This is a genomic window from Streptomyces sp. Ag82_O1-12 (genome assembly GCF_900182715.1).
Lineage (GTDB): Bacteria > Actinomycetota > Actinomycetes > Streptomycetales > Streptomycetaceae > Streptomyces > Streptomyces massasporeus.
Window position 1 is genome coordinate 4,158,401 of sequence record NZ_FXUW01000001.1, and the last position, 55,507, is coordinate 4,213,907.

Annotated in this window: 53 protein-coding genes, 3 tRNA genes and 1 pseudogene (2 of these 57 cut by a window edge); 28 read left to right on the forward strand and 29 right to left on the reverse strand. The window is 72.1% G+C overall.

The annotated features are described in order from the left end of the window. Positions 1-319, forward strand: the final stretch of a protein-coding gene (locus tag QOL88_RS19070; RefSeq protein ID WP_097217647.1) for a DUF72 domain-containing protein. 650 nt of this gene lie to the left of the window's left edge; 319 of the gene's 969 nt are visible here — the last part of the coding sequence; the start codon falls outside the window, past its left edge; it ends in the stop codon at positions 317-319. Here QOL88_RS19070 and QOL88_RS19075 read toward each other — a convergent pair. The 4 genes from QOL88_RS19075 to QOL88_RS19090 all read right to left on the reverse strand — a co-directional run bounded on the left by QOL88_RS19075 (position 219) and on the right by QOL88_RS19090 (position 5,752). Then, positions 219-2,105, reverse strand: a complete 1,887-nt coding sequence (locus tag QOL88_RS19075) for a copper resistance CopC/CopD family protein (protein ID WP_097217649.1) — start codon at positions 2,103-2,105, stop codon at positions 219-221. The genes QOL88_RS19070 and QOL88_RS19075 overlap by 101 nt on opposite strands. Before the next feature lie 299 nt (positions 2,106-2,404). Next, complete coding sequence (locus tag QOL88_RS19080; RefSeq protein WP_097217650.1) at positions 2,405-2,884, reverse strand: cupin domain-containing protein; 480 nt, start codon at positions 2,882-2,884, stop codon at positions 2,405-2,407. Further along, on the reverse strand, positions 2,881-3,489 hold the full coding sequence (locus tag QOL88_RS19085) for a GNAT family N-acetyltransferase (protein ID WP_097217652.1): 609 nt from the start codon (positions 3,487-3,489) through the stop codon (positions 2,881-2,883). The genes QOL88_RS19080 and QOL88_RS19085 overlap by 4 nt, the downstream gene beginning before the upstream one ends. Next, complete coding sequence (locus QOL88_RS19090) at positions 3,482-5,752, reverse strand: penicillin acylase family protein (RefSeq protein WP_097217654.1); 2,271 nt, start codon at positions 5,750-5,752, stop codon at positions 3,482-3,484. The genes QOL88_RS19085 and QOL88_RS19090 overlap by 8 nt, the downstream gene beginning before the upstream one ends. 82 nt (positions 5,753-5,834) lie before the next feature. Here QOL88_RS19090 and QOL88_RS19095 point away from each other — a divergent pair, with 82 nt between their 5' ends. The 4 genes from QOL88_RS19095 to QOL88_RS19110 all read left to right on the forward strand — a co-directional run bounded on the left by QOL88_RS19095 (position 5,835) and on the right by QOL88_RS19110 (position 8,098). Next, complete coding sequence (locus QOL88_RS19095; RefSeq protein ID WP_097217656.1) at positions 5,835-6,557, forward strand: siderophore-interacting protein; 723 nt, start codon at positions 5,835-5,837, stop codon at positions 6,555-6,557. A 36-nt stretch (positions 6,558-6,593) separates the two neighbouring features. After that, positions 6,594-7,187, forward strand: coding sequence for an HhH-GPD-type base excision DNA repair protein (locus QOL88_RS19100; RefSeq protein ID WP_097217658.1), 594 nt, complete (start codon positions 6,594-6,596; stop codon positions 7,185-7,187). 188 nt (positions 7,188-7,375) lie between these two features. Then, positions 7,376-7,747 (forward strand): hypothetical protein, encoded by a 372-nt coding sequence (locus QOL88_RS19105; protein ID WP_143668871.1) that lies wholly within the window; start codon positions 7,376-7,378, stop codon positions 7,745-7,747. A gap of 6 nt (positions 7,748-7,753) precedes the next feature. Further along, a complete protein-coding gene (locus tag QOL88_RS19110) occupies positions 7,754-8,098 on the forward strand; it encodes a hypothetical protein (RefSeq protein ID WP_257027820.1) in 345 nt (114 codons plus the stop codon). Positions 8,099-8,503: 405 nt separating this feature from the next. Here QOL88_RS19110 and QOL88_RS19115 read toward each other — a convergent pair whose 3' ends face one another. After that, entirely contained in the window at positions 8,504-10,129 is a 1,626-nt protein-coding gene (locus QOL88_RS19115) for a helicase HerA-like domain-containing protein (protein WP_179878903.1), read from the reverse strand. A gap of 106 nt (positions 10,130-10,235) precedes the next feature. On the opposite strand from QOL88_RS19115, the gene QOL88_RS19120 reads away from it, so the two are divergent. Then, on the forward strand, positions 10,236-10,532 hold the full coding sequence (locus QOL88_RS19120) for a type II toxin-antitoxin system VapB family antitoxin (protein WP_003999914.1): 297 nt from the start codon (positions 10,236-10,238) through the stop codon (positions 10,530-10,532). Positions 10,533-10,653: 121 nt separating this feature from the next. Beyond that, positions 10,654-11,271 carry a LytR C-terminal domain-containing protein gene (locus tag QOL88_RS19125; RefSeq protein ID WP_097217660.1) on the forward strand — a complete coding sequence of 206 codons (618 nt, stop codon included), beginning with the start codon at positions 10,654-10,656 and terminating at the stop codon, positions 11,269-11,271. Positions 11,272-11,295: 24 nt separating this feature from the next. On the opposite strand, the gene upp is transcribed toward QOL88_RS19125, so the two are convergent. Beyond that, positions 11,296-11,931 carry a uracil phosphoribosyltransferase gene (upp, locus tag QOL88_RS19130; RefSeq protein WP_097217661.1) on the reverse strand — a complete coding sequence of 212 codons (636 nt, stop codon included), beginning with the start codon at positions 11,929-11,931 and terminating at the stop codon, positions 11,296-11,298. 132 nt (positions 11,932-12,063) lie between these two features. On the opposite strand from upp, the gene QOL88_RS19135 reads away from it, so the two are divergent. From QOL88_RS19135 to QOL88_RS19170, 8 genes are all read left to right on the forward strand, one after another. Continuing rightward, positions 12,064-12,297, forward strand: coding sequence for a hypothetical protein (locus QOL88_RS19135; RefSeq protein WP_097223078.1), 234 nt, complete (start codon positions 12,064-12,066; stop codon positions 12,295-12,297). 276 nt (positions 12,298-12,573) lie between these two features. Next, on the forward strand, positions 12,574-13,119 hold the full coding sequence (locus tag QOL88_RS19140; RefSeq protein ID WP_097217663.1) for a tRNA adenosine deaminase-associated protein: 546 nt from the start codon (positions 12,574-12,576) through the stop codon (positions 13,117-13,119). 464 nt (positions 13,120-13,583) lie between these two features. Next, positions 13,584-14,015, forward strand: coding sequence for a tRNA adenosine(34) deaminase TadA (gene tadA / locus QOL88_RS19145; protein WP_097217665.1), 432 nt, complete (start codon positions 13,584-13,586; stop codon positions 14,013-14,015). A 45-nt stretch (positions 14,016-14,060) separates the two neighbouring features. Beyond that, positions 14,061-14,145, forward strand: a tRNA-Ser gene (locus QOL88_RS19150). A 116-nt stretch (positions 14,146-14,261) separates the two neighbouring features. After that, positions 14,262-14,438 (forward strand): hypothetical protein, encoded by a 177-nt coding sequence (locus tag QOL88_RS19155; RefSeq protein WP_031105388.1) that lies wholly within the window; start codon positions 14,262-14,264, stop codon positions 14,436-14,438. After that, on the forward strand, positions 14,438-14,731 hold the full coding sequence (locus QOL88_RS19160; RefSeq protein ID WP_031105389.1) for a Dabb family protein: 294 nt from the start codon (positions 14,438-14,440) through the stop codon (positions 14,729-14,731). Before QOL88_RS19155 ends, QOL88_RS19160 begins: the two co-directional genes overlap by 1 nt. Before the next feature lie 201 nt (positions 14,732-14,932). Next, positions 14,933-15,817 (forward strand): RNA polymerase sigma factor SigF, encoded by an 885-nt coding sequence (locus QOL88_RS19165; RefSeq protein WP_097223079.1) that lies wholly within the window; start codon positions 14,933-14,935, stop codon positions 15,815-15,817. Between the two features lie 268 nt (positions 15,818-16,085). Then, on the forward strand, positions 16,086-16,988 hold the full coding sequence (locus QOL88_RS19170) for an RNA polymerase sigma factor SigF (RefSeq protein WP_097217667.1): 903 nt from the start codon (positions 16,086-16,088) through the stop codon (positions 16,986-16,988). A 541-nt stretch (positions 16,989-17,529) separates the two neighbouring features. Here the strand turns inward: QOL88_RS19170 and QOL88_RS19175 are convergent. Continuing rightward, positions 17,530-17,727, reverse strand: coding sequence for a hypothetical protein (locus tag QOL88_RS19175; RefSeq protein ID WP_097217669.1), 198 nt, complete (start codon positions 17,725-17,727; stop codon positions 17,530-17,532). Positions 17,728-17,943: 216 nt separating this feature from the next. Here QOL88_RS19175 and QOL88_RS19180 point away from each other — a divergent pair, with 216 nt between their 5' ends. From QOL88_RS19180 to QOL88_RS19190, 3 genes are all read left to right on the forward strand, one after another. Continuing rightward, positions 17,944-18,432: a MarR family winged helix-turn-helix transcriptional regulator gene (locus tag QOL88_RS19180; protein WP_097217671.1), complete on the forward strand. Its 489-nt coding sequence runs from the start codon at positions 17,944-17,946 to the stop codon at positions 18,430-18,432. 97 nt (positions 18,433-18,529) lie between these two features. Further along, on the forward strand, positions 18,530-20,989 hold the full coding sequence (locus tag QOL88_RS19185) for an MFS transporter (protein WP_502961625.1): 2,460 nt from the start codon (positions 18,530-18,532) through the stop codon (positions 20,987-20,989). A gap of 89 nt (positions 20,990-21,078) precedes the next feature. Further along, entirely contained in the window at positions 21,079-21,900 is an 822-nt protein-coding gene (locus QOL88_RS19190) for a YceI family protein (protein ID WP_097217675.1), read from the forward strand. Here QOL88_RS19190 and QOL88_RS19195 read toward each other — a convergent pair. Together QOL88_RS19195 and QOL88_RS19200 are read right to left on the reverse strand one after the other, a co-directional pair. After that, positions 21,883-22,584, reverse strand: coding sequence for a GAF and ANTAR domain-containing protein (locus QOL88_RS19195; RefSeq protein ID WP_097217676.1), 702 nt, complete (start codon positions 22,582-22,584; stop codon positions 21,883-21,885). The genes QOL88_RS19190 and QOL88_RS19195 overlap by 18 nt on opposite strands. Positions 22,585-22,641: 57 nt before the next feature. Then, on the reverse strand, positions 22,642-23,364 hold the full coding sequence (locus QOL88_RS19200) for a GAF and ANTAR domain-containing protein (protein ID WP_097217678.1): 723 nt from the start codon (positions 23,362-23,364) through the stop codon (positions 22,642-22,644). Between the two features lie 277 nt (positions 23,365-23,641). Here QOL88_RS19200 and QOL88_RS19205 point away from each other — a divergent pair, with 277 nt between their 5' ends. Both QOL88_RS19205 and QOL88_RS19210 read left to right on the forward strand, forming a co-directional pair. Then, positions 23,642-23,935, forward strand: coding sequence for an STAS domain-containing protein (locus QOL88_RS19205; protein WP_349362281.1), 294 nt, complete (start codon positions 23,642-23,644; stop codon positions 23,933-23,935). A 10-nt stretch (positions 23,936-23,945) separates the two neighbouring features. Next, positions 23,946-24,416 carry a PPOX class F420-dependent oxidoreductase gene (locus QOL88_RS19210; RefSeq protein ID WP_062927800.1) on the forward strand — a complete coding sequence of 157 codons (471 nt, stop codon included), beginning with the start codon at positions 23,946-23,948 and terminating at the stop codon, positions 24,414-24,416. A gap of 1 nt (position 24,417) precedes the next feature. Here QOL88_RS19210 and QOL88_RS19215 read toward each other — a convergent pair whose 3' ends face one another. From QOL88_RS19215 to QOL88_RS19250, 8 genes are all read right to left on the reverse strand, one after another. Continuing rightward, entirely contained in the window at positions 24,418-25,260 is an 843-nt protein-coding gene (locus QOL88_RS19215; protein ID WP_097217682.1) for a TetR/AcrR family transcriptional regulator, read from the reverse strand. Positions 25,261-25,408: 148 nt separating this feature from the next. Next, positions 25,409-26,905, reverse strand: a complete 1,497-nt coding sequence (locus tag QOL88_RS19220; RefSeq protein WP_097223080.1) for an MFS transporter — start codon at positions 26,903-26,905, stop codon at positions 25,409-25,411. A 106-nt stretch (positions 26,906-27,011) separates the two neighbouring features. Further along, positions 27,012-29,273 carry an ArnT family glycosyltransferase gene (locus tag QOL88_RS19225; protein WP_097217684.1) on the reverse strand — a complete coding sequence of 754 codons (2,262 nt, stop codon included), beginning with the start codon at positions 29,271-29,273 and terminating at the stop codon, positions 27,012-27,014. Beyond that, positions 29,270-30,739 (reverse strand): bifunctional glycosyltransferase family 2/GtrA family protein, encoded by a 1,470-nt coding sequence (locus QOL88_RS19230; RefSeq protein ID WP_097217686.1) that lies wholly within the window; start codon positions 30,737-30,739, stop codon positions 29,270-29,272. Before QOL88_RS19230 ends, QOL88_RS19225 begins: the two co-directional genes overlap by 4 nt. Positions 30,740-30,753: 14 nt before the next feature. Next, on the reverse strand, positions 30,754-32,352 hold the full coding sequence (locus QOL88_RS19235; RefSeq protein ID WP_179878904.1) for a sensor histidine kinase: 1,599 nt from the start codon (positions 32,350-32,352) through the stop codon (positions 30,754-30,756). Next, complete coding sequence (locus QOL88_RS19240; protein ID WP_097217690.1) at positions 32,349-33,089, reverse strand: response regulator transcription factor; 741 nt, start codon at positions 33,087-33,089, stop codon at positions 32,349-32,351. Before QOL88_RS19240 ends, QOL88_RS19235 begins: the two co-directional genes overlap by 4 nt. Positions 33,090-33,218: 129 nt before the next feature. Beyond that, positions 33,219-34,091: a DUF2797 domain-containing protein gene (locus tag QOL88_RS19245; RefSeq protein ID WP_097217692.1), complete on the reverse strand. Its 873-nt coding sequence runs from the start codon at positions 34,089-34,091 to the stop codon at positions 33,219-33,221. Between the two features lie 100 nt (positions 34,092-34,191). Continuing rightward, positions 34,192-34,587 carry an HGxxPAAW family protein gene (locus QOL88_RS19250; RefSeq protein ID WP_097217694.1) on the reverse strand — a complete coding sequence of 132 codons (396 nt, stop codon included), beginning with the start codon at positions 34,585-34,587 and terminating at the stop codon, positions 34,192-34,194. Between the two features lie 95 nt (positions 34,588-34,682). Here QOL88_RS19250 and QOL88_RS19255 point away from each other — a divergent pair, with 95 nt between their 5' ends. Further along, positions 34,683-35,159 (forward strand): MarR family winged helix-turn-helix transcriptional regulator, encoded by a 477-nt coding sequence (locus QOL88_RS19255; RefSeq protein ID WP_097217696.1) that lies wholly within the window; start codon positions 34,683-34,685, stop codon positions 35,157-35,159. A 103-nt stretch (positions 35,160-35,262) separates the two neighbouring features. Here QOL88_RS19255 and QOL88_RS19260 read toward each other — a convergent pair whose 3' ends face one another. The 3 genes from QOL88_RS19260 to QOL88_RS19270 form a co-directional block, all read right to left on the reverse strand. Next, positions 35,263-36,477, reverse strand: a complete 1,215-nt coding sequence (locus QOL88_RS19260) for an HTTM domain-containing protein (protein ID WP_107426740.1) — start codon at positions 36,475-36,477, stop codon at positions 35,263-35,265. After that, a complete protein-coding gene (locus QOL88_RS19265) occupies positions 36,467-37,183 on the reverse strand; it encodes a DUF5819 family protein (protein WP_257027823.1) in 717 nt (238 codons plus the stop codon). The genes QOL88_RS19260 and QOL88_RS19265 overlap by 11 nt, the downstream gene beginning before the upstream one ends. Before the next feature lie 110 nt (positions 37,184-37,293). Beyond that, entirely contained in the window at positions 37,294-38,592 is a 1,299-nt protein-coding gene (locus QOL88_RS19270; protein WP_097217702.1) for an ice-binding family protein, read from the reverse strand. A 342-nt stretch (positions 38,593-38,934) separates the two neighbouring features. On the opposite strand from QOL88_RS19270, the pseudogene QOL88_RS19275 reads away from it, so the two are divergent. Further along, positions 38,935-39,048 (forward strand): annotated as a pseudogene (locus QOL88_RS19275) (NUDIX hydrolase); the annotation flags it as partial. 380 nt (positions 39,049-39,428) lie between these two features. On the opposite strand, the gene QOL88_RS19280 reads toward QOL88_RS19275, so the two are convergent. Both QOL88_RS19280 and QOL88_RS19285 read right to left on the reverse strand, forming a co-directional pair. After that, a tRNA-Arg gene (locus QOL88_RS19280) sits at positions 39,429-39,501 on the reverse strand. A gap of 198 nt (positions 39,502-39,699) precedes the next feature. After that, positions 39,700-39,790: transfer RNA gene (locus QOL88_RS19285), tRNA-Ser, on the reverse strand. Positions 39,791-39,978: 188 nt separating this feature from the next. On the opposite strand from QOL88_RS19285, the gene QOL88_RS19290 reads away from it, so the two are divergent. Together QOL88_RS19290 and QOL88_RS19295 are read left to right on the forward strand one after the other, a co-directional pair. Beyond that, on the forward strand, positions 39,979-40,503 hold the full coding sequence (locus QOL88_RS19290; RefSeq protein ID WP_179878905.1) for an SSI family serine proteinase inhibitor: 525 nt from the start codon (positions 39,979-39,981) through the stop codon (positions 40,501-40,503). Positions 40,504-40,989: 486 nt separating this feature from the next. After that, positions 40,990-45,894 (forward strand): PAS domain-containing protein, encoded by a 4,905-nt coding sequence (locus tag QOL88_RS19295; RefSeq protein ID WP_097217706.1) that lies wholly within the window; start codon positions 40,990-40,992, stop codon positions 45,892-45,894. 47 nt (positions 45,895-45,941) lie between these two features. On the opposite strand, the gene QOL88_RS19300 is transcribed toward QOL88_RS19295, so the two are convergent. Next, entirely contained in the window at positions 45,942-46,541 is a 600-nt protein-coding gene (locus tag QOL88_RS19300) for a TetR/AcrR family transcriptional regulator (protein ID WP_097217708.1), read from the reverse strand. 129 nt (positions 46,542-46,670) lie between these two features. Between QOL88_RS19300 and QOL88_RS19305 the strand changes: the two genes are divergently transcribed. Continuing rightward, positions 46,671-47,879 (forward strand): MFS transporter, encoded by a 1,209-nt coding sequence (locus QOL88_RS19305; protein ID WP_097217710.1) that lies wholly within the window; start codon positions 46,671-46,673, stop codon positions 47,877-47,879. 85 nt (positions 47,880-47,964) lie between these two features. Here the strand turns inward: QOL88_RS19305 and QOL88_RS19310 are convergent, their stop codons facing one another. The 6 genes from QOL88_RS19310 to QOL88_RS19335 all read right to left on the reverse strand — a co-directional run bounded on the left by QOL88_RS19310 (position 47,965) and on the right by QOL88_RS19335 (position 53,474). Further along, on the reverse strand, positions 47,965-49,653 hold the full coding sequence (locus QOL88_RS19310; RefSeq protein WP_097217712.1) for a long-chain fatty acid--CoA ligase: 1,689 nt from the start codon (positions 49,651-49,653) through the stop codon (positions 47,965-47,967). A gap of 162 nt (positions 49,654-49,815) precedes the next feature. Beyond that, positions 49,816-50,376, reverse strand: coding sequence for a SigE family RNA polymerase sigma factor (locus QOL88_RS19315; protein WP_097217713.1), 561 nt, complete (start codon positions 50,374-50,376; stop codon positions 49,816-49,818). 147 nt (positions 50,377-50,523) lie between these two features. Further along, positions 50,524-51,696 (reverse strand): lipid-transfer protein, encoded by a 1,173-nt coding sequence (locus QOL88_RS19320; protein WP_097217716.1) that lies wholly within the window; start codon positions 51,694-51,696, stop codon positions 50,524-50,526. Beyond that, positions 51,693-52,076 (reverse strand): MaoC family dehydratase, encoded by a 384-nt coding sequence (locus tag QOL88_RS19325; RefSeq protein ID WP_097217719.1) that lies wholly within the window; start codon positions 52,074-52,076, stop codon positions 51,693-51,695. The genes QOL88_RS19320 and QOL88_RS19325 overlap by 4 nt, the downstream gene beginning before the upstream one ends. Next, the gene (locus QOL88_RS19330) at positions 52,073-52,987 is read right to left on the reverse strand and encodes a bifunctional MaoC family dehydratase N-terminal/OB-fold nucleic acid binding domain-containing protein (RefSeq protein WP_097217721.1); all 915 of its coding nucleotides are present in this window, start codon (positions 52,985-52,987) and stop codon (positions 52,073-52,075) included. The genes QOL88_RS19325 and QOL88_RS19330 overlap by 4 nt, the downstream gene beginning before the upstream one ends. A gap of 160 nt (positions 52,988-53,147) precedes the next feature. Beyond that, on the reverse strand, positions 53,148-53,474 hold the full coding sequence (locus tag QOL88_RS19335; protein WP_097217723.1) for a hypothetical protein: 327 nt from the start codon (positions 53,472-53,474) through the stop codon (positions 53,148-53,150). Between the two features lie 369 nt (positions 53,475-53,843). Here QOL88_RS19335 and QOL88_RS19340 point away from each other — a divergent pair, with 369 nt between their 5' ends. The 3 genes in view from QOL88_RS19340 to QOL88_RS19350 are tightly spaced (at most 37 nt apart) and all read left to right on the forward strand, a layout consistent with a single transcriptional unit that may run on beyond the window. Then, positions 53,844-54,710, forward strand: coding sequence for a bifunctional DNA primase/polymerase (locus QOL88_RS19340; RefSeq protein ID WP_097217724.1), 867 nt, complete (start codon positions 53,844-53,846; stop codon positions 54,708-54,710). A gap of 37 nt (positions 54,711-54,747) precedes the next feature. Continuing rightward, positions 54,748-55,242 carry a hypothetical protein gene (locus QOL88_RS19345; RefSeq protein WP_097217726.1) on the forward strand — a complete coding sequence of 165 codons (495 nt, stop codon included), beginning with the start codon at positions 54,748-54,750 and terminating at the stop codon, positions 55,240-55,242. A gap of 9 nt (positions 55,243-55,251) precedes the next feature. Further along, a protein-coding gene (locus tag QOL88_RS19350) for a DinB family protein (protein ID WP_097217728.1) crosses the window boundary here: on the forward strand, positions 55,252-55,507 show its 5' end (the start). The gene runs 284 nt beyond the window's last position; 256 of the gene's 540 nt are visible here — the first part of the coding sequence; the start codon lies at positions 55,252-55,254; the stop codon falls past the right edge of the window.

Sequence of the window (55,507 nt, forward strand, 5' to 3'; positions counted from 1 at the left end):
CAGCACCGCGTGGGGCACCGGCAGCAAGGAGGACCGGTTCCGGCACGCCTACGACGAGGACGAACTCGCCGAGTGGCTGCCCCGCGTGCGCCGGCTGGCCGAGCGGACCGAGCAGGTCCACGTCCTGTTCAACAACTGCTGCGGTGACGCCGCCGTCCGCGCCGCCGAGGCCATGACCCGGCTCCTCGACGGAGGCCAGCCGGTGGCGACGCGGCTGCCTAGGGCGCGATCCGCACCTTCCGCTCCACCGACACCTGGTCCACGTCCGACACCCGCACGGTCGTCTTCATCGTCCAGTTCCCGGCGAGCGGCAGGTTGACGGAGTTGGTGCCCCAGTAGCCGCCCAGGTCGGTGAGTTCGGCGTCGATCGGGCCGACCTTCCGGGAGGGCAGGGTGAAGGTGATGCGGACCTCGGGGACGACGACCAGACCCGTGTCGGAGCCGTAGACCACGGCCTGGACGCCGTTCTCGCCGACCCGGGCCGGATCCAGGGTGACCTGCACCGTGCCGCGTCCGGTCAGGGTCCCCTCGCCCGTGTCGAAGGGCACCGTGACCTGGGTCGTGGGCGGCAGCGCGCCCGCCGGGGCCTGCTGGGCCGCCTCGGCCTGGGCGCGACCCGGGAGGGTTCCCGTGAGCACGGTCGTGATCATCAGCACGACGGCGGCGACGACGACCTCCACGAGGACGGACCGGCGCAGCAGGCGCCGGGTGTCCCGGCCGGTGTCGGACGCGGAGGGTTGGGCGGTCGATGCGCCGGGCGTCTCGGAGTCCCGGGGCTCCCGGGGCTCCCGCAGTTCGTCGGATTCCCGGGCTTGCGCGGGTTCCTGGAGCTCCTCGGGTGCCTGGAGCTCCTCGGGTGCCTGGTGGAGTGGGGGTGCGCCGACCGGCTGCGGAACCCGCTCATGGACGGCGGCCCGGGCGGCGGCCCGGGCGGCGGCCGCCGGTGCCGCGATCCGCCGCGTCCAGCGCCGCGAGTACCCCGCCACCTGCAACAGCACGGCCACCCCGGCGAGTTTGGCGAGCAGCAGACGGCCGTACGACGTGCCGGTCAGCGCGGAGAGGGAGCCGAGGCCGCGCCAGGACTGGTAGACGCCCGTGACGGCCAGGACGATCACCGAGGCGAAGGCGATCCGCGAGAAGCGGGGCACGACCTCCGGCAGGTCGTCGCCGGCCGAGCGGCGCAGGGTCAGCAGCAGGGCCACGAGGCCGCCGAGCCAGACGCCGGTCGCCAGCAGGTGCAGCACGGACGACGTCATCGCCAGCGGCACCTGGGTCCCGGCGGAGGCGTGCTCGGCCGCCGCCCAGGTCAGGGCCAGGGCCGCGGCCAGCGCCGTGCCGATCGCCAGGGCGGCGGGCCGTTCCTCGGGGGCGCTGCGCTTGGACAGGCGTATCAGGAAGGCGGCCATCAGCAGGAGGACGACCAGCCGGGCGAGCAGGGCCTCGCCCGGGCGGGCGGCCAGGGTGCGGCCCAGGGCGGCGGCGTCGAAGGCGGCGGCCGGGCCGGTGCCCGTCTCGTACGGGGCGCGCAGCAACAGCAGGACGACCGTCGAGCCCAGCAGCGTCCACCAGGCGGCCACCAGCGGCCTGCGCAGGGCGGACGTGTCCGTGGGCCGGCACAGCAGCGCGAACGCGGCCAGGCCGACGAGCAGCGCGGCGGCGAGGTAGGCGAGGTAGCGGGCGGCGTCGTGGAGACCGCCGGTGAGCGGGTCCTCGGCGGGGCCCGTGTCGATCTGTCCCGTGGTCGCGGACGGCTTCCCCACGGAGAAGGTGAAGGCGCCGGAGACGGGGTGGCTGTCGGCGGAGACGACGCGCCAGGCCACCGTGTACGTGCCCTGGGCGAGCTTGCCGGGCAGCCGGACGCGGGCCGTGTCGGAGCGGCCGTCCGCGTGCGTGGCCTCGCCGGTGTGGACCCGGCGCTGGTCGGGGCCGAAGACCCGGAAGGAGCCGTCGAGCAGGCCCACGGACTCGGTGAAGGTCAGGGTGACGTGGCGAGGGGCCTGCTTGAGGACGGATCCGTCGTCGGGGTCGGTGCCGCGGAGGGCGGCGTGAGCGGAGGCGGGGGATGCTCCGGCGAGGAGCAGGAGCAGCACGGTGCCGAGCAGCACCAGGGCTTGGAATCGCCGTGGGAATCGCCGGGGATGTCCGACATTGCGATCCTCGTTCCGCCGCTGGTCCACGTGGGTCTCCGGGGTCGGGCTGTACGGCTACGAGTGAAGTACGGACCGGATCGGTGTAGTGCTCACCGGGCTCGGGAGAGGTTGCTCACCGGGCTGGAAGGTGCGGTGCTCACCGGGTTCAGGAGCCGGGGTTCGGGAGCCGGGTTCACGGGCTGGGGTTCAGGAGCCGGGGTTCAGGAGCCGATGTCACGAGCCGGGGTTCACGAGCCGGGTTCAGGAGCCGGGGTTCAGGAGCCGGGCCTGGACAGCCCCGCGATTTCGTCGGCCACCGCCGGATAGCGGGCCGTCAGCTCCTCGGCGTCCCCGTGCTCGTAGCCGTCGGACGTGAAGCCGGGCGCCATCGTGCAGCCGAACAGGGTCCACTGTCCGGCCCCGCGCACCCTTCCGCCCATCCACGTGCCCGCCGGGACCGCGAACTGGACGTGCTGGCCGTCGAGGATGTCCGGCCCGAGGACCACCGTCCGCGTGCTGCCGTCCGGGGCGAGCAGGAGGAGCTCCAGGGGGTCGCCCCGGTAGAAGTGCCAGATCTCGTCCGTCGGCAGGCGGTGGAGGGCGGAGAAGTCGCCCGCGGTCAGCAGCGCGACGATCGCCGTGCCCTCCGGCCTGCCGTCGGGGCGTTCGGGGCCGGCCCAGGTCTGACGGAACAGGCCGCCCTCGCGCGGGATCGGTTCGAGGCCGTAGTGGGCGATGAGGTCCTCTGGGGTCACGCGGGGAACAGTATCTCCCGGTCGAGGAAGGCGAGCTGGGCCTTCTTCTCCGGCAGGTACACGTCCGGGAGGTCGATCTCCGGCAGCACCACCACCGGCCCGGGGGCGAAGCCGAGCTCGAGGAAACGGGCGATGGCCTTCTCGTTGCGCACGTCCGGGTCGACCACGACCCGGCGGCGGTCCAGGCCGAGCAGGACGTATGCGGCGATGGCCGCCACCAGCCGGGCCGTCCAGCCACGCTGTCCGCCGCCCGGTCCGGCGGGGGCGAGGAGCAGGTGGACGCCGATGTCGCCGGGGCGGACGTCGTAGCACTCGCTCACGCGGTCGGCCTCCGGCTCGTAGGTCTGGAGGAGGGCGACCGGTTCGCCGTCCCGGACGACGAGGTGGGCGTGGTGGGTGTCGAGCGTGGCCATGTGGGCGTAGACGTCCGCGACCTGTCGTTCGGTCAGCTCGGTCATGCCCCAGAAGGCGGCCCGGTCCTCGCCGACCCAGCGGTGGATCACGGCGGCGTCGGCCCCGGGGTCGAGCGGCAGGACGCGGACGGTGCCGAAGCCGTCGATCACCTGCGCGTGGACGGGCGTGCGGGAGGCGTACGGGTCAGACATCGCTTTCCTTCTTCAGCCGGGTCCAGTCGGTGACGACCGGGACGAGGTCTCCCGCGAGCCAGAGCGGCAGCTGGTCGCGGTGGTGGGGCGAGCCGGGGACGCCCGAGGCGCCGAGCGGGACCACCCAGCGGCTGTCCTCGCGCCGGGCCAGATCCCAGACGTAGCGGGCGGCCGGGCCCCGGGCGGCGCGGTCGGTGAGGCCCGACACGCCGGAGGTGCACAGCACGCAGTCGTGGTCGCCGGACAGCCCCGGCTCGTCGTACGGCTGCTCCGGCTCCAAAGCCCGCCAGGGGGCGAGGCGGTGGGTGTCGCCCCAGACACCGGCCGGCGGACGCAGGGCCACGTCCTCGACGGCCGCGCGGACGGCCGCCGGGCGGTCGATTCCGTACAGGTCGTCGGCCCGCAGCAGGTGTTCGAGGGCGAAGCCGACCCGGGGGACGAGGGCGAGCCAGGGCTGGAACACCTCCGGGTACGCCGGCGGTGTGGTGAGCGCGGCGAACGCCGGGTGCGCCGCGAGCCGCCGTACGACCGCTCCGCGTACGGCCGCGTAGAGGGCCGCGTCGGCGCTGCCGGCGTCCATGCGGCGGTCCCAGCCACGGAGTCGGTCCCGGAGGGCGGCTGCCTCGGGGGTGAGGTCGTCGAGGGCGTCGAGGTGGTCCAGGAGGGGTGAGGCGGAGGCCAGATGGGTGTCCGTGTGGAGGGCGGGCATGTCGGCGGCGGACCAGCGCTCCTTGCCCGCGAGCAGCGCGGCGATGCGGTCGGCGCGGTGCGGCGGGGCGAACTCGACGCCGAGGGGTTCGGCCGGGCCGCGCTGGTTGGCCATGACGGCGACGCCGTCGGTGAGCCCGGCGCGCGGCGGCACGTGCCAGCCCTGCCATGCGTGGCCGGGCTCCCAGGCGGGCACCACCCGGAGGGAGTTGGCCTCGGCGCGCACCGGCACCCGCCCGGCCACGCGGTGCAGGACACCGCCCTCGGTGTCGGCCGCCTGGACGACGTTGACCGGCTCGGCCCAGCGGTCGAAGGCCCGGTCCACATCGGCCACCCGACGGGCCCGCAGCAACGGCAGCAGCGCGCCGAAGCCGAGGTCGCCGGTGACGCGCGGCGGGTAGCGCAGGCTGATGGCCACGGGCGGGGCGGCGGGAGCTGTGGGAACGGCTGGAGCTGCGGGAACGGCGGGATCAGCGGAAGCGGCGGGACCGGCCGGATCAGCGGGAGCTGCGGGAACGGCGAAACCAGCAGGATCAGCGGAAACCGCGGGACCGGCCGGATCAGTGGAAGCTGTGGGAACGGTGGGATCGGCCCGCCCGCCGTCGTACGCCAGGTCCGTCGGATCGCCGTCGATCCCCTCGAGTCCGCCGATGATCACCGGGCCCCGTCCGGTCTCGATGATCTCGACCTCGACCGGCTCCTCGCCCGCCACCTCGATGGTCTCCGTGTGCCGGGACGCCCGCCGCCAGACCCCGTCCGGGCCGAGGGCCTCCACCCCGGCGCCGGTGCGCCGCAGCCGCTCCCGGTAGAGGTCCTGGTAGTCGGCCATGGCGTTGGTGATGGCCCAGGCGACCGAACCCGTGTGCCCGAAGTGAGCGATGCCGGGGACGCCGGGGACGGCCAGGCCCACGACGTCGAACTCGGGGCAGGACAGGTGGATCTGCTGGTAGACGCCCGGGTCCTCGATCCAGCGGTGGGGGTCGCCGGCGATGACCGCGTGTCCGGTGACCGTCCGCTCACCGCCGACCAGCCAGCCGTTGCTGCCCGAGGTGCCGGGGCCGTCGGTGGCGAAGAGGCCGATGGCGTCCGCGTCCAGGTGCGCGGCGACCTGCTCGCGCCAGAGCTTGGCCGGGAACCCGGCGAACAGGATGTGGGTGGCGAGCCAGACGCCGAGCGGGGTCCAGGCTTCCCAGCGGCCCGGGGTGAGACCGGTGCGGGCGAACTCGGGGGCGGTACTGCCTTCGGCCAGACCCTCGTTGACCCCGTCGACGTACGCGCGCACCCACCGCGCCGTCCCGGGGTCCCGTCTCTCCAGGTCCGCGAAGCAGCGTCTCGCGGTGTCGTCGACTCTGGCCCGTCTCGCGAACCGGTCCCAGGCCAGGGCGCGCCCGCCGAGGAAGGACGCCGAGGTGCCCTGCGCCCGGTGGCGCTCGATCTCCAGCTGCCAGGCCCGGTCGCGGGCGGTGACGAGGCCCTGTGCGTGGGCGAGTTCGGCCGCGCTGCCCGCGCGCAGATGCGGAATGCCCCAGGCGTCACGGTAGATCTCGGTGGCCACGCTGCGCCCTCTCTTTTCTTTAGGTTAGCCTTGCCTAAGTCAAAGCTGTGGCCGGAATCGTACGCGAAGGGGCGGAAAAGCGATGGGGCAGGGGCGGGGTTGGGAGGGCGCGGTCCTCAAACTGATGCGCGGCAAGGACTTCGAGTTCACGGTGACGGACGTCGAGGAGGTCACCCCGGACTACCGGCGGCTGCGCTTCACCGACGGCGGTCTGCTGGCCGCCACCGGAGTGCACCCCACGATGTGGGTACGGCTGTGGTTCGACAACGCGGGCAAACCGCACCAACGGGCCTACACCCTGGTCGACCCGGACGCCGGGGCCGGCACCTTCGGCCTGGAGTTCGCTCTGCACGAGGGGTGCGCCAGCGACTGGGCCAGGGCGGCGAAGCCGGGCGACACCATCGAGGCGACCGTCCAGGGCACCGGCTTCGACCACCCCGACCCCGCGCCCTCGCACGTCTTCGCCGTCGGCGACCCGGCCTCGCTGCCGGCCATCAACTCCCTCCTGGACGCCCTGGGTTCCGCCCCGGCCACCGTCTGGTTCGAGGGCGGCGACGACGACCTGCCGTTCCGCACCGACCCGGACCGGCACGAGCTGCGCAAGGTGCCGCGCCAGGACTCCGGCGCCCACCTGGTCGACCGCGTGAAGTCGGACCTGCCCGCCCTGCTCCAGGGCACGGCCGACCCCTACGTCTGGATCGCCTGCGACACGGTGACGACCCGGGCCCTGACGGCGTACGTCCGAAAGGAACTGGGCCTGCCCAAGCAGCGGGTGCACGCGCTGGGCTACTGGCGGGCCACCTGAGCAGCGTGAGGGCCCGCCCCGGGGGATGATCGGGGCATGGACGTCACTCTTCACCTCGCCCAGGATCCCGAGGCCGACGCGCTGCTCGGCCGCAGCCCGCTCGCCGCGCTGGTCGGCATGCTGCTGGACCAGCAGGTCCCCATGGAGTGGGCGTTCAAGGGCCCGGCGACGATCGCCCAGCGGCTCGGCACGGACGACCTGGACGCGCACGAGATCGCCGCGCACGAGCCGGAGGCCTTCGCCGCGCTGCTCTCGCAGAAGCCTGCGGTGCACCGCTACCCGGGCTCCATGGCCAAGCGGATCCAGCAGTTGTGCCAGTACCTCGTCGAGCACTACGGAGGTGACGCCGAGGCCGTCTGGAAGGACGTCGCCACCGGCAAGGACCTGCTGAAGCGGCTCGCGGAACTGCCCGGCTTCGGCAAGCAGAAGGCCCAGATCTTCCTCGCCCTGCTCGGCAAGCAGCTCGGGGTCCGGCCCACGGGCTGGCGGGAGGCGGCGGGCTCCTACGGCGAGCCGGACTCCTTCCGCTCGGTCGCCGACATCACCGGCCCCGAGTCCCTGGTCAAGGTCAGGGCGCACAAGCAGGAGATGAAGGCGGCGGCGAAGGCAGCGAAGGCCTCCGGCGCCTAGGCGGTGTCGGCCGGGCGGTGTCCGCTAGGCCGTGCCCGTGGCCTGGCGCCCGTCGTCCGCCTGGTCCGTCCGGGTGGCGAGCCCCTCGCACCGGGCCGCGACCGCCAGGCCGCGACGACGGCCCGGCGCCCGTCGTCCGCCTGACCCGTCCGGGTGGCGAGCCCCTCGGACCGGGCCGAGCATGAACCATGGCCGAGCCACCGAGCGGCTCCCCCCGGGGCCGGGAGCACGACACCGACCGCGACCGCGCGCCCCTGGGCCTGGAACCCCCTGTCCGACAGGGTCCGGGACCGAACGGCCCCCACTCCCGTGACCAGCACGAACGGCCCAGCCACACGCCGCCCGTGCCCCCGGACCACTGGCCGTACGACCCGCAGGCGCCCTGGACCGCCGACCCCCGCGAACGGAGCGCACGGCCCGGCTCGCAGGACCCCTGGCCCTCGGACCCGCACGGCCCGGAGCCCTCCGCGGAGAACCACCACGACCCGGACACCGGCATGGGCCGGGCGGGCGGATCTCGTAGCCGACGGGATGAACGGCGTGGCCGCGGCGGGGAGTGACCTCCCGTGACCCCCGCACCGCAGCCGGCCCCCCGCAGCCCGCGTCGACACGCCTGGCTGCGGGTGCTCGTCCTGCTGCTCGCCCTGCTCGTGCCGGGCGCGCACGCGGAAGCCCACCCGGGGTGGACGGCGGGTGTCTCCGGTGAGAGCACCACAGTCGAGTGCGACCTCCTCGACACCGCCCTGCGCCCACCGGCCCGGACCGCCGCCCGCCGCACCGCCGCCGTCCCGCTGAGCCCCGACCCGCTCACGGGCCCCGGGTCGGCGTCCACCGCACAGCACCCGGTTCCCGTACCGCCGAGCCCGCGGCTCGACCCTCGCCCCCTGCGTTCCGAGGTCCTGCGCTGCTGACAGGACCGGCCACGCCCCGGTCCGCCCGTCCGTCCCGCACGGAACCAGCACGACGAGGAACGACGAGGAACCCAGCCATGCTTCAAGACCCGTACGCCGTCCTGCGCGCCCTCCTGCGCGCGGAGGCCGCCCGCAGCACTCCCAAGCCCCACTCAGATCTCGACAGGCGGAAGCCGCAGCAGCCCCCGAAGGGAGGGAGAGGGGACCGCGGCTGACCCACCCGCCCGGCGGAGGCACACCGACGCCTCCGCCGGCCTGAGGAACGCGAGGGCTTGAGGGCGAGGACGGCTTGAGGGCCCCGCCGCCTGAGTACGCGGACGGCCTGAGGCCCCGGCGACCCGGGGGCCCGGCGCCCCGGCGCCCCGGGGAATCAGAGGCCTGAGGGCGACCGAAGGCCCCGCCCGCCTACCGCCTCCGCCGTCCCGATCGCCGGGCCGTGCCGAACAGCGACCTCGTGATCTCGCGCCCGATCTGCGTCCCCACCGACCGGGCCAGGGACTGGAACACCCCGCTCCCGGCCACCTGCTCCACAGCGGACGGCCGTTCCTCTTCCCGGGACTCTCGGCGTTCCCGGGGTTCCCGGGGCTCCCGGGGAGCCGCGTCGCGCATCTCGTCGGGCCCCTTCGCGCCGTGCCCGCGCTCCAGCCGCTCGTATGCCGACTCCCGGTCCACGGCCTGGGCGTAGCGCTCGTACAGCGGGGACTCCGCGACAGCCCGCTCCAGGGCATCCGGCCCGAGCGGGCCCATCAGCGACTCGGGCGCCCGCAGCCGCGTCGCCGCGACCGGCGTCGGCGCGCCCTTCTCGCTCAGCACCGTCACGACCGCCTCGCCCGTCCCCAGGTTGGTCAGCACCTCTTCGAGGTCGTAGGGCGACTTCGGGAAGGTCTTCACCGTGGCGTTCAGGGCCTTCTGGTCGTCGGGGGTGAAGGCCCGCAGCGCGTGCTGCACCCGGTTGCCGAGCTGGGCGAGGACGTCGGCGGGCACATCCTTCGGAGTCTGCGTCACGAAGAAGACGCCGACCCCTTTCGAGCGAATCAGGCGCACGGTCTGCGTGATCGACTCCAGGAACGCCTCGGAGGCGTCGTCGAAGAGCAGGTGCGCCTCGTCGAGGAAGAACACCAGCCGCGGCTTGTCGACGTCGCCGAGCTCGGGCAGATCGTGGAAGAGGTCGGCGAGCAGCCACATCAGGAAGGTCGAGAACAGCTGCGGCCTGTCCTGTACGGCGCTCAGCTCCAGCACGGAGACGGTGCCGCGTCCGTCCTCACCCGTTCGCAGCAACTCGGCCGTGTCGAACTCCGGCTCGCCGAAGAAGTCGGTCGCGCCCTGCGCCTCGAAGGCCGTCAGGGACCGCAGGATCACCCCGGCCGTGGCGGCCGACAGACCACCGATCGTCTTCAGCTCCGGCCGGCCCTCGTCCGAGGTCAGGAACGTCACGACCGCCCTGAGATCCTTCAGGTCGATCAGATCGAGGCCCTTGCTGTCGGCGTAGTGGAAGATCAGCGCGAGGGACTGCTCCTGGGTCCGGTTCAGCCGCAGCACCTTGGCCAGCAGCACCGGACCGAACCCGGTGACCGTCGCCCGGACGGGGATGCCGCGCCCGATGCCGCCGAGGGCGTAGTACTCGGCCGGGAAGCCGGTCGCCGTCCAGCTCTGGTGGACGTCCGCGGCCCGGCCCTCGACCCGGGCGTCCGGGCGGCCCGGCGCGGCGATCCCGGAGAGGTCGCCCTTGATGTCGGCGAGGAAGACGGGCACGCCCTGGGCGGACAACTGCTCGGCGATCAGCTGGAGCGTCTTGGTCTTGCCGGTGCCGGTGGCGCCCGCGACCAGGCCGTGGCGGTTGAGCATCGCCAGCGGCACCCGGATCTGCGCGTCCGGCAGGCACTGCCCGTCCCACAGCAGGGCGCCCAGGTGCAGGGCCGGGCCGGTGAAGGCGTAGCCGGACGCGATCCGCAACGCGTCCTGGGGGAGGGCGGCGGCACGCTCGGACACTTCCGGAGCGGGCGTCGACGGCATGGTCTCGCGATCCGGCATATTCACGCACCTGTTCCGGGTTCGTACCGCCTTGTATTGATTTTTTCAGCGTCGCACTCGCTCGCCATGGCTGCGCCCGGAAGGTCTTGACCGGTAGGCTTTCCGTGTGATCTTCAAGCGCATCGGAAACGGCCGGCCGTACCCCGACCACGGCCGGGAAAGCACCCGGCAGTGGGCGGACGTCGCGCCGCGCCCGGTCCGCCTCGATCAGCTCGTGACGACCAAGGGCCAGCTCGATCTGGAAACCCTGCTCGCCGAGGACTCCACGTTCTACGGCGACCTCTTCGCGCACGTCGTGAAGTGGCAGGGCGACCTGTACCTGGAGGACGGGCTGCACCGCGCGGTGCGGGCGGCACTCCAGCAGCGTCAGGTGCTGCACGCGCGCGTGCTCGAGCTCGACTGATCCCCGCCCGTCGCGGGTTGGCCCTTTCGGGTTCCGCTGGGCGATGTCGAATGATCATCTAGTAGGCATCGTCGCCCAGGCGCACTACGCTGCGCTCATGAGCATGCTGACTCCCCCCGGCATGGGCGGCAAGTACCGCATCACGGGCAACAAGTACCCCCGGATGCGCCGGCCCCGGCGGCGCGGCAGGCTCGTCGGCCTGACCGTCGCGTCCGTCGTCGTCCTCGGCGTGGGCGGGTGGGGCACGCTGCAGCTCATCGACGTCTTCACCGGCGGCGGCAAAAAGGCTTCGGCGGCCGGTGACGGCACGGACTGCGGCGTCAAGACCAAGGCGAGCCCCTCGCCCAGCGCCAAGCCCCTGCCCCAGCCGCGCACGATCACCGTCAACGTATTCAACGCCACCACCCACGGCGGCCTCGCGAAGAAGACCGCCGACGAGCTGAAGAAGCGCGGCTTCAAGATCGGCGACGTGGGCAACGCGACCGAGCAGTACGACAAGAAGGTCAAGGGCACCGGTCTACTCCTCGGCCCCGCCACCGCCCTCGACACCGCGCTGCCCGTGCTCGGCACCCAGCTCCCGGGCGCCGACCGGCGCACCGAGGCGGCCCGCAAGGGCGCTGCCGTCGACCTCGTCATCGGGGACGGCTTCAAGGAACTGGCCAAACAGCAGGACGCCGACCGGGCACTGACCAAGCTGGCCAGGCCCGAACCGGCGCCCACGACGAAGAAGGGCTGCTAGGGCCTGCCGCCAGGCCCGGCGGAATTACTCGGCCGCCCCGTACATCCGGTCCCCCGCGTCGCCGAGGCCCGGCACGATGTAGCCGTGCTCGTTCAGCCGCTCGTCGACCGAGGCGGTCACGACCGTCACCGGCGTGCCGGCCAGCTCGCGCTCCATGATCTCGACGCCCTCGGGGGCGGCCAGCAGCACCACGGCGGTCACGTCGTCGGCGCCGCGCCGGATCAGCTCCCGGATCGCCGCGACCAGCGTGCCGCCGGTGGCGAGCATCGGGTCGAGCACGTACACCTGACGCCCCGACAGGTCTTCCGGCATCCGCGTCGCGTACGTCGAGGCCTCCAGCGTCTCCTCGTTGCGGATCATGCCGAGGAAGCCCACCTCGGCGGTCGGCAGCAGCCGGACCATGCCGTCCAGCATGCCGAGCCCGGCCCGCAGGATCGGCACCACCAGCGGACGCGGGTGGGACAGCTTGACGCCCGTGGTCCGCTCGACGGGCGTCTGGATGTCGACCTGTTCGGTGCGCACGTCACGCGTGGCCTCGTAGGCGAGCAGGGTGACCAGCTCGTCGGCGAGACGGCGGAAGGTCGCGGAGTCGGTGCGCTGGTCGCGCAGCGTGGTGAGTTTGTGGGCGACCAGAGGGTGGTCGACGACGTGGAGACGCATGTCCACAACATTAGCCGGGCGGGGTGCCCCGGGCCGCACGGCAAGGCCGCCGTCCGGCCGTCACCCGAACGCTGGCGTCAAACCGCCCGTCCGGGGGAAAGTGGGAAAGACGGACTGGGGATGGTGAACCAGATGCCCGACCGGAATTTCCGAGACGATCCGTCGCCGCGCATACGGCCGGGGGCGGGCCGGGAGCCCGACCAGACGGACGGGACCGACGAGTCCGACGCCGAGCGCCGTCGGCGTCGCGCCCGGTTCCTGCGCGATCTGGCCGAGGCCCGGGAGTTGCGCGACCGCGTCCAGCCGCGCCGTGCCAAGACGGCCCGGCTGCGCCACGCCATGCGCATGCGCACCTTCCGCTGGTAGGAAACGCGTGAGGAAACCTCCGGCAAAGATCACGAACCGCGCGGAGGTTGTCGCGGTTGACCGTGCGTGGAGCGGGGTAAAGCCGCGTACGATCCGCAGGTGGCGGCAACGGGCGTGCGAACAGAACTGCCCAACACAGGGAGCCGAAGACGTCCCCTGAACGCCTTGTTTCTGCCACGATTCCGAGTGGGTGGGGCTCGGACGAGCACTCCCCGCCCGTAACCTCCGCCGGGGGGACCCCCAACCGGCACGCCTATGACCAGTGGGAGAGTCACGGTGTACTTCGCCGCACTGCTCGCGCGCACCGAAGACGGGTGGGAAGCGAGCGACACAGAGCTCGACGATGTGGAAACCCTGTCGGATCTGGCCGACCTGGCCCGTGAAGCCTCCCCCGACGAGGACACGGTGCTCGTGCTCATCGAGCAGGAGGACGCCTGGTTCGGCGTGGTCCGCGTGGACGGCGAGGAGGACCCTCGCATCTACGTCTCGGACGCCGCCGCCGCTGCCCGCAGCAGCTACGGCGAGATCCTCCTCACCGACGAGTTGCTCGGCCGCGATCCGAACGACGGGGACGACCTCGACGCCCTCGACCTCGACGGCACCGAGGACGGTGAATCCGACGAGGACGAGGACGACGACGATGCCGAGGACGGCGGCGGGCTCGTCGGGGCCGCCGACGTGCCGCACGGCCCGGTCGGCGACGCCCTGATCCTGGACGACCTCGGCGTGAGCGAGAAGGAACTGCGCCTGATGTCGACGGACGCGGTCACCGAGATCGCCGAGTCCCTGGGCGCCTCGGAGACCCTGGAGACCGTCCGCTGACCGGTCGCGCCGCCGAGGGTCCGCAGGATCCGATCCACGCGGGTTCGCAGGATCAGGCCCCCTCGACTCCGCCCGGCCAGGTCCACGCGGGTTCGCAGGATCAGGCCCCCTCGACTCCGCCCGGCCAGGTCCCCGCGACTCCGGAGGATCCCGTTCCTGCGGGTTCGCCGGATCAGGTGCCCAGGAGTCCGGAGGATCCCGCTCCTGCGGGGCGGCCGGACCAGGATCCCGAGGATTCGACGAGTCAGGTGCCCGCGAACCCGCCGGATCCCGTTCCTGCGGGTTCGCAGGATCAGGGCCCTCGGAGTCCGGGGGATCCCGTTCCTGCCGGACGGCCGGACCGGACCCCCGAGGGTTCGCCGGATCCCGTACCCGCGGGTCCGGAGGACCCCGTTCCCGCAGGTCCGCCGGACCCCGGCCCCGCGAGTCCGCCGGATCCCGTCCGGGATCCCTGGCGGTCCGCGATGCGGATCGCCCTGGACGAGGCCGCCGAGGCCGTCCGGGGCGGGGACGTGCCCGTCGGCGCCGTCGTCCTGGCGCCGGACGGCACGACCGTGCTCGCGGCCGGGCACAACGAACGCGAGGCCGGCGGCGATCCGACGGCCCACGCCGAGCTCCTCGCCCTGCGGCGGGCCGCGGCCGCCCTCGGCGCGTGGCGGCTCGCCGGCTGCACCCTCGTAGTGACGCTGGAGCCCTGCACGATGTGCGCCGGCGCGATCCAGCAGTCCCGCGTCGACCGGCTCGTCTACGGCGCCCGCGACGAGAAGGCCGGCGCGGCCGGATCGCTCTGGGACCTCGTCCGCGACCGGCGGCTCAACCACCGCCCCGAGGTGATCGAGGGCGTGCTGGCCGAGGAGTGCGCGGGACTGCTCACCGCCTTCTTCCGCGGTCGCTGAATACCGATTTCAAAGCACGCGGCACCTTGCTGTAAGGTCTCCCTCGGTAGCGTGTCCGAGCGGCCGAAGGAGCTCGCCTCGAAAGCGAGTGTGGCGCAAGTCACCGAGGGTTCAAATCCCTCCGCTACCGCTTGAGAAGGGCCCCGTCGTCAGACGGGGCCCTTCGTGCGATCAGCCCCTTCGTGTGATCGGTCCTTCGTGCGATCATGTGCGCTGCATGGGACACCAGTGACAGGGGAGGCCGCGATGGCGGTGAACGCGAAGAAGGTCGCCGTCTACGCCCTCGTGGTCTTCGCGCTGTACGTGATCATCACGGACCCGGCCAAGGCGGCCGACTACGTCCAGATAGGCTTCCAGGGCATTTCGGACGCGGCCAAGGCCCTCGGCGACTTCGCCACGTGGGTCGCCAACGGAGGAAAGTGATGATCCGCCACCTGGTGCTCTTCAAGCTCAACGAGGGCGTCGAGCGCGACGACCCCCGGGTCGTGAAGGGCGTCGAGGCCTTCCGCGCGCTCGGCGACAAGATCCCGGAGCTCCGCTTCTGGGAGCTCGGCTGGAACGTCAGCGACCGCCCCATCGCGTACGACTTCGCCATCAACTCGGCCTGCGACGACGCGGACGCGCTGCGGCGGTACGTGGAGCACCCGGACCACCAGGCGGGGGTCGCGCTGTGGCGGGAGTTCGCCACGTGGGTGATCGCGGACTACGAGTTCTGACCGTTCCGAACCCCCGCCACTCCGGGCCCCCTGTCGCTGCGACAGGGGGCTCTTGTGTTGCGTGGGTTGATTTGTGGGGTGTTCATCCCTCAACACGTAGTTATGGGGTGCTTGCACACAGTGCACATGTCTTGTGATGCTATGACCGCTTTTGATGGAAGAGTTGACGGATGAGTTGACGATGACGAGGTGGAGTTGACCGTGCTGGCCAGTACCGCACCTCAGGCACCGTCCCCTCCAGCACCGGCTCCGCAAGTAGCCCCTGCTCAGGCCGCGCCCGCGGAAGCCGCTCCGGCCGCTCCGGCCGTCCCCCAGCGGAGCAGCCGTGGCGCCGACACCCGGGCGCTCACGCAGCTCCTCTTCGCGGAGCTCAAGGAGCTCCAGCCCGGCACGCCGGAGCACGACCGCGTACGCGGGGCGCTCATCGAGGCCAACCTCCCGCTCGTGCGCTACGCCGCCGCCCGGTTCCGCTCCCGCAACGAGCCGATGGAGGACGTCGTCCAGGTCGGCACCATCGGGCTCATCAACGCCATCGACCGCTTCGACCCGGACCGGGGCGTGCAGTTCCCGACGTTCGCGATGCCGACGGTCGTCGGCGAGATCAAGCGGTACTTCCGCGACAACGTCCGCACCGTCCATGTGCCGCGCCGGCTGCACGAGCTGTGGGTGCAGGTCAACAGCGCGACGGAGGATCTGACGACCGCCTTCGGGCGGACCCCGACGACCTCGGAGATCGCCGAGCGGCTGCGCATCACGGAGGACGAGGTGCTGTCCTGCATCGAGGCCGGGCGGTCGTACCACGCGACCTCCCTGGAGGCCGCCCAGGAGGGCGACGGGCTGCCGGGGCTGCTGGACCGGCTCGGCTACGAGGATCCCGCGCTGGACGGCGTGGAGCACCGGGACCTCGTACGGCACCTGCTCGTCCAGCTGCCCGAGCGGGAGCAGCGGATCCTGCTGCTGCGGTACTACAGCAACCTCACGCAGTCTCAGATCAGTGCGGAGCTCGGTGTTTCGCAGATGCACGTCTCGCGGCTACTCGCGCGTAGTTTCCAGAGATTGCGGTCTGCGAACCGTATCGACGCGTAACCGCAAACGTTAGCGAGAGGTCACCTCGGGGAGGGAATCGCTCATCAGGGCCGTTCCTGACAGTTGAGAGCCGACAAGCCGTCAGACCCCTTGTTTGCAGGGCGGATTCGCGTCTCAGATGTCGACATGTCACTACAGCGTGTTGCCGACATGTGACATTCTGCGGGAAGCGCGTTTGCCGGAGCTTCGGCTCCGGTATTCAGGTGAAGGCTGCGTTCCTCAGACGGGGACGTTCGCCGCGACCGTCCCGCGACCCAAAGGGGGTGGCATGTCCGCAGAACAGGGCAGCTCGAAGGTGCTCACGCTCGCGGAGAGCGAGACAGCTCCCCATGCTCTCGACTCACTCGGCTCCATCGATGACGTACCGGCCCTCCCGGCCGAGCCCGTTCCGGTCCTTCCGGCTGCGGGCGCCATCGACACCCGCACCCTGTCCCGCTCCCTGTTCCTGCGGCTGGCCGCGCTCGACGAGGACAGCCCCGAGCGTGCGTACGTCCGTGACACGCTCATCGAGCTCAATCTCCCGCTGGTGCGGTACGCCGCCGCGCGGTTCCGGTCCCGGAACGAGCCGATGGAAGACATCGTCCAGGTCGGCACGATCGGGCTGATCAAGGCGATCGACCGGTTCGACTGCGAACGGGGCGTGGAGTTCCCGACGTTCGCGATGCCGACGGTGGTCGGGGAGATCAAGCGGTTCTTCCGGGACACGTCGTGGTCGGTGCGGGTGCCGCGCCGGCTGCAGGAGCTGCGGCTCGCGCTGACCAAGGCGAGCGACGAGCTCTCGCAGAAGCTGGACCGGTCGCCGACGGTGACCGAACTGGCCGCTGTGCTCGGGGTGTCCGAGGAGGATGTCGTCGACGGGCTGGCGGTGGGGAACGCGTACACCGCGTCCTCGCTGGACTCGCCGGCGCCGGAGGACGACGGTGGCGAGGGGTCGCTGGCGGATCGGCTGGGGTACGAGGACACCGCGCTGGAGGGCGTGGAGTACCGGGAGTCCCTGAAGCCGCTGCTGGCGAAGCTGCCGCCTCGGGAGCGGCGGATCATCATGCTCCGCTTCTTCGCGAACATGACGCAGTCGCAGATCGGCGAGGAGGTCGGCATCTCGCAGATGCACGTCTCGCGGCTGTTGACCCGGACGCTGGGGCAGCTCCGGGAAGGCCTGATCTCGGACTGACGGAGTCGTGAGGGAGTCCTGACGGGATCCTGACGGAGGGCTAGGGCGCGGTCGTTGGGGCCGCGCCGTTTGCCTGCGTCTCCGGCGGTGGGGGTGCGCGTGCGTTTCGCCTTCGCGGTGGCGGTGGGTCGGGGCCGCGCCGGGGGGTGTCCGTCCTCGGAACGGCGCGATGGGCCTTCATACCGACTGACTGGCGTTGACGCGCCAACCGCTGCGGGCGGACACCCCCCGACACGGCCCCTTCTCGCCGTACGCGGGTGCGGGAGCGTCGTGGCGCGCCTAGCTGCGGGCATGCGCAGCCGCCCCCGCTGCGGGCATGCGTGCCGCTAGGGGCGGCACGGGTGGGCGCAGCGGCACCCCGCTACGCCGGGCTGCGGACCCACCCGGCCTCAGCACCGACGCAGCCGCACCCCACCGACGTCGAGTCGCGGACCCACCCGGCCCCAGCACCGGCGCAGCGGCACCCCGCTACGCCGGGCTGCGGACCCACCCGACCTCAGCCGCTACGCCCCGTGTCGAACAGCGGCAGCAGCCGTGCGCGTTACGCCAGTGCCAGCCAGGCCACCGCCGCGACGATCGCCACGGCGGCGACGACGCCGAGGATGAGGCCGATGCGCGGGCCGCCGCTGGAGGAGGCCACTGCCTGACGGCCCTGCGGGGCCTCGTCGACGAACGCGCGGAACATCTGGGTGCTGCCGGCGGGGTCGTGATTGCCCTGCGGGGCCTGGTTGTTAGCCATGGCCCGAGACCCTAGCGAAAACGGCGGGGCTCCCCAAGTGGGGGTTGGGGTTCCGTTTGGGCCCGAGTGACCCGTACCGCCGAGCTCATCACCAGCGCGTTTACTCCCGCAATACTTGCCTTTGCCAACTTTTTATACCCGCACCCCCCTCTTTTATTTGCCTGCAGCAACCAACAGCTCCTATGGTTGCCCTAAGCAACGAAAGCGGGAGGTGTCATGGCCGAAAAGGCGCAGTACGAAGAGCTGGTCCGCCAGTTCAGCGCCTTCGGCGCCGTGAAGCGGGAGCTCGGACGGATCATGCCGGCCGAGTGCCCCGGCGGGTCGGCGGCCGTGCTGACCCTGCTGGGCCGTCACGGCGACATGCGCATGAGCAAGCTCGCCGAGCTGCTGGCGGTGGACATGTCGGTCACCAGCCGCCACGTCGCGCACGTCGTGGACCGGGGCTGGATCGAACGCTCCCCCGACCCAGCGGACAAACGCTCACGCATCCTGCGCCTCACGCCCGCGGGCCACACACAGCTCGACGAGCTGTCCCGGCGGACCACCGAGGTCCTCGCCGAGCGCCTGAGCGACTGGACCGACGACGAGGTCGGCCAGCTCACCAGCCTCATGGCGCGGCTGAGGGAGAGCTTCGACTGCCGGCCCGGGGCCCGGGCCGCGCCGGCCGCTTTCGACCAGACCACCCGTACACCCGCAAGCACGTAAGAAAAGGAAGCCCATGGCAACGACCACACCAGCCGGTGTGCGGGCTCATGCCAAGCACGGGGGAGGCTCCCACGGCACCCCCGGCGACGGCACTCCGATGACGCACCGGCAGATCATGGAGGCCCTCACCGGCCTTCTGCTCGGCATGTTCGTCGCGATCCTGTCGTCGACGATCGTCTCCAACGCCCTGCCCCGGATCATCAGCGACCTCGGCGGCGGCCAGAGCGCCTACACCTGGGTCGTCACCGCGTCCCTGCTGACCATGACCGCCTCCACCCCGCTGTGGGGCAAGCTCGCCGACCTGTTCTCCAAGAAGCTGCTGATCCAGTTCGCGCTGGTCATCTTCGTACTCGGTTCGGCGGCGGCCGGCATGTCCCAGAACCCGGGCATGCTCATCACCTTCCGCGCGGTCCAGGGCATCGGCATGGGCGGTCTGTCCGCGCTGGCCCAGATCATCATGGCGGCGATGATCTCGCCGCGTGAGCGCGGCCGGTACAACGGCTACCTCGGCGCCACCTTCGCCACCGCCATGGTCGGCGGTCCGCTGGTCGGCGGTGTCATCACCGACACCGACTGGCTCGGCTGGCGCTGGTGCTTCTACGTCGGCGTGCCCTTCGCCGTGATCGCCCTGATCGTGCTGCAGAAGACCCTGCACCTGCCCGTGATCAAGCGGAAGGTCAAGGTCGACTGGGCCGGCGCCTTCTTCATCACGGCGGCCGTCTGCCTGCTGCTGGTCTGGGTCACCTTCGCCGGTGACAAGTACGACTGGGTGTCCTGGCAGACGTACGCGATGGTCGGCGGTTCGCTGGCGCTGCTCGCATTGTTCGTCCTCGTCGAGGCGAAGGCGAGCGAGCCGATCATCCCGCTGCGGCTGTTCCGCAACCGCACCATCACGCTGGCCTCCGTGGCCTCCCTGTTCGTCGGTGTCGCGATGTTCGCCGGGACCGTCTTCTTCAGCCAGTACTTCCAGCTGGCCCGTGGCAAGTCGCCGACGATGTCCGGTGTCATGACGATCCCGATGATCGCGGGTCTGTTCGTCTCCTCCACCGTCTCCGGCCAGGTCATCACCCGGACCGGGCGCTGGAAGGCGTGGCTGATCGGCGGCGGTGTGCTGGTGACCGCGGGCCTCGGCCTGCTGGGCACGATCCGGTACGACACCGAGTACTGGCACATAGCGATCTTCATGGCGCTGCTGGGCCTCGGCATCGGCATGATGATGCAGAACCTGGTGCTGTGCACGCAGAACCAGGTGGAGCCGGGCGACCTGGGTGCCGCCAGCTCCACGGTGACCTTCTTCCGGTCCCTCGGCGGCGCGGTGGGCGTCTCCGCCCTGGGCGCGGTCCTGGGCAACCGGATCACCGACTACGTCAAGGACGGCCTGACCGACCTCGGCCCGAAGGGCGCGGCCCTCGGTCACGCCGGCACGGGCGAGGGCAACATCCCCGACCTGAGCGCGATGCCCGCCCCGATCCGCACCGTCGTGGAGAGCGCCTACGGCCACGGTGTCGCGGACGTGTTCCTCTACTCGGCCCCGATGGCGCTGCTCGCGCTGCTGGTGGCGCTGTTCATCAAGGAGGTCCCGTTGAAGACGAAGGGCGGGCTGGCGCAGGCCGCCGACGCGGAGACGCCGGCCGTGGTTCCGGCCGAAGTCGCCGTCGAGGCCGCCGAGGCGGAGAAGGCCGTGCCGAGCTGGGCCGTGGCCGAGACCGATGCCGAGACCGCCGACGGGACCGGGCCCGAGGGGACGCAGCGGCTCGCCGCCGTCGCCACGGCGGTGCGTGCCGAGGACGCCTCCGGTGGTGTTCCGGTCCGCGGTTTCGTCCGCGGGAACGAGTCCGCGCCCGTACCGCAGGCCGCCGTCACGCTGATCTCGCTGGCCGGGCGCCAGCTGGGCCGGTCCGTGGCGCAGGCCGACGGCTCGTACGCGGTGGACGCCCCGGGCGCCGGTTCGTACGTGCTGATCGCCTCCGCCGACGGCTTCCAGCCGCAGGCGTCCACGGTCGTGGTGAACGGCGAGCCGGTCGCCTACGACATCCTGCTCAGCGGCACCAGCGGGCTGACCGGCCTGGTGCGGGCCGCCGAGAGCGGACAGCCGGTCAAGGACGCCATGGTCATCGTCACGGATGTGCGCGGGGACCTGCTGGCCAACGGGACCACGGGTGAGCAGGGTGAGTTCTCCTTCGCCGAGCTGGTGCCGGGGGCGGTGACCGTCGCGGTGAACGCCGCCGGGTACCGGCCGCGCGCCCTGCCCGTCGAGGTGGGCGGCACCGGGGTCACCCGGGTCGAGATCGACCTGGAGTCCGGTGCCCGCGTACAGGGTGTCGTCCGCGCCCAGCACGGCCCGCTGGCCGACGCCCGGGTGACGCTGGTCGACCAGGCGGGCAACGTCGTCGGCTCGGCCACGACCGGGACGGACGGGGCGTACGCCTTCACCGACCTGGACGGCGGCGAGTACACGGTCATCGCCACGGGTTACCCGCCGGTGGCCACCGCGCTGACGGTCACGGGTGCCGGTACCGACGCCCACGACATCGAACTCGCCCACCCCGGCGAGTAGCAACGACCCCGGCCCGTGACAGGTGGGCGCGCTCTGAGCGGAGGTGCGCCCCCTGTCGCGGGCCGGTTTCTTATCGAGGAGTAGTTGAGATGGGACTGACCGCGAGGATCCGTACCCGGGACGGATGGGCCGTGTCGCACGCGGTCGTCACGGTGGCGGACATGACCGGTGCGCAGGTGCTGCGGGCCGAGGCCGACGCGGAGGGCGCCGTCCGGGACGCGACGCCGATGGCGCCGGGGGCGTACACCGTCATCGTCACGGCGGTGGGTTACGCGCCCGCGGCCTCCAGCGTGATCGTGACCGCGAGCGGGCGGGCCGAGGTCGGCTCGGTGACGCTGGCGCGGCAGGGCGGTACCGAGCTGCCGCCGCCCGGGCCGTGGACCGTCGACCCGGTGCACTCCAGCGTGGCCGCCGTGGCCCAGCACCTGGGCATCTCCAGCGTGCACGGCCGGTTCACGGAGTTCTCCGGCTCGATCGAGATCGCCCCGGACGACGTCACCAAGTCGCGTGTGGAGGCGGTGATCCGGGCCGCTTCCGTCGACACCGGCAACGGCATGCGCGACGGGCACCTGAAGTCGCCGGACTTCCTGGACGTCGAGCGGTTCCCGGAGATCACCTTCCGGTCGACGGGGCTGACGGCGACCGGGTCCGACCGGTGGACCGTCCATGGCGAGCTGGGCATGCACGGCGTCGTCCGGCCCGTGGACCTGGACCTTGCCTACCTCGGCACGGGCCCGGACCCGTGGGGCGGCACCCGGGCGGCGTTCCGTGCCACGACCGAACTGCACCGCGAGGACTTCGCGATGAACTACAACCAGGTCCTGCAGGCCGGCATCGCCGCCATCGGCACGACGCTCAAGGTGGAGCTGGACATCCAGGCCGTGCAGGGCGAGTCACTTCCCGCGGCGTGAGTCCGCGGCGGACACTCTCGCCACCAACTGCCCGCACAGGTCCCGGAGCTTGACGTTCCGGTCCTGCGAGGCCCGGCGCAGCCGCTCCAGCGCGATCCGCGCGTCGATCCGCTCCCGTGCCATCAGGATGCCGATCGCCTGGTCGATGACGCTGCGGGAGAGCAGCGCGGTGCGCACATCGGCCGCGGACTGGCGCCGGCGCTCGATCCGCAGCGCCACGTCGATCGCGTCCCCGGACCGGGCGGCGAAGGCACGGGCCGCGTCCCGGCCCGTGCCCAGCGCTCCGGCCCGCGCCCCGTAGAAGTTGATCGCGGCGCCGCTCTCGCCCTCGACGGCGATCGGCACCGCCAGCGCGCAGCGGACGCCCGCGGACAGCGCGTACTCCGTGTACGAGGGCCAGCGCGACTCCTCGGCCAGATCCGGGGCGTACTGCTCCTCGCCGGTCTCGGCCGCGTCGACGCAGGGCCCCGAGCCGTTCTCGTACTGGCGCAGGTCCAGGCCGCTGGGCATGCCGTCGCTGCCGGCCAGGGTGAGCAGCCGGCCGGCGCGGCGCACGGTGATGCTGCACGCCTCGGCGCCGGGCACTTCCTGCACCGCGCGGTCGGTCAGATCCCGCAGCAGGGTGTCGAGACCACTGCTGCGCACCATCGCCTGGTCCAGCGTGTCGGACGTCTCGGAACTCATGACCGTACGGGTATCCCGTCACCGGCCGGACACGCCACCGACGTAATTCAGCTCACTTCAGGGAGTGTTGGGCGAACCCACGATCCGGCGGGCGAGATCGCGCAGCTTCACGTTCTCCCGCTGGGAGGCCCGCACCAGGCTCTCGAAGGCCGCGGTCGCGTCGATGCCCTGGCGCTCCATGAGGATGCCGGTGGCCTGGCCGATCAGGTCCCTGGTGTGCATGGCCTCGGTGAGCTGCTCGCGCACGGTCGCGGAGTCCAGGGCGATGCTGACGTGCGCGCTGAACAGCCGGCCGACCCGCGTGGCCTCCTCGTCGAAAGCGCCCGGTTTGCGCGCGTAGGCGGTGAGGACGGTCAGCCGGCGCCGGTCGGCGCGCAGCCGCAGCGACAGCGCCGAGCGCAGGCCCAGGGCCGCCAGCACGTCCCAGCCGTCGTCCGCCTCGCTGTCCGTTATCCGCGCGACCGGGCTGTTCCACAACTGGTCCCACAGCCCGTGCTGTTCGCGGCCGGTGTACCGGGACTCGGCGGAGCGCACGACCTCGTCGGTCCAGGCGAGCGTGCGGATCTTGTTGCCGCGCTCGATCACGGAGATGCCGACGTGCTCGGCACCCGGCATGAGATGCGCGGCCAGCCGGACCGCGGTGCGCAGCGTGCTGTGAGGTGTGAGGGTCTCGTGCAGTTGCTGCGACGCCACCGTCAACGCTTCGGCCAGCTCGGAGCCGACCGGAAAACGGGGCAAATCAGGAAACTCGGACGCAGCCACCACGAACCTCTTCGGCATGCACGGCCAACGGCCGTGCGCAGGAGAGCTCCGCAGCACATTCCCGACTGCGAGCACAGGACGGACAGCACTCTAACTGCTCGGTTGCCTCCAGGTGACGTCCGGCCGACGCCGCCACGGGGCGCTTCCGCCACCCACCCCCCGCGTGGTGGAATGGCACCACGGGTCAGGAAGCGGCCTCAGCGGAATCCGGACGAACGTCTGCCAGGTGAGTGCCGTGACCTTCTTCACGAATCCCACAGAACCGCGCGACCTCCCCGGCCGCGTCCACCTCACGATGCCCGCCGAGATCGACTTCTGCAACGCGGCGGAGCTGTTGCCACTCCTCATGTCCGCGGTCCGCGCCCGTGGGGACCGGCTGGAGGTCCTCGTCCTCGACCTGTCCACGACCTCCTTCATGGACTCCCAGGGCATCCGCCTCATCAACGACGTTCGGCGCCGGCTGCGCCCCGGGGCCGCGGTGCGTCTGGTGGCCCGGCCGGAGGGGATCACGAGCCGCGTCCTGGAGGTGACGGGTCTGCGCCGTGACGTCCCCGTGTACGACAACCTCGCCGAGGCCCTGGCGTCGTAGGCTGCGGCACATGGCACCGAACATCGCGACGAACACCCGTGTCTCCCTGGACGAGTTGCTCGACTTCGTACGCCCCCGGCACCACGCGATCCTGCTGACCCGCCGGACCGACGGCGGACCCCAGGGCTCCCCGCTGACCTGCGGTGTCGACGACTCCGGCCGGATCGTGGTCTCCACCTACCCCGAGCGCGCCAAGACCCGCAACGCCAAGCGGGACCCGCGCGTGAGCCTGCTCGTGCTCAGCGACGACTGGAACGGCCCCTGGGTGCAGATCGACGGCACGGCCGAGGTCGTCGACTCACCCGACTCCGTCGAACCCCTCGTGGAGTACTACCGGAACATCGCCGGGGAGCACCCCGACTGGGACGAGTACCGCGCGGCCATGCTCAAGCAGGGCAAGTCGATCATCCGGATCACGCCGGAGCGGTGGGGGCCGGTGGCGACCGGGGGATTCCCGGCGCGACTGGTGGAAGGGGAGTAGGTCAGCTCTCCCCGGGGGTTCCGGGGGCTTCCTCCGCCCCGGAGGCTTCCTCCGCCCCGGGGACTCCTTCCGCCCCGGAGGCTCCGCCCTCGCGGGCGACCATCGCCTCGATGCCCGCGATCAGCAGCTCCAGCGCGAACTCGAAGTCGCGCTCCAGCATCTCGGCGACCGTGTCGCCGCCGCGCGCCGCCATGATCTCCCGGGACTCCTGGAGGACCTCGGCGGCCTGCGGGGCGGCGGTCACGGTGTCCATGGCCTGCTGGAAGTACTCGTCCACGCTCATGCCGCCGGCGGTGGCCCGGGAGGCGAGATGGCCCTCCATGGTGCCGTAGCCGTAGACGAACTGAAAGACGGCCGAGATCGTGCTCGTCATGCGTTTCACGGGCAGCCCGGTCCTGCGGACGACGCGCTGCACGACCCGTGAGAACGCCAGGCTGTGGGGGCCGATGTTGAGGAAGACCCCGACCAGGGCGGACACCCAGGGGTGGCGCACCAGCAGCGTCCGGTACTCCCGGGCGAGTGCCCGCACCTGGTCCCGCCAGTCCTCACCGGCGTCCGGATCGGGCAGCCGCACCTCGCCCATGGCCTTGTCGAGGGCGAGTTCGAGCAGGTCGTCCTTGGTGTCGACGTACCAGTAGACGGACATCGCCGTGACGTTCAGCTCGCCGGCGAGCCTGCGCATGGAGAACTTGGCCAGCCCCTCGGCGTCCAGCAGCCGCACGGTGACCTCGATGATCCGGTCCCGGTCCAGCCCCGACGGCTGCCCGCCACCGCGGCGCCGGTGCGCCTTGCCGTCCAGCCAGACGCTGGACCGCGGCTGATCCTGCCGGGCGGCTTTCGCCATGGCGCACCTTCCTCGATCTTGCAACGCCGCTCATGCTAGACGCGCCGAGTTTCAGGGGCGCGTGGCTGTGTCGATGTGCGGCTTTGCCGCGTGGGCGCGATCAACCACAGCGGACCCGCACCCACGCGCCACGACCCCTCCCGGACTCCTAGGCGGATTCTGCCCGCTCGGCCCGACGCAGCAACCCGGCCGCGACCAGTCCACCGGCCAGCACGGCGACCGCCCCCACCAGCTGACTGGTCTCCAGCCCGGAGGCGAACGCGTCGGAGATCCTGGCCTTCTCCTCGGCCGAGTCCGCCGCCGCCAGCGCCGCCGGCAACGACGCCGCGGACACGGCGACCAGCGACGCGAACCGGGAGTTGAGCACGGCTCCGAGGACGGCGACCCCCAGCCCGTTGCCGAACTCCGCGAGCGTGCCGTTGATCCCCGCTCCGACGCCCGCCTTCTCCGGCGGTATCGCGCCCATGATCGCGTTGGCCATCGCCGGCATGGACAGCGCCACACCCGCGCCCATCACGATCAGCCCGAGCAGCATGCCCCCGTACCCGTGGCCCCCGAGCAGCGCGATCGCCGCGAGCCCGGCGGACACCAGGGTCATGCCGAGCGCGATCGCCGCCGGCGTCCCGGCCTTCAGCACCAGCTTCGCCCCGACCCCCGTGAAGTTGAGCGCGACGACGGTAAGTGCCAGCGGCGCCGTCCGCAGCCCGGCGTCCAGCGGCTCGTAACCGAGCACGAACTGGAGGTGCTGCGTGAGCAGGAACAGCGACCCCGTCATGCCGAACGCCACGAGGATCGCGCCCGCGACCGCGCCCACGAACTTCTGGTTGCGGAAGAAGTGCATGTCGAGCATCGGGTGTTCGGTCCGCAGCTCCCACAGCACGAACAGGCCGAGCACGACCACGCCGATCAACGCCGAGACCAGCACCTGCGCGGAGGTCCAGCCGTGCTCGGGCCCGGTGATGATCGCGTACACCACGGCCGTCATGCCGATGGTCGACAGCACCGCGCCGACCAGGTCGGGCCGGTCCCCGGCCTTGTGCTTGGACTCCGGCACCAGGGCCGCGACCGCGACCAGGCCGAGCAGGGCGACCGGGATGTTGATCAGGAAGATCGCGCCCCACCAGAAGTGGTTCAGCATCACGCCGCCGATCAGGGGTCCGGCCGCGAAACCGAGCGAACTGACCGTCGACCAGAGCGCGATGGCCTTCACGCGCTCCTGGTCGTCGAAGATCTGCACGACCACGGCGAGGATGGTGGTCATCAGCAGCGCCCCGCCGACGCCCATGCCCGCCCGGGCCGCGATCAACTGGCCCGGGCTCTGGGACAGTCCGGCCGCGAGCGAGCCCAGGCCGAAGATCGCGAGGCCGGACATCAGCAACAGCTTGCGGCCGTAGCGGTCGGCGGCGTTCCCCGCGGTGAGCAGCAGGCCGGACTGCACCAGCGCGTACGCGTTCATCATCCACTGGACGTCGGCGGTGGAGGCGTCCATCTCGCGGGTGAGCGAGGGGATGGCCACGTTGAGGATCGTGTTGTCGAGCAGCACGGTGAGCTGCGCGAGGCAGATGACACCGAGGATCAGCCAGCGCTGGGGGTGGCCGCCCGGTGCGGTGTGCGGCAGTGCCGTTTCCTGGGAGGACGTCGTCATGCTGTACACCGTAGAACAGTCCCTATACGGCGTACAACAGAGTTTCCGCGGGGACGGCGAAGGGCGGTGGCTTTCCGCCACCGCCCTTCGTCCGGTCGGGCTCGGGTCAGCTGCTCGCCTTCTGCGTAAGGTCGTAGAACGTGGTCGAACCGACCGTGACCTTCTTGAAGGTGGCCTCGACCCAGGAGGTGATTTGGGAGGAGGTGCCGTCGCTGTTGCCGCCCATGCCGCCCATGCCGCCCATGCTGCCCGAGGCGATGAAGTAGTGGATCTTTCCGTCCGCCACGTACTTCTTGAACTGGGCCAGGGTCGGGGACGGGTCGGTTCCGTTGAAGCCGCCTATGGCCATCACCGGGTCGCCGGTGGACAGCTGGTAACTCGCCGCGTTCTGGGCGCCGATGGCCGCGGCGGCCCAGGTGTACTGGTCGGCGTCGGTGTCCAGCAGCTTCTTGGCCTCGGAGCTGACGCTGGCGCCGTTGAGCAGGCCGCCGACGCCACCGCCGCCGCCCATGCCGCCCATCCGACCGCCGTCGCCGTTCTGCTGGTTCTGGCCCTGGCCCTGCTGGTTCTGGTTCTGGCCGCCGCCGGGGAAGCCGCCTCCGCCCGGGAAGCCGCCTCCGCCGGGGAAGCCGTTGCCCTGCTGACCCTGGGCGTTGCCGTTGCCGTTCTGCTGGTTCTGGCCCCGCTGGTTCTGGCCCTGCTGGTTCTGGCCGCCGCCCGGGAAGCCGCCTCCGCCGGGAGCGCCACCGCCGCCCGGGCCGCCTCGGCCGCCCGCGACCGCCGGGCCCGCCGTGACGATCGAGCCGCTGTGCCCCTCGTTCACGGTGGTGAGGGTGTACGCCGCCGGACCGGCCAGCGCGGCCACGAGGCCAAGCCCGGCCGCTCCCAGGGCCAGCCGGCGTCCCAGCCGGCCGGCGAAGATCAGGCCGAGGGCCGCCGTCAGACCGCCGACCAGGACCAGCCACTTGAGCCAGGGCAGGTAGTCGGAGGAGCGGTTGAGCAGGACGTACCCCCAGGCCGCGGTCGCGGTCATGGCGGCCGCCAGGGTCAGCGACGCCCACGCCTTGTCCCGCTTCTCCCAGAGCAGCGCCGCTCCCATGCCGACCAGTGGTGCGATGTAGGGGGCGAGGGCGACCGTGTAGTACTCGTGGAAGATGCCCTGCATGTAGCTGAAGACCAGCATGGTGGTGAGCAGCGCGCCGCCCCACACCAGGAACGCGCCCCGGGCCGCGGAGGTCCGGCGGGACGTGGGGGTCCCCCCGCTCGAGCGAAGTCGAGAGTGGGGGAGCGTGGCCACCAGGCCCGCGACGAGCAGGATCAGCGCGGCCGGGATCAGCCAGGAGATCTGGCCGCCGATGGAGGAGCTGAACAGCCGGTCCCAGCCGGTCTCGCCCCAGGCCCCACCGCCGTTGCCGCCCCCGCCACCGCCTCCGACGCTGCCGGTCTCGTCGCCGTTGAGGCGGCCCAGGCCGTTGTAGCCGAAGGTCAGGTTCAGGAAGCTGTTGTTCTGCGAGCCGCCGATGTAGGGGCGGGAGGACGCGGGCCACAGCTCGACGATCGCGACCCACCAGCCGCCGGAGACGACGATCGCGGCGAGACCCGCGGCGAGCTGACCGATCCGCTTGCGCACCGTCACCGGGGCGCAGACGCCGTACACGAGGGCGAGCGGCGGCAGGATCAGGAAGGCCTGGAGCGTCTTGGCGAGGAAGGCGAAGCCGATCGCGGCACCGGCCCACAGCAGCCACTTCGTGCGGCCGTCCTCCAGGGCGCGGATGACGAAGTAGCAGGCCGCCGCCATCAGCAGCGCCAGCATCGCGTCCGGGTTGTTGAAGCGGAACATCAGCGCCGCGACGGGGGTGAGCGCGAGCACCGCACCCGCGATCAGACCGGCCGCGGGGCTGAACTGGCGACGCACGGCCGCGTACACGACGGCCACCGTGCCGACGCCCATGAGGACCTCGGGCGCGAGGATCGCCCAGGAGCTGAGGCCGAAGAGCCGCACGGAGAGGGCCATGGGCCACAGGGAGGCCGGGGGCTTGTCGACGGTGATGGCGTTGGCCGCGTCGAGCGAGCCGAAGAAGAACGCCTTCCAGGACTGGCTGCCGGCCTGTACGGCCGCCGAGTAGAAGGAGTTGGCGTAGCCGGAGGCGCTCAGGTTGTAGAGGTAGAGGACGGCCGTCGCCAGCAGCAGTGCGAGGAAGGCCGGGCGGGCCCAGCGGGGGTCCTCCGGCCGGCCGTGCCAGAGCCGTTGCGGGAAGGGCCGCTCGGTGGCGCCGGAGGCCTGGGCCGGTTCGGGTGTCGCGGGGCGGGCCCAGCTGCTCGGACCCGCGTCTCTGTCCGTGGTCGGCTGGTCGAAGTGGACGGTCATCGCAAGTCCCTCAAGTCGGTGTCGTGCGGGCGCACCGGCTGCAGTTGCAGGGTGGCGTCCGGCCAGGTGCCGTCCGCGGCTTCACCGGCGCGGAAGGGGGAGGTGCCGTACGGGGCCGCGTCGTACGGCGTGGTGTTGTACGGGGCGGTGTTGTACGGGGCGGTGTTGTGCGGCGTGGTGTTGTGCGGCGTGGTGTTGTGCGGGGCGGGCGCCGGTGAGTCGTCCTCGCGCCGGTCCGGGAACACCCACGCCCGGAAGAGCAGGAAGCGCAGCACGGTCGCCGCGAGGTTGGCCGCGACGAGGACGGCCAGTTCGGTGGAGTGCGCCGGCTCGGAGGTCGCCGCGTTCAGTGCCGCGAGCGAGCCGCTGGTCAGGGCGAGCCCGATACCGAAGACGACCAGGCCCTGCGCCTGGTGCCGTACGGCCCCGCCGCGCCCGCGCACCCCGAAGGTGAGCCGCCGGTTGGCCGCGGTGTTGGCGACCGCCGAGACCAGCAGGGCGAGGGCGTTGGCGATCTGGGAACCGCAGAAGACCCGGAAGCCGCTGTAGAGCAGCAGGTAGAACAGGGTGGACAGGGCGCCGACCACGCAGAATCCGACCAGCTGGCGGGCGAGTCCCTTGGGCACGTCCTTGATGTCACGGTCGCGCGGGTCGTCGCCGAACGGCCGCGCGATCCGGTCCAGCGGCAGCGAGCCGGTGGCCAGGGCTTTGCCGACCCGCCACACGCCCTTGAGGTCGTCGGTCGCGGTCCTGACGATGTGCACGGTCGAGTCGGGGTCGTCGACCCAGTCGACCGGCACCTCGTGGATCCGCAGCCCGGCGCGCTCGGCGAGCACCAGCATCTCGGTGTCGAAGAACCAGCCGGTGTCCTCGACGAGCGGCAGCAGCACCTGCGCCACGTCCCGGCGGATCGCCTTGAAGCCGCACTGGGCGTCGGAGAACCGCGCCTGGAGCGAGCCGCGCAGGATGAGGTTGTAGGCCCGGCTGATGAACTCGCGCTTGGGGCCGCGCACCACCCGCGAACTGCGGGCCAGCCGGGAGCCGATCGCGAGGTCCGAGTGGCCGGAGATCAGCGGCGCCACCAGGGGGAGCAGGGCGTTGAGGTCGGTGGAGAGGTCCACGTCCATGTAGGCGAGGACCGGGGCGTCCGAGGCCGACCAGACGGCCCGCAGGGCCCGGCCGCGCCCCTTCTGCTCCAGGCGGAAGGTCGTGACCTCGGGGATCTCCGCCGCCAGCCGCCCGGCCACCTGCGGGGTGGTGTCCGTGGAGGCGTTGTCCGCGATCGTGATGCGGAACGCGTACGGGAACGTCCGGTCGAGGTGCTCGTGCAGTCTGCGGACGCACGGCTGGAGGTCCTTCTCCTCGTTGTAGACGGGGATCACTACGTCCAGGACAGGCGTACCGGCTGGTGCGGCCGGGAGGTGCTCCCGCGCCGGCAGGGTGCCGGGAGAAGAGTCGGTTCGCATGGAACCGACTTTCGTCAGGCGCCCTGTTGTGCCCATGTGGTGACGCTGTGGCGTGCCTGTGAGTGCGGCTGCCAGCTCATGTCCGGCTGCGGCTCGGGCGGCAGCGCGGGCAGGTACACCGTGAACACGGTCCGCCCGGGCACGCTGTCGACGGTCACGGCACCGCCGTGCGCGGTCACCACGGCCTGCACGATGGCGAGGCCGAGACCGGTCGAGCCGGTGGCGCGGGAGCGCGCGGAGTCGCCTCTGGCGAACCGCTCGAAGACGTGCGGGAGCAACTCGGCGGGAATGCCCTGCCCGTTGTCCTCGACCTCCACGCACAGCCATCGGTCACGCCGCTGCACCCGCGCGGTGACGGTGGTGCCGGGCGGAGTGTGCTTGCGGGCGTTGCCGAGGAGGTTGACGAGGACCTGTTGCAGCCGGGCCGCGTCCGCCGACACGAGCGCGGGCTCGTCGGGCAGGTCGAGCCGCCAGATGTGGTCCTGGCCGGCCGCCCGGGCGTCGCTGATGGTGTCCACCACGAGCGGGACGAGGTCGGTCTGCTCGAACTGGAGCGGCCGTCCGGCGTCGAGCCGGGCGAGCAGCAGCAGATCCTCGACCAGGAGAGTCATCCGGCCGGCCTCGGACTCGATCCGGCCCAGGGCGTGCCGGGTGTCGGGCCCGACCTGCTCCCTGCCGCGCCGGGTGAGCTCGGCGTAGCCACGGATGGAGGCGAGGGGGGTGCGCAGCTCGTGGCTGGCGTCGGCGACGAACTGTCTGACGCGGGTCTCGCTCTGCTGCCGTGCGTGCAGCGCCCCGTGGACGTGGTCGAGCATCCGGTTCAGCGCGGCGCCGACCTTGCCGACCTCGGTGTGCGGGTCGGTCTCGGAGTCGGGGACCCGCTCGCTGAGGTTCACCTCGCCGGTGTGCAGGGGCAGTTCGGACACCCGGGTGGCGGTGGCGGCGACGCGGCGCAGGGGGCGGGTCGCCACGCCGATGAGGACGGAACCGGCGATGGCGGCGGCGACGAGTCCGGCGCCGGTGACGCTGACCTCGACGATGACGAGGGTGCTGATGGTGGTGGTGACCGACTCGGTGGGCAGGGCGACGTAGTAGGTACCGCCGTCGAGTCCGTTGACGTACTGCACGCGGTACTCGCCGAGGCCGGGAATCTCGACGGTGTGCATGCCCGTGGCCGGCACCTCGGCGAGGGCGGCCTTCTGTTCGTCGGTGAGGTCGACGGGGGTGTTCCCCTGGTAGAGGCTGTTCGCCTCGGGGTCCCCGGCGAAGGCGGCCCGGGTGATGCCGCCGTCGGCGCCGACCGCGGCGGCGACGGTCCCGGGCCGCGCCGGCCCCTTGATGAAACCGGTGATCCTGTCCGTCGCGTCGAGATCTTTCCCGCCACCGGGCTTCGCGGGACCCGACAGTCGCTTGCCGGAGTCGTCGACCTGCGCGTCGAGCTGCTCGTACAGATGCGATCGCAGCGCCAGCGTCGTCACCGTCCCGATCACCGCACACACCACGGCGATCAGCACCACGGACGCGACGACGAGCCGCGTTCGCAGCGTGCGCGGCTTGCCTGGTCGCCGCCCGCCCGCCCGTTGCTGCGTACGCGGCCGTCGTCGGCCGCTCATGACGCCGCGGGCTTGATCAGGTACCCGGCACCGCGCCGCGTGTGGATCATCGGCTCGCGTCCGGCGTCGATCTTCCGTCGCAGATAGGAGATGTACAGCTCGACGACGTTGGCCTGGCCGCCGAAGTCGTACGACCACACCCGATCGAGGATCTGCGCCTTGCTGAGCACGCGGCGCGGGTTGCGCATCATGAACCGCAGCAGCTCGAACTCGGTCGCGGTCAGGTGGATGTCGTCCCCGGCCCGGCTCACCTCGTGGCTGTCCTCGTCGAGGGTGAGGTCGCCGACGACCAGCATGGAGTCCGAGCGCCGGTCGGCGGCGCCGGAGCGGCGTATCAGCCCGCGCAGCCGCGCCACGACCTCCTCCAGACTGAACGGCTTGGTGACGTAGTCGTCCCCGCCCGCCGTGAGCCCGGCGATCCGGTCCTCGACGGCGTCCTTGGCGGTGAGGAACAGCACCGGCACGTCCGGCAGTTCCCGGCGCAGCCGGCCGAGCACGGCCAGCCCGTCCATGTCGGGCAGCATCATGTCGAGGACGACGGCGTCGGGCCGGAAGTCGCGGGCGGCCTGGATCGCACCCGTGCCGTCACCGGCACTCCGGATCTGCCATCCCTCGTAGCGCAGGGCCATGGACAGCAGCTCGGTGATCGACAGCTCGTCGTCCACCACGAGCACGCGGACGGGGCTCCCGTCCGGCCTGAGCAGTTCGGTGCGCCCGTGGGGCGAGGTCGTGGTCATGTGAACACGATGTCGGCGACCTCTGAGAGCACGCTTTCGACAACCTGTGATTTCCCTGAGAAACACACAGGCGCCTCTCAGGGAACTCCTGGGTAGGCCGCGCGGGCACTCGTCGGCAGACCGCGCGGGTCAGAACAAGCCGTCCTGCACGCCTGCCGCCTCCCTGAACTGCCGTACGGGCACGGTCAGTTCGTCTCCCGCGGCGGGCACCAGCCCCCATCCGGTCATCAGCCGCGTGTCGAGCACGACGACCCCGTCGCCGGTGGCGAGGTGCAGATCCGGTCCGGCGGCCGCGACCAGCTCCCCGCCGACCGCACCCCCGGCGACGAGCTCGCTCACGCCGCCCATGGCGACGGGCACGTCCGCCAGCCCGAACACCCCGACGTGATCGACGACCCGCAGCGGTTCCCGCACGAGCGACTCCGGCCACGCGGGGAGCGCGACCGCCCTCTCATGCAGCTCGGCGACCTCACGGACCCGGTCTGCGGCGCTCTTCGGCAGCGCGGCCCGCACCGCCCGCTTCTCGGCGTACGGAATCCGGTCGGGCACCCGCAGGGCGGCCCTGAGCAGCTCCTCCGTACGCCGCGCGGCCATGAGAGGACCGACGCCCAGCCAGCTGAAGCAGACGGCGCCCTGCTCCAGCAGCCGGGCCGAGCCGCGCTCCTCGGCGGTGATCCCGACCTTGACCATGCCGGGCCCGAACCACGCCAGATAGACGTGGTAGGGCCGGGGATCATCGGCGATGGTGTCCGCGGCCACGGAGTGCGCCCGGTCCAGCCGCGCGCACTCCTCACACCGCGCCCCCGTACTCCGCCCCGGCACGGCCGCACCCACGGGGCACGCGTGCCCCCGAGCCCCCACGCAGGTGCGCACACCCCCTTCCGCGACCCCGAAGGCGACGCGTTTCCCCCAGGTCAGCGCGCTGCGCCGCCCGCCGTCCCACAGCAGCACGGGACCATCCGCCGACCACCGCAGCCCCGAGCACTTCCATGCCTGTGCCATCTCTGCCGAGCGTAGGGGGCACCACTGACAACGGGGGGGCGGCCGGTGAAGGCGGGCGGCTGGTGGAGGCGGCCGGTGGAGGCGGCGATGGGGAACGGCCTCAGCGCACGGAGTCGGCCCCGGCGGCGGTCACGGTCTCCGGCTCGCTCTGGCGCTGAGCCGGCATGACCGGCTCCAGCGCACCCGTGCCACGCCGCGGCCCCCGCCCGGCCAGCCGGCACCCGAGGCACTCCGCGTGCCCGCCGGGCGCCGCCGAGTCCCGCACCCGCCATCCCCACTCCGCCCGGGGCCGCACGCCCGGCCCCTTGCCCCATCCGGAGAGATGCAGGGCCCACGTGACGAGCAGACTCACGACCCCGATCGCCACCCCGCCCGCGATCAGCGCGGCGGAGACGGTGCAGACCCCCAGCCCCGCCACCCCGGCCCCGACGGTGGCGATGCCGAATCCGACCCAGCCCGCAACCGTGTGCCCGTGGTCATACTGATGTGCACTCACGTGTCACTCCCTCGCACCCGAGGACTCCGAGCCCGAACCCCTCATCTGCTAAGACTTTTACAGCCCAAACATCTCACGAACTAAGGGATCTGGGAATGCAAGCCAAGCCTCGTCCGGCCGCCACGCCGGAGCAGGCGCTATCGGCGATGGACCAGCTCATCGCGACTCACCTGGTCGGACAGCACGAGATCGCCCAACAGGTGGGCCTGAGTGTGACCGACCTCACCTGCTTCGCCTACGTCATCGAGGCCGGCGAGAACCTCCCCACGGCAGGAGACCTGGCAGCCCGCGTCCATGTCACGACCGGCGCGGTCACCGGCATCCTCAACCGCCTGGAACGCGCCGGCTACATCACCCGCCGCCCCGACCCCGAGGACCGCCGCCGCATCCGCGTGGCGGCCCAGCCCGACGCGGTCGCCCGCGTCCGAGAGGTCTACGAGCCGTACTACGCCCGCCTCACCCACCTCTTCGCGGACTACTCCCCGGACGAGATCGCGGTCCTGCACGACTGGTTCACCCGCGCGAGCACGCTGGCGGCGACGTACCTGGAGGAGCACTGCCGCCCCGACTGAACCGGGGCCCGGGGAGGCCGGGGAGGCCGGGGAGGCCGGTGCCGACGTGAACCTGACACAGGGTCAGCAGCGCGGAGTGGTGGCGGTCTTTCCACGCTTTCCGCTAGGAGCCTTTGGAGGGAAGCTGAGGGGACGCGGTCTCGGGGCGGTCATGGGTGTCTTTCCGCTCGGCGGGAAGTACGGCTCGGCGCTTCGAGCCGAGTACGCCGCCGCGCCCGGCCTGTGCGGGGACGGCGCCGGCGCCCGCCGCCCGTACCGGCCCCGGGCCGCTCGTCTGCCGCGCCAGGCGTCGGCAGAGGTCCGCCAGACGGATGTAGAAGCGGTCGGGGAGGAACACCGCGTCCGCGACGATCATCGCCCCGGAGAAGAGGGGCAGCCCCATGAGCACGGCGATGCCGAGGTGCATACCCAGCAGCAGGGTGAGAACCGGGTACTTGAGCCTGCCGAACAACACGAACGGGAAGGCCACCTGAAGGAGCACGGTCAGGTAGCCGGCGATGGCGATCACGAGCGTGTGCTCGTCCACGAAGTTCGAGAGCGCGGGCCAGGGCCGGAAGAGTTCGAGGTTCAGGGCGTAGTGGAGAGCGGTGCCGTTGCCCCAGGTACTGCCCTGGACCTTGTACAAACCGGCTGATCCATAGAGAAGGCAGACCTGCGCCGCGATGAGGAACATGCCGCAGTTGTGCACCGCAGTGACCAGGGTGGTCCGGCTGTCCCGGAGTTGCCGTGCGAGAGGGCTGCCGAGTGCTCGCGGCCCGCTGTCGGCAGAAACCGCCTTCCGACCGGTCCTGCGCGCGTCCAGGGACAGGCGTCGGCCGCAGGCGGTGAGGACGAGGTAGAGGGCCATGAGCAGGATCAGATTGTCGCCCCCGTCCGTCATGAAGATCGCGCGCGCATGGAACGAGGTCACCATGACGGCGAAGAGGACGGACATGATGCGGGTCCGCCAACCCAGCACGAACAGTGCGGACGTGACGAGGGCCAGCACGTAGCAGAGCTCGAAGTAGGCCCGGCTGTCGGACAGGGCCAGAACGCTGACCCACCCCGTCGACTCGAAGAGCTCGTCGGCCAGGGCGGACGTCCACGGAGATCCGGGGCCCCAGATCTCGTCCCGGTGCGGGAACTCACGCAGCAGAAAGACCAGGTAGAGCAGCCCGTAGCCGATGCGCAGCACCGACGCGGCGTACAGGGACACCGGGCGCCCGGTCAGGAGGCCCCACCCCGCGGAGATCCGGTCGGCGAGCCACCGGTCCGCGGCGTGGAGTGCCGTCCTCCGCGCCTCGTTCCCGTCCTGGGCCACATTCGCCTCATTCAGCATGGCGGGGCACCTTCCACCAGGGCAGAAGCCGGTTCTCGGCCGGCTTCCTCGGACGGTCGCCGGCTGATGATCCGGGCGCGGCGACGGGCAGGGTGACGACGCGGAGTTGAACGAAGTCGAACGTGCCGCCCCGCTGGGCGGCGAGGCGGTCCGCGGCGATGTTGGTCAGGTACTTCCGCATCATCACGGCGCGTTCCGTGCGCGCCCCGTCGTCCCCTCCGTGCGAGTCGACATAGCCGGACCATGCGCGGCGCAACATGTTCTGAGCCGTGTGGCTCGGAAAGACGTGATGTTCGACCGCGGAGCCGTCCACGGCGGAGAGGTCGAACCAGGGGCTCACCTCGAACGATCCATCGGAATCGGTGCGGGCGGTTCTCGCCAGGATCTGCCGGTTCACGGATTCCGGATCCGGGGCGAAAAGCCGCCAATTCTGTTCGAAAAAGGGGAACACCCATGCATTGATCTGCGAGCTGTATCGTTTCGAGACGGTGTTGGCCGGTGCCACATGGAGAAACACCAGAAGCACGTGGACAAAACTCGCCACCAGGCACAGGAACACGACGGCGCACAAGCCTTTTCTGAGGAAACGCGCACCTCTCGGCAACTTGGGCGGAGCGGCCGTGGCGTCATGGAATTCCTGCACATCCGGACCGGGTCCGGAATGCTGGATTTCCTTCACGTCCGCCGCATCGATTCCGCTCGACATCGCCTACCGCCTTTCTCGGATCAGCTGCCCACGCCTGGCGGCGCGCGGCGGAGTCGATGAGATCCGCCGCGCGCCGTCATCGGGTGAGCGCGCTCATCGCAGTGCGTTGCCTAGCCGTCGTGGCGCTCGGAGTGGCCCGCGGGCGTGCCGCCGTAGCCGTAGCTCTCGTGGGGCTGCTTGCCGTAGCCGTACATCTCGTGAGGCTGCTTGCCGTAGCCGTAGTCCTCGTGCGGCTGCTTGCCGTGACCGGAGTCGTCACCATGGCCGGGCTTGCCGTGGTCGTGCCCGCCGTTGTGGCTCGGCTTTCCGGGCTTGTCGTCGTGGCCGGGCTTTCCGGGCTTGTCGTGATGGCCAGGCCTTCCGGGCTTGCCGTGATGGCCCGGTCCCTGGTCGTGACCGCCGCCGTTGCCGCCGCCGTTGCCTCCGCCGTTCCCGCCGGTGGTGTTGCCGGCCGTGTTGCCCGCGGTGTTCCCCGACGTGTTGCCGGCGACGTTGCCCGAGGTGCTGCCGGGCGAGGCGATGGGTCCGCCCAGGAGACCGCCGGTGACGAGTCCGCCGCTGACGAGTCCGCCGCCGAGGAGCCCTCCGCCGGTGGTCGTGCCGGTGGTGGTTCCGGTCGTCGTGCCGGTGGTGGTTCCCGTCGTCGTTCCACCCGTGGTGGCGCCGGCGCACCCGCCGAGGAAGATCCGGTTGTTGTCGAGCGTCACGGAGCCGTTACGGGCCAGCGCCCGGCCCTCGATGTTCGTCCCCGTCGTCACGCTGATCGAGGTCAACGCCATGATCGTTCCGACGAAGACGGAGTTGGTGCCGAGGGTGGCCGAGCTTCCGACCTGCCAGAACACGTTGCACGCCGAGGCGCCGTTCGTGAGGAGGATCTGGCTGGACGATGCCGTGATCAGGGTCGAGGGGATCTGGAAGACCCAGACGGCGTTGGGGTCTCCGTGGGCGTCCAGGGTCAGGGTGCCATTGATCTGGACACCGCCGGATTCACGGGTGTAGACGCCCGGGTCCAGCGTCTGGCCCGCACCGATCACCGAATCGAGTGCGAAGTCCTGCGCCTGGCCGGCCGCGTTGTTGTATGCCTGGACCAGGTCTGCCTTGGCCTGGAGGGCCTGGGCGTCCGCGCGGTGCACCGCACCGCGCACCTCACCCGGCGGGAATCCGGTCACAGCCGGGTTCGGGGAGGTCCCGAGGTCGTTGTAGAGCACGGTCGGGCCGGTGTTGGTCACTCCCTGGCCCGCCAGGACGGAATAGCTGGCCGCTGTGCCCAGCCCCGGGGCCACGGCGATGGCCAGCGCCTGCGTCGGCGTCACCGCGACCAGCACGGCGGCAACCGTCGCGGCAAGGGCCGAGGCCAGGACGCCGGAGACAGACCGTCGGCCTGCCGCTTGAGGGATTTTCAGCTTCATCGAAAGGCCAATCCTGTGAGGACCGTGGCATGCCGGGCCCTACCCATCACCCGGGAAGCCTTACTGCTATTACGCAGCGGCATATTACGCAGAACTATCGTTGTAACTGACTTGAACAAGACAGAAGAATCTCCGCTCATTCAGACGGCGCACAGCGTTACGAAAATAGCTTGAATTCAAGTGAGGGAGCCGAATGCAGTATTTTCCCTACCGGCGCTTCCGAGTGTCTGCGTGACTGCCCCACCCGCAGACTGACACCACGCCACGCGGACGCACTGGGGCTGTTGATCCGCTGATGGCTATCTATCGGGACATGCGCCGTGCGCCTCTCACACGCCGACAATGGGCCTGGCCGAGGAGGGCGAGACCTCGAAAGAAACTGCTGCCCGCGAAGTCCTGGAAGGGACCGGCCGGCTCCCCTACCCCATCAAGCCTCTGATCCATGCCGAGCCTGCGAAACGGGACGAGCCCGACCGCAGCGATCCGCTGACCGGCGGGAGGAGCTCCCGTGCGCTCCATCGGCCGATACGCGGGAGTCCTCTTCATCATCGTGATCAGCGGGTCGCGCGGTCTGGTGATCGGCGTGGCTCTCGCTGTCGGCCAGTAGCCCGGCCGCCCCGGACGGGTGCTCATTCCCCGATTCCCGCCCGCCCGTCAGGGCCGGCCTCCCAACCCGCGGGTGCCACGCTCCACTACGCAGAAGGAGTACTCGCATGACGGCAACGGCGAACGACCAGAGGTCCGGCCGCGGAGTGATTGGCGCTTCTGGCCGCGTTGATGTCAGCGGTTGATGTCAAAGGCCCCCTGGGATGATCCCAGGGGGCCTTTGGCCTGCGTGCACTCGGCAGGATTCGAACCTGCAACCTTCTGATCCGTAGTCAGATGCTCTATCCGTTAAGCTACGAGTGCTTGTTCTGTTTTTTCGCCGCTCTCGGGCCTTCCGGCTCGCTCGCGGCGACAGGAAGAACATTACATGACTGCCGCCGCCATGTGAAATCCGTTAGCCGCACCCCTTGTGAGCTGGGCAAACGGTACTTCCGGCCGCACTTGCGAGGGTGCAACGACAGCGAAGCCCCGGTCGGATGACCGGGGCTTCGTGATCGAGTGCGGAGGCGGAGGGATTTGAACCCTCGATGGGCTTTAAGACCCAAACCGCATTAGCAGTGCGGCGCCATAGACCGGACTAGGCGACGCCTCCAGCATCACTCCCGCGCGAGCGCGAGCGGTGCGTGCCGATGATGACACAGTCGAGCGTGCTGTCACCAATCGACCCCCACGGTACTAGGCGGGCAGGGCGCAGGGCAAAGCCCTTGTCAGGCCCCTGCGGGTCCCCGCCCGGGCGTGCGCGCGCAACATCCGGGGCCGCGCCGCGTTAGGCAGGGCATGATGCGTGCCACTCCCCGGGCCACCGCCCGCCCCGTCCTGCGGCGCCTCCTCGTCGGTGCCGCCGCCTCCGTCGCCGCCGCCGGGTCGCTGACCGCGGTGCCCCCGGCCGCGTATGCCCAGGCCGGCGGGACCGACCTGCTGTCCCCGATCCGGCCCGGGGGCGGGCCCGACCGCGATCACCTCACCGTCACCGTACGGAACACCGGCGACGGGGCCGACGGAACGTTCGAGCTGTACTGCGACCCCGACGGCGGCAGCCACCCCGACCCGAGTGGCGCCTGTGCCGCACTGGAGCGGGACACGCGGTGGGGGCAGGACGTCTTCGCACCCGCGCCGGAGGGCGGCTTCTGCACCATGCAGTACGGCGGACCGGCCACCGCGCACGTCACCGGCACTTGGGCCGGACGGCCCGTCGACGCCACGTACGACCGCCGCGACGGCTGCCAGATCTCCCGCTGGGACCGGCTCGTGCCGCTGCTGCCGGGGGTGGGGGGCGACCAGGTCGACCGGGGAGCCAAGGCCTGAGCCTGGGCTACCGGGACGCCTGGGCCTGAGCCGGCTGTGGGGCGTCGGGTCCGTCGAGGCGTCGGGCCGGCAGGGCTGCGGGCCGTCGGACCGGTAGGCCGTCGGACCGGTACGGCGTCGGACTGCCGGGTGTCGATCCGTCGGCCGGCGCCCCGCACCCGGCGCCCGAACTCCCGGCCCCGGCCCCAGCACCCCCCACCCCATTTGCGCCACTCTCCGCCCTCATCACGCCAGCCCGGCCAAAAGGTACAGAAACGCCGTCGTCGTAAAGGTCCCGCGAAGGTCCCGCGACGTCGTCGCAGGAGGGCGGGTGTTTGGCGGTTACTCGGTCGTCAGTTCGGGGTCACTTCCTCGTGCGACCTCGCTCTCATCCGGCGTCGCGAGCGCAACCGCAGCCCTTAGACTCCCTCGCGTGACACGCTGCGGGACGGTTGGCAAGATGGCCCGAGCGGTCGGCAAGGTGCGGTAACAGGGAGGAAGCGTCTCGTGAGCAGCAGGCCATCCCGAGGCGCTGCTCGCCTCGCAGCCATACTGGACGCCCTGCCCGACGCGTTGGTGCTGGTCAACGCCAACGGCACGGTCGTCAACGCCAACACCATCGCCCTGGAGGCCTTCGAGACTCCGGGCACCGCTCTGGTGGGGCGCGGGCTGCTCGATCTGCTGCCGCAGTTCGACTCCAAGCTCATCCCCGGCTCCATGCGCCGGCCGGAGCACCTCGATCCGCACGCCCGGACCAAGCCCACCCGGATGATCGCGCGCAGGACCGACGGGACCGAGTTCCCCGTCGAGGTCACCAGTGCGAATCTCGAGAACGGCCAGCAGGCCTACGACGGTTACGGCTACACCGGTGACGAGCTGCTCATGCTCGTCGTGCGCGACCTGTCCGGGACCGTGGACACCGAGGCCGAGCTCGCCCGGTCCCAGCGGCAGACCGAGATGATCCTGCGGGCCGCGGCCGAGGGCGTCGTCGGCACCGACACCGACGGGCGGATCGTGCTCGTCAATCCGGCCGCCGCCCAGATCCTGGGATTCCGGGCCAGCGACCTCGGCGGACGCGAACTGCACGACCTCGTCCTGCACTCGCGCGCCGACGGCTCGCCCTTCCCCTACGAGGACTCGCCGCTCGCCGACACCCTGCGCTCCGGGCGCAAGCACCGGGTGCGCGGGCAGGTGCTGTACTCCAAGGACGGCGGCAAGGTGCCGGTCGACCTGACGACCGCGCCGGTGCGCGACGGCGACCAGCTCGTCGGCGCCGTGATGACCTTCACCGACCGGCGGCCGTACGACGCCGTCGTCGAGGAGAAGGAGGCCGCGGAGAAGCGGCACGCCGAGGAACTGGAGCGGATCGCCGAGGAGCACGCCTCCGAGCTCACCGCGCTGCGCCAGCAGCACGTCACCGAGCTGGAGGAGCTGACCGAACGGCACGCCGAGGAACTCGCCGCGAACGAGGACCGCTACGCCGCGCTCGGGGAGCGCGAGAAGGACCGGTTCGAGGCGCTCGCCGCCCGGCACGAGCAGTTGCTGACGCTGCTCGGCCGGTCCCTGCGCGGGCCCTTGGAGGAACTGCGCCGCGAGCTGGCCGCCCTGGCCGCCGACGACGCCGGGCAGCTGTGGCCCGAGGCCAACCAGGTGCTGCACCACCTGTCGGCCGGCTACTCGCGCATCACGACGCTGATCGACAACGTCCTCGGGTACCAGCGGCTCGACACCGGCAGCGAGAGCGTCTCCCGTACGAAGGTGATGCTCGACGCCGTCGTCGCCGCCGGGGTCGACGGGGCCGTCGAGCTGATCGGGCCCGGGCGGGTGCAGTTCGCCGTGCACGCGCCGCCCATCGAGGCCGAGGTCGATCCCCGGCTGCTCGCGACCGCCCTCGCGCATCTCGTCGCCGACGTCGCCGGGGTGGACGCGACCGGCAACACGCCCGTGTCGGCGGGCGGTTACCTGGACAACACCGTCGTCGTGGCGGCGGCGCAGCGCGGCGAGGTCGTACGCATCGAGGTGCGCGGGCCGTACGCCGGTGGCGACACCGTGCACGAGCCGATCGTGCGCGGGATCGTCCGGGCCCACGGCGGTGTGCTGCAGACGCATGACGTGCCGGGGATGAGCGGGAGCGCCTACGTCCTCGAGGTGCCGATCGGGGGCGGGGCCGGGGCCGTCGCCGCCCAGCCGGTGGACGAGTCCGCCGCGCTCGCCCTCGTCGAACCCGCGGATCAGACCTCCGGTGGAGGGCGGCGCAGAGCACGTCGGTCCACCACCGACGCCTTCCTCGACGGCGACGTCCCGGACGGTGCGGGCGACGGGGCCGGTGGTCCCGGAGCCGACGCGCCCGGTGGTACCGCAGCCGACGGGGCCGTGCCCACCGGGCGGCGCAGGCGCCGGGCCGGCGGGGAGCAGGCGGCCCTCCCGGCGCAGGCATCCGGTGAGGACTCCGCGTCGGGCGGCACCGGACGGCGGCGGCGCGCGGCCGAGAACGCCGGTGCGGATGGCGTCGGCAGTGCCGTCCAGGGGGTGGCCGAGGGGGCCGTGGTGACGGCCGCCGAGCATGCGGCGGGCGCCGCCGCCTCGAACACGGGGCTGGGCGGGACCGTACCGCCGCAGGGTGTGCCCGGGCCGTCCGGGCGGCGCGCCCGGCGTGAACCCGGTGAGCAGGCCGCGCTGCCGCCGGCGCTGCCCGCGGCGCGCTCCGGTGGTGAGGCCGCTGCTTCGGCCGACGCGGATCAGGGGCAGGCCCAGCAGCCGACCGGGCGTCGGCGGCGTGCGCTGGCCGCCGCCAATGAGCGGGCCGCGGCCGCGCAGGAGGCCGCCGCCGGGCCGCGTCCGGTGTTCGCGCTGCCGCCGGCCGAGGCCGATCAGACTCCGGCCCAAGCCCAAGCCCAAGCCCAGGCCCAGGCCCCGGCTCATCAGGAGGCTCCGGCCGGGCAGGGGCAGCAGGTCGCCGGTGGTCCCGGCGGTCCCGCGGGTGCTCCGGGTGTGGTGCCCCCTCCGGGGCAGGGGTCCGTGGCTCTTCCTGGAGCGGCTGTTCCCGGAGCGGCTGCTGCCGGTGCGGGTGCGGTCGGTGCGGGTGCGGTCGAGGAGGGCCGGCACGACGCCGTTCCGCACGACCAGTCCGCCGATCACACGCCGCCGCAGCCGCATCCGACCAGCGCGCCGACCGGCCGCCGACGACGGGCCGTCGCGGCACCGCAGCAGGCCGAGGCCACCGAGACGGCCGGAGCGCGGGTGCCGGGGAGCGCCGACCAGGTGGGCCCTGTGCCCCAGGGCGCCGCGCCGGCAGCCGGTCCCGTGCCTCCCGGCGCCGCGCCGGCCGCCGGTCCCGTTCCTGCGGGTTCCGGCCGGCCGGGCCGCGTACCTGCCGCATCCGTGCCCGCCGCATCCGTGCCCGCCGGTCCCGCACAGGCCGTCCCCACCGGTCCCGCGCAGGGCGTCCCCGCACAGGGCGTCCCCGCTCAGCAGGACGCCACCGGGCAGGTCCCGTCGGCGCAGGCCGGGCCGGGGCACGGCGGGCCCATTCAGGCGGGTGTGGCCGGCTCCCCCATCGCGCCAGGTGCCGCCGTGCCGCCGCAGGGCGTGCCGGTTGCCGCGCAGGGCAACACCGTGCCCCCACAGGGGAACCCCGGAATCGCCCCCCAGGTGAGCGCTCCCCAGGGCGTCGGGCCGCAGGGCGTGTCCGTCCCCGCCCAGGGCGGGCTCGGGCAGAGTGTGCGGGCCGCCCTCCCGGGGCAGGGCTTCCAGCCCCCCGCCCCGGCCCAGCCCCTGCCGCCGCAGGGCATCGCCGCACCGGGTCAGCAGCAGTCCGCCGGCCGGCCCCTCCCCGCGGAGGCCGCACCCGGGCAGGGCACCCCGCCCCAGGGCATGCCTGCTCAGGACCCGAACGCCCAAAGCGTGAACGCCCCCGGAACCCCGCCGCCGGGCGGCACCCCCGCGGCCCAGCCCTGGCCCGCCGCCGACGAGACGTCCGGGGCGGGTGCCGCGCACCCCGTGCCCCCCAACGGCACGCCACCCCGGGCCGCGCAGCAGCACACCCCCGCCCCAGGCACCCCGCTGCCGCCGGAAGGCGTGCCGCGGGCGGCTCAGCCGCTGCCCGCGGAGGCCGCGGCGCCCCCCGTCGATCCGAATTCGACGCAGGGGCGGGCGATCAGCGTGCGCACGCTGGGCCAGGGCGTGCCGTTCACCCGGCAGGCGGCCCAGGTGCAGCAGCCGCCGGCCATGCCCGCCCCGCAGTCCGTCCCGCAGTCCGTTCCGCAGCAGTCGGCGACGCCTCCCCCGCACCAGCCGGGCGGATCGGGCCGGCGCCGCAAGCTGGGCACGCCGCCCGACCCGGCGACGCGTACGGACCAGACGGCCCGCCCGGAGCAGGGGCAGTCGCGTCCGGCCGACCAGGCGCCCCGTCCGGAGCAGGGCGCGCGCCCGCATCCGGGTTCCGAGCACACGCCGCCGCCCGTCGCCGCGCAGATCCCCGCCCCGGCCACCGCACCGCCCCCGGCGCAGCCGTCCCTCGCAGGTCAGTCGCGCCTCGCGCAGCTGACCGAGGGCGGCGGGCGGTCGTACGCCATAGGCGCACCGGACGAGAACGCCGCCGAGGGGCCCGAGCCGCTGGACGGGCCCGGTGGGGCCGTCGAGGTGGCCGATCCGCCGCGGCCGCAGCCGATGGACGACGAGTTGCCGCCCGAGCCGCTGGACAACCCGCGGCGGTTGCTGGTGTGGCCGGCGCCGGACGTCAGCACCCAGCAGGCGTTGAGCGACCGCGGCTACCGGCCGGTGATCGTGCACTCACGCGAGGAGGTCGACGCGCAGATCGCGGCCTTCCCCGCCGCGCTGTTCGTCGACCCGCTGACCGGACCGATCACGCGTACGGCCTTGCAGTCGTTGCGACAGGCCGCCGTGGCCGCCGAGGTGCCCGTCCTCGTCACGGCCGGGCTCGGCCAGGCCTCGCGGGACGCGGCGTACGGCGCCGATCCCGCCGTGCTGCTGAAGGCGCTGGCACCGCGCGACAGTGAGCAGCACCCGCCGCGGGTGCTGCTGATCGAGGAGCACGCGGAGATCGCGCTGGCGCTGACGGCGACGCTGGAGCGGCGCGGGATGCAGGTCGCGCGGGCCGCGAGTGACGCGGACGCGGTGACGCTGGCGGGGCAGTTCCGGCCGAACCTGGTCGTGATGGACCTGCTGCAGGTGCAACGGCGGCAGGAGGGGTTCGCCGGGATCGTCGACTGGCTGCGGGCGAACGGGCAGCTCAACCGCACCCCGCTCGTCGTCTACACCGCCGCCGTCGACCAGGCCGACCTGCCGCGGCTGGCCTCCGGGGAAACGGTGCTGTTCCTCGCGGAGCGGTCCACCAGCAACGAGGTGCAGTCCCGGATCGTCGACCTGCTCAGCCGGATCGGGACCAACTGACAGGTCCTGCCGCCCCGGCAGGACCTGAGGGGTGTCAGCGAGGGGTTTCAGCCCGCGGACGACCGGACCTGGCGTGCCGTCAGCCGGCGCGCCGCCTCCTTCACCGACGCGCGCAGGCGGTCCCCGTCCGCTTCGCCCTCGCCGACCAGGATGCGCCGCATCTGCGGGACGACGGCGGACCAGTTGGCGAGGGCGGTCAGCAGGAACAGCAGGTCGGCCGCCGGGATGGCGTCCGTGACGACGCCCCGCTCCTGGCCGTCCCGGAGGGCTGCGACCTTGCGGGCGTAGTGCTCCTGGCGGGCGGACTCGAGGGGCAGCTCGGCACTCCCGTACTCCAGTCCCTCCCAGAAGAGCAGGCGCAGCAGCTCCGGGTGGTCGGCGTGGTAGTCCATGACGCGGTCGATCCAGCCCTCGATGTCGTCCGGGGCCACGGGGACGTCCTCGGCGACATGGAGCATCTTCTTCTCCAGGACGATCGCGAAGAGCTCCGCCTTGTTGCCGAAGTAGGCGTAGATGAGCTGCTTGTTCGCCTTCGCCTCGGCGGCGATGCGGTCGATGCGGGCGCCCGCGATGCCGTGCCGGGCGAACTCGGCGACCGCCGCCTCGAAGATCCGGGCCTTGGTGGCCTCGGGGTCCCTTGCTGCCATGGGGACGAGGGTAGCGCGCCGAGGTAACCAACTGTTTGGTTGACAGGGAAGGCGGGGCGGCTCACACTGTTCCCCCATCAGCCAACCAACCAGTTAGTTGCTAGAGCCGACTCCAAGGAGTCCCCTCCCATGCCGTCAGCGACCACCACCACCACCGCCGCCGCCGCGACCACGACCCCGGTGCGACGGTCCCGTGAGCCCGCCCCCGGGCTCTTCCTCATCCTGATCGCCGTGTGCAGCGCGGTCACCGCCGCCAACATCTACCTCGCCGCGCCGCTGCTCCCGCTCATGGCCAGGGACTTCGGCTCGGCGCCCTCGGCCATCGCCTGGATCGCCTCGGTCGCGCAGCTCGGCTATGCGGTCGGGCTGCTGTTCTTCGCCCCGCTCGGCGACAGTGCGAACCGGCGCCGGCTGGTCGCCGGACTCACGCTCGTCACCGCTCTCGCGCTCGGTGCCAGTGCGGCCGCCCCGGGCGCCGCCGCCCTCGCGGTCGCGATGTTCGTCGTCTCTGCGGCGACCGTCATCCCCCAGCTGCTCGTCCCGCTGGTCGCCGAGCGGGCTCCCGCCGAGCGGCGTGCCCGGCATGTCGCGGCGGTCATCGCGGGGCTCTTCACCGGCATCGTCGGGGCTCGGGTGCTGGGCGGACTGGCCGGGCAGGCCTTCGGCTGGCGCTGGGTGTTCGCGGGCGCGGCCGTGCTCACCCTCGCCCTGGGGCTCGCGACCGCGCTGGTCCTGCCGTCGCGGCAGCGCCGGGAAGGCCCGCTGTTCGCGGGACTCGTCGCGCTGCCGTCGGTGCTGCGGGGCTCGCCGGAGCTGTGGCGGGCGTGCGTCCGGCAGGCCGGGATGTTCGGTGCGTGGAGCGCGCTGTGGACCTCGCTGGCCCTGCTGCTGACCGGTCCGGAGTACGGGCTGTCCACCGCGACCGCCGGGCTGTTCGGCCTGTTCGGCCTGACCGCGAGTGCGGTGGCGCCGCTGGCGGGCGGACTGGTGGACCGGTTCGGGGCGGCGCGGGTCGTGCGGTCGGCGTATCTGATCGCCGCCGTGTCCGTGCCGCTGTTCTGGTGGGGCGGGCACGTGCTGGGGGCGCTGTTCGCCGCCGCGATCGCCGTGCACGCCGCGCTGGTCGCCTCCCACGTCGCCAACCAGACCCTCGCCCTGACGGCGACCTCCACCCCCGCCACGGCCAACACCGCCTACGTGGTCGCCGGTTTCGCGGGCGGCGCGACCGCTTCGGCCCTCGCGGGGGTGGCGTTCAGCCACTTCGGGTGGGGCGGGGTGTGCGCGGTCGCGGGTGTGTGGCTGGTGTCGGGGTGGGGGCTGACCTCCCGCCGCCGGTGAGGCGGTCCAGCGGCACGCGCGTGCGCGGCGTGCGGACACGGAGGAGCCCCCGGCCGCAGCCAGGGGCTCCCCAAGGGTCGGCTCGTCAGCCGAGGGACGTGACGTCCAGCTCGCCCTGGGCGTACTGCCTGCGCAGCACCTTCTTGTCGAACTTTCCTACGCTCGTCTTCGGGACCGACGCGATGACCGTCCAGCGCTCCGGGAGCTGCCACTTGGCGATGTGACCCTCGTCGGCGAGGAAGGCGCGCAGGGTCTCGAAGGTGGCGGTGGAGTTCTCCTTGAGGACGACCGTGGCCAGGGGGCGCTCGCCCCACTTCTCGTCGGGGACGGCCACGACGGCCGCCTCGGCGACGTCCGGGTGGGACATCAGCGCGTTCTCCAGCTCCACCGACGAGATCCACTCGCCGCCGGACTTGATGACGTCCTTGGCGCGGTCGGTGAGGGTGAGGAAGCCGTCGGCGGAGATGGTGCCGACGTCGCCGGTCTTGAGCCAGCCGTCCTCGCTGAACTTGTCGTCGGGGCGCAGCGGTTCGGCGTCGGGGCCGTTGTAGTAGGCGCCCGCGATCCAGGGGCCGCGCACCTCCAGCTCGCCGGCGGACTCGCCGTCCCAGGGGAGGCGTTCGCCGCCGGGGCCGGTCAGGCGGGCCTCGACGCCGGCCGGGAAGCGGCCCTGGGTGAGGCGGTAGGCGAACTCCTCCTCCGTGCCGGCCACACCGGCCGGCGGACGGGCGATCGTGCCCAGCGGGGACGTCTCCGTCATGCCCCAGGCGTGACAGACCCGCATGCCCAGCTTGTCGAAGGCCTCCATCAGCGCGGGCGGACAGGCCGAGCCGCCGATGGTGACCTGGCCGAGGGAGGAGACGTCGCGGGGGTTCGCCGTCAGCTCGGCGAGCAGGCCCTGCCAGATGGTGGGGACGGCCGCGGCGTGGGTCGGCCGCTCGCCCTCGATCATGGCGGCGAGGGGGGCCGGCTGGAGGAAGCGGTCCGGCATCAGCATGTTGACGCCGGTCATGAAGGTCGCGTGCGGCAGGCCCCAGGCGTTCACGTGGAACTGGGGGACCACGACCAGCGAGGTGTCCTCGTCGGTCAGGCCCATCGACTGGGCCATGTTGACCTGCATGGAGTGCAGGTAGATCGAGCGGTGGCTGTAGACCACGCCCTTGGGGTCGCCGGTGGTGCCGGAGGTGTAGCACATGGCGGCGGCCTGAGTCTCGTCCAGCTCGGGCCAGTCGTACGAGGTCGGCTTGCCGGCGATCAGGTCCTCGTACTCGTGAACGTGGATGCGACCGACGGCCGCGTCGGCGAGGAGGGAGCGGTCTCCGGGGCCCGTGACGACCACGTGCTCGACCGGCTTCAGGTGCGGCAGCAGCGGGGCGAGCAGGGGGAGCAGCGAACCGTTGGCGATGATCACGCGGTCGGCGGCGTGGTTGACGATCCAGGCGAGCTGCTCGGGCGGGAGGCGGAGGTTCAGGGTGTGGAGGACCGCGCCCATGGAGGGGATCGCGAAGTAGGCCTCGACATGCTCCGCGTTGTTCCAGGCGAGGGTCGCGACGCGCTCGTCGCCGGTGACGCCGAGGTCCTCCCGCAGCGCGTGGGCCAGCTGGGCCGATCGGGCGCCGATCTCCGCGAAGGAGCGGCGGTGCGGCTCGTCCTCACCGGTCCAGGTGGTCACCTGCGATGTTCCGTGGATCGTCGACCCGTGGGTCAGGATCCTCGAGATCAGCAGCGGTACGTCCTGCATCGTGCTCAGCACGGCGTCCTCCCGGGGCGACATTGCCTACGCGGTGGTAAGGGTTGCGCTGATTCTGCGCACATACCGCGCGGTATGTCACTAGGACCGGGTGATCGATCACATCACGCCATGCCGGAGGGAAAGCTCACAGCCGGGCGGGACAGCCCTTCACCGGCACATTCACCGGCACATTCACGGGCACCTTCACTGGCGGACGAGCCCCAGCTCAGCGTCTTCGCGGAGCTTGCCGAGCGCCCGGGAGACGGCCGACTTCACCGTACCCACCGAAACGCCGAGCACCTCGGCCGTCTGCACTTCGCTGAGGTCCTCGTAGTACCTGAGGACCACCATCGCCCGCTGCCGGGCGGGCAGCCGCATGATCGCCCGCCACATCGCGTCACGCAGTGCCTGCTGCTCGGCCGGGTCGTCACCGCCCGGAACCGGGTCCGGCTCGGGCAGCTCCTCGCAGGCGAACTCGTCGACCTTGCGCTTGCGCCACTGCGACGTCCGGGTGTTCAGCAGGGCCCGACGCACATAGCCGTCGAGGGCACGGTGGTCCTCGATGCGCTCCCAGGCGACGTACGTCTTGGCGAGGGCGGTCTGCAGCAGGTCCTCCGCGTCGCTCGGGTTGCCGGTGAGCGAGCGGGCGGTACGCAGCAGCACCGGCTGGCGGGCCCTGACGTACGACGAGAACGACGGGTACGGAAGGGTCTGCGCCGCTGGTCCGGCCGCCTTCGAAGCGCTCGTGCAGACGAGTGTGGTCATGGCTCAACGCTATGAGCGGGAGCACCGCGAGCGGATCGGCCGCAGGTCCCGAAGCGGGGTCCCCCTCAGGTTGTAGGGGTAGGGCCCGCCGCACCTCCTACAGGTGGAGCCCCGGCCCCGGGGTACTGCGGGTTCACCCCTGCGGGTTCACCCCTGCGGGTCGGCGGTGAGGACGAGTCCCGACGTGGGTACGCCCGTCCCCGCCGTCACCAGGACCCGCTCCGCTCCGGGCACCTGATTCGCCGCGGTGCCCCTGATCTGCCGGACGGCCTCCGCGATGCCGTTCATGCCGTGCAGGTACGCCTCCCCCAGCTGCCCGCCGTGCGTGTTGAGGGGCAGGTGCTCCTCGGCCACGAAGTCCGCCGCCTCGCCGGGGCCGCAGAAGCCGAACTCCTCCAGCTGCGTCAGCACGAACGGCGTGAAGTGGTCGTAGAGGATGCCCACGTCGATGTCGGCCGGCGCGAGCCCCGAGGTCCGCCACAGCTGCCGGGCCACGACCGCCGCCTCGGGCAGGCCGGTCAGGTCGTCGCGGTAGAAGCTCGTCATCTGCTCCTGGGCGCGTCCGGCGCCCTGGGCCGCCGCGGCGATCACGGCGGGCGTGTGGGGCAGGTCGCGGGCCCGTTCGACGGAGGTGACGACGAGGGCCTGGCCGCCGTCCGTCTCCAGGCAGCAGTCCAGCAGCCGCAGCGGTTCGACGATCCAGCGCGAGGCGGCGTGGTCGGCCAGGGTGATGGGGCGGCCGTGGAACTGGGCCGCCGGGTTGGTCGCCGCGTACTTCCGGTCGACGACCGCCACATGCCCGAACGCCTCCGGGGTCAGCCCGTAGGTGTGCAGGTAGCGCTGGGCGGCCATCGCCACCCAGGACGCCGGGGTGAGCAGTCCGAACGGCAGCGACCAGCCGAGGGCCGCACCCTCCGCCGAGGGTTCCCGGTGCCGCACTCCGGAGCCGAAGCGGCGGCCCGAACGCTCGTTGAACGCCCGGTAGCAGACGACCACGTCGGCCACGCCCGCGGCGATCGCCAGGGCGGCCTGCTGGACGGTGGCGCAGGCCGCGCCGCCGCCGTAGTGGATCCGGGAGAAGAAGGAGAGCTCCCCGATGCCCGCCGCCTGGGCGACGGTGATCTCGGGGCTGGTGTCCATGGTGAAGGTGACCATTCCGTCGACGTCGGCCGGAGTCAGCCCGGCGTCCGCGAGGGCCGCCCGCACCGCCTCGACGGCGAGGCGCAGTTCGCTGCGGCCCGAGTCCTTGGAGAACTCGGTGGCTCCCACACCGACGACGGCCGCGCGCCCGGCGAGTCCGTCCCGCCCCGCGAGGCTCATGCCGGGACCCTCACCGTCACGGTGCCGGTGACGTGCGCGCCGAGGCCGTTCGCGCCGACGACCCGGACGGTCGCCGTGTCACCGTCGACCTCCTCGACCGTGCCGGTCAGCACCATCGTGTCGCCGGGGTGATTGGGCGCGCCGAGCCGGATGGCGACCCGGCGCAGCTCCGCCCGCGGGCCGAAGTGGTCGGTGATGTAGCGGCCGACCAGGCCGTTGGTCGTCAGGATGTTCATGAAGATGTCGGGGGAGCCCTTCTGCCGCGCCAGGTCCGGGTCGTGGTGGACGTCCTGGTAGTCGCGGGAGGCGATCGCCCCGGCGACGATCAGGGTGCGGGTGACCGGGATCTCCAGCGGCGGGAGCCGGTCGCCGGCCTTCACGGCGTCACCCCCTGGAAGACGGGCAGCACCAGTTCGTCGTCGTAGCGCCGGAACTCCAGCCGCACCGGCATGCCGATCCGCACCTTGTCGTACGGCACGCCCACCACGTTGCTGACGATCCGCACCCCCTCGGCGAGTTCGATCAGCCCGACCGCGTAGGGCGGTTCGAAGGCCGGGAAGGGCGGGTGATGCATGACGACGTAGGAGTAGACCGTGCCCTCGCCGCTCGCCTCGACGGTGTCCCAGTCGAGGGAGCCGCAGGTGGTGCAGCCCGGCAGCCAGGGGAAGCGCAGGGTGGCGCAGGCGGTGCAGCGCTGGATGAGGAGCGCGTGGCGGGCCACGCCCTCCCAGAAGCCGGCGTTGTCGCGGTTGACGACGGGGCGGGGGCGGCGTTCGGCCGGCTTCGAAGGCCGGTGTGCGGGGGCGTACTTGAGGATGCGGAAGCGGTGGGTGCCGGCCGGCTCGCCGCCCGCCCGGATGTCCGTGCGGGTGGTGATGAAGTAACCCGCCCCGAGTTTCGTGGTCTTGCGGCCGGACACCGACTCGATCACCGAGTCGAACGTGATCTCGTCGCCCGGGCGCAGCGGGCGCAGGTACTCCTGTTCGCAGTCGGTGGCGACGACCGCGTGGTGGCCCGACTCGTCGAGCAGGGTGAGGAGTTCGTCGTAGGCGGCCGTGCGTTCCGGGCGGCGGGTGAGGCCGGCCATGGTCCACGCCTGGAGCATGGTGGGTGGAGCGATGGCGTCCGGTCCCGCGTACGCGGGGCTGGTGTCGCCCATGGCTTCGCACCAGTGCCTGATCATCGGCTCGTTGACCGGGTCGCGGCCGACCCCGGTGGCGGCGGCCGGCCGGCCTTCGTAGGCCTTCAGGCGCGCCTCGAACTCCTCGTGGACATCCGGCTCACCACTCACGGTTTCTGACTGTCCGTCAGATGCGGTGGCCCGTCAAGACCCCGCAGACGCGAAAACGCCTGCGCGGCGGTACCGGAGCACCGCCGCTCAGACGCTTGTCACCCCATGAAGCACACCCCCACGGCACCCGGGCCGATGCCGCCGCACCGGCCCGGTCAGCTCACCACCACAGCGGGGAGAAGCTGATGGCGGTGTTGGCGTTGCCCTGGTTGACGGCCGTGAACTCCGAGCCGTTGACCTGCGCGGTGTTGCTCTGGTTCGAGGCGCCGTCACCGACGGCCTGCTGCTGGGTGGTGGCCGCGGTGCCGAAGTTGTCGCCGACGACGCCGCCGCCGAGATTGCCCTGCTCCGCCTCCGTGACGGACGCGATGGATCCGTTGTCCGCGAAGGCGCCGTTGTCCGCCGTCGCGACGCCGGTGAAGAGGGCGGCCGCGAGCGGAAGGGCGGAGGCGGCCGCGATGACGCGGGCGGTACGGATGCTTGCCATGTTTCTTGTCCCTCCAGGACTGATCGAACCGAGGACGCATCGGCTTCTGATCGCCTGATGCGTGAACCACTGCTGTCACCAGGGAAGTTGGCCGGCCGCCCCGGTGCGGTGCTCGACGTCGCGAGTCCAGAGTTGCCCACCGAATCCCCGGCGAACCACACCGGAAGCCGCTATTCGCACGTAAGCGTGAGGACAAGTCGATAAACCCCAATGCGTCACTTCCGTACCGGACGGGAGTGAAAGGGGGCGTTCGAACCCGGGTACCGCAAGGGACGAAGCGTTCCAGCGCTTCCCAGGCCACCGCCCCACCCCGGCGCGTCGCACCCGCTCCCTCTTTCCTTTTTCGAACGTACGTACGAAACTAGAGTCATGGCCACCACCGACCGGCAGGCCACGACGCTGGCCCTCGCACACGCCCTGTCAGCCGCCGAACGCGGACTGGCCGTCATCCCCCTGTCCCGCTCCAAGCTCCCCGCACTGCGCTCCCCGCACCGCGACGACCCCGCCCCCTCCCCCTGCCACGGCGCGTGCGGCCGGCTCGGGCACGGGGTCTACGACGCCTCCAGCGACCCGGACCGCATCCGCGAGCTGTTCGCCGCCGCGCCCTGGGCGACCGGCTACGGCATCGCCTGCGGGCTGCCCCCGCACCATCTGATCGGCGTCGACCTGGACGTGAAGACCGGCACGGACTCCTCGGCCGCCCTGCGCGAGCTGGCGCTGCGGCACCTGTTCACGATTCCGCCGACCGTGGTCGTCGTGACCCCCTCCGGCGGGCGGCACCTGTGGCTGAGCGGCCCGCCCGAGGTGGTCGTCCCCAACTCGGCGGGCCGACTCGCCCCCGGCATCGACATCCGGGGCGCGGGCGGCTACCTGGTCGGCCCGGGCTCCCGCACGGGCCAGGGTGTGTACACCGCCGCCCCCGGCACCGCGCACCTCGCCCCCGCCCCCTGCCCCCGCTCCCTGCTGCGGCTGCTGCTCCCGCCTCCCCGCGCCCACCACCCGGTGCCCACGGCGGCCGGCGGGCACGGCCAGGGCCTGGTCCAGTTCGTCCTGGCCGCGCACGAGGGCCAGCGCAACACCCGCCTGTTCTGGGCGGCCTGCCGCGCCTACGAGGACGGCATCGGCCCGGCGCTCGTGACCCCCCTGGTCGACGCGGCTCTGCACACCGGCCTGTCCGAGCGGGAGGCCCGGACGACGATCAACTCGGCGGCACGGATGACCGGACACCGGCCGTGAGCAAGGCCCCGCCGATCACCACCACCGGAAGACCTCGATGCACCACCACGCACCATCGCCGGCCCCCGCGCCCCAGCACGCGAGAACACCGGCCCTGGCTCTGGCCCGCCTGGTCCTGGCCTCCGGCCGCCACGTGGACCTCGCCGAGCTGCGCTTCTCCTCGACCTACGGCGACCTCCAGGACGGTTACCCCTGCAAGCCGCTGAACGACCTGCGGATCCAGGACCTCCTGCGGGCCGCCGAGCGGTCCCGCCCGGGCACACCGGTGCACCTCGTCCCGCCCCGGCGCGAGTACCCCGACCAGTACGCGGGCGGCCTCGGGCCGGTCGAGGTGCTGCCCGCCGTGGCCTGCCTCGGCACGTTCCACTCCGCGGCCCTGGACCCGGCCCGCGACCCGGTCGCCTACCGCTCGCGCCTGACCGTCGTCTGGTTCCAGTCCACGCCGCGCCTGCCCTCGGACTGCGACGCCGAGCCCGCGCTGCGCGACCTCGACTGGCCCGTTCTGGCCCGGGACGCCCCGGCGCGTACGTAGGGTCGTCCGATGAGCGCCTCCCGTACGGAACTGCTGCGCGGGCAGTTCGAGTTGACCTGGTCGCTGTTCGACTACCACCTGGAGCGGCTGGAGCCGGCGGACTTCCTGTGGGAGCCGGTGGCGTACTGCTGGACGATGCGCCGGGGGCCCGACGGCACCTGGGTCCCGGACTGGGCGGACACCGAACCCGACCCGGTGCCCGTCCCCACCCTCGGCTGGGTGAGCTGGCACCTCGGATGGTGGTGGAGCGTCACCCTCGACCACG

Coding starts and splice junctions, on each gene's coding strand:
- QOL88_RS19225 (WP_097217684.1), bottom strand. CDS start 29,273: ATGACCGTCCACTTCGACCAGCCGACCACGGACAGAGACGCGGGTCCG.
- QOL88_RS19265 (WP_257027823.1), bottom strand. CDS start 37,183: ATGTCGAGCGGAATCGATGCGGCGGACGTGAAGGAAATCCAGCATTCC.
- QOL88_RS19160 (WP_031105389.1), top strand. CDS start 14,438: ATGATCCGCCACCTGGTGCTCTTCAAGCTCAACGAGGGCGTCGAGCGC.
- QOL88_RS19300 (WP_097217708.1), bottom strand. CDS start 46,541: ATGGCAGCAAGGGACCCCGAGGCCACCAAGGCCCGGATCTTCGAGGCG.
- QOL88_RS19335 (WP_097217723.1), bottom strand. CDS start 53,474: ATGGCAAGCATCCGTACCGCCCGCGTCATCGCGGCCGCCTCCGCCCTT.
- QOL88_RS19245 (WP_097217692.1), bottom strand. CDS start 34,091: ATGGCACAGGCATGGAAGTGCTCGGGGCTGCGGTGGTCGGCGGATGGT.
- QOL88_RS19175 (WP_097217669.1), bottom strand. CDS start 17,727: ATGGCTAACAACCAGGCCCCGCAGGGCAATCACGACCCCGCCGGCAGC.
- QOL88_RS19195 (WP_097217676.1), bottom strand. CDS start 22,584: ATGAGTTCCGAGACGTCCGACACGCTGGACCAGGCGATGGTGCGCAGC.
- QOL88_RS19155 (WP_031105388.1), top strand. CDS start 14,262: ATGGCGGTGAACGCGAAGAAGGTCGCCGTCTACGCCCTCGTGGTCTTC.
- QOL88_RS19185 (WP_502961625.1), top strand. CDS start 18,530: ATGACGCACCGGCAGATCATGGAGGCCCTCACCGGCCTTCTGCTCGGC.
- QOL88_RS19125 (WP_097217660.1), top strand. CDS start 10,654: ATGGGCGGCAAGTACCGCATCACGGGCAACAAGTACCCCCGGATGCGC.
- QOL88_RS19270 (WP_097217702.1), bottom strand. CDS start 38,592: ATGAAGCTGAAAATCCCTCAAGCGGCAGGCCGACGGTCTGTCTCCGGC.
- QOL88_RS19085 (WP_097217652.1), bottom strand. CDS start 3,489: ATGTCTGACCCGTACGCCTCCCGCACGCCCGTCCACGCGCAGGTGATC.
- QOL88_RS19305 (WP_097217710.1), top strand. CDS start 46,671: ATGCCGTCAGCGACCACCACCACCACCGCCGCCGCCGCGACCACGACC.
- QOL88_RS19210 (WP_062927800.1), top strand. CDS start 23,946: ATGGCACCGAACATCGCGACGAACACCCGTGTCTCCCTGGACGAGTTG.
- QOL88_RS19115 (WP_179878903.1), bottom strand. CDS start 10,129: ATGCCGGATCGCGAGACCATGCCGTCGACGCCCGCTCCGGAAGTGTCC.
- QOL88_RS19255 (WP_097217696.1), top strand. CDS start 34,683: ATGCAAGCCAAGCCTCGTCCGGCCGCCACGCCGGAGCAGGCGCTATCG.
- QOL88_RS19310 (WP_097217712.1), bottom strand. CDS start 49,653: ATGTCGCCCCGGGAGGACGCCGTGCTGAGCACGATGCAGGACGTACCG.
- QOL88_RS19260 (WP_107426740.1), bottom strand. CDS start 36,477: ATGCTGAATGAGGCGAATGTGGCCCAGGACGGGAACGAGGCGCGGAGG.
- QOL88_RS19135 (WP_097223078.1), top strand. CDS start 12,064: ATGCCCGACCGGAATTTCCGAGACGATCCGTCGCCGCGCATACGGCCG.
- QOL88_RS19230 (WP_097217686.1), bottom strand. CDS start 30,739: ATGCGAACCGACTCTTCTCCCGGCACCCTGCCGGCGCGGGAGCACCTC.
- upp (WP_097217661.1), bottom strand. CDS start 11,931: ATGCGTCTCCACGTCGTCGACCACCCTCTGGTCGCCCACAAACTCACC.
- QOL88_RS19320 (WP_097217716.1), bottom strand. CDS start 51,696: ATGAGCCTCGCGGGGCGGGACGGACTCGCCGGGCGCGCGGCCGTCGTC.
- QOL88_RS19240 (WP_097217690.1), bottom strand. CDS start 33,089: ATGACCACGACCTCGCCCCACGGGCGCACCGAACTGCTCAGGCCGGAC.
- QOL88_RS19290 (WP_179878905.1), top strand. CDS start 39,979: ATGCGTGCCACTCCCCGGGCCACCGCCCGCCCCGTCCTGCGGCGCCTC.
- QOL88_RS19315 (WP_097217713.1), bottom strand. CDS start 50,376: ATGACCACACTCGTCTGCACGAGCGCTTCGAAGGCGGCCGGACCAGCG.
- QOL88_RS19100 (WP_097217658.1), top strand. CDS start 6,594: ATGGACGTCACTCTTCACCTCGCCCAGGATCCCGAGGCCGACGCGCTG.
- QOL88_RS19170 (WP_097217667.1), top strand. CDS start 16,086: ATGTCCGCAGAACAGGGCAGCTCGAAGGTGCTCACGCTCGCGGAGAGC.
- QOL88_RS19220 (WP_097223080.1), bottom strand. CDS start 26,905: ATGACGACGTCCTCCCAGGAAACGGCACTGCCGCACACCGCACCGGGC.
- QOL88_RS19345 (WP_097217726.1), top strand. CDS start 54,748: ATGCACCACCACGCACCATCGCCGGCCCCCGCGCCCCAGCACGCGAGA.
- QOL88_RS19190 (WP_097217675.1), top strand. CDS start 21,079: ATGGGACTGACCGCGAGGATCCGTACCCGGGACGGATGGGCCGTGTCG.
- QOL88_RS19095 (WP_097217656.1), top strand. CDS start 5,835: ATGGGGCAGGGGCGGGGTTGGGAGGGCGCGGTCCTCAAACTGATGCGC.
- QOL88_RS19215 (WP_097217682.1), bottom strand. CDS start 25,260: ATGGCGAAAGCCGCCCGGCAGGATCAGCCGCGGTCCAGCGTCTGGCTG.
- QOL88_RS19205 (WP_349362281.1), top strand. CDS start 23,642: ATGCCCGCCGAGATCGACTTCTGCAACGCGGCGGAGCTGTTGCCACTC.
- QOL88_RS19105 (WP_143668871.1), top strand. CDS start 7,376: ATGGCCGAGCCACCGAGCGGCTCCCCCCGGGGCCGGGAGCACGACACC.
- QOL88_RS19340 (WP_097217724.1), top strand. CDS start 53,844: ATGGCCACCACCGACCGGCAGGCCACGACGCTGGCCCTCGCACACGCC.
- tadA (WP_097217665.1), top strand. CDS start 13,584: ATGCGGATCGCCCTGGACGAGGCCGCCGAGGCCGTCCGGGGCGGGGAC.
- QOL88_RS19235 (WP_179878904.1), bottom strand. CDS start 32,352: ATGAGCGGCCGACGACGGCCGCGTACGCAGCAACGGGCGGGCGGGCGG.
- QOL88_RS19180 (WP_097217671.1), top strand. CDS start 17,944: ATGGCCGAAAAGGCGCAGTACGAAGAGCTGGTCCGCCAGTTCAGCGCC.
- QOL88_RS19200 (WP_097217678.1), bottom strand. CDS start 23,364: ATGCCGAAGAGGTTCGTGGTGGCTGCGTCCGAGTTTCCTGATTTGCCC.